49 protein-coding genes (2 of these 49 cut by a window edge) are annotated in these 57,671 nt (G+C 68.5%); 13 read left to right on the top strand and 36 right to left on the bottom strand.

Annotated features, from left to right (window positions below; genetic code table 11):
- Positions 1–555 carry the 5' portion of a TetR/AcrR family transcriptional regulator gene (locus AB0F86_RS00490; protein WP_356986339.1) on the bottom strand. 162 nt of this gene lie to the left of the window's left edge, so the window shows 555 of its 717 coding nt (coding positions 1–555); it begins with the start codon at positions 553–555; its stop codon lies beyond the left edge, outside the window.
- 95 nt (positions 556–650) lie between these two features.
- Between AB0F86_RS00490 and AB0F86_RS00485 the strand changes: the two genes are divergently transcribed.
- Positions 651–1,325, top strand: a complete 675-nt coding sequence (locus tag AB0F86_RS00485; RefSeq protein ID WP_181698414.1) for a hypothetical protein — start codon at positions 651–653, stop codon at positions 1,323–1,325.
- Here the strand turns inward: AB0F86_RS00485 and AB0F86_RS00480 are convergent.
- The 4 genes from AB0F86_RS00480 to AB0F86_RS00465 form a co-directional block, all read right to left on the bottom strand.
- Positions 1,290–2,648, bottom strand: a complete 1,359-nt coding sequence (locus AB0F86_RS00480; RefSeq protein ID WP_181698413.1) for a DUF2252 domain-containing protein — start codon at positions 2,646–2,648, stop codon at positions 1,290–1,292. The genes AB0F86_RS00485 and AB0F86_RS00480 overlap by 36 nt on opposite strands.
- A 134-nt stretch (positions 2,649–2,782) precedes the next feature.
- A complete protein-coding gene (gene ilvC / locus AB0F86_RS00475) occupies positions 2,783–3,784 on the bottom strand; it encodes a ketol-acid reductoisomerase (RefSeq protein WP_356986454.1) in 1,002 nt (333 codons plus the stop codon).
- 72 nt (positions 3,785–3,856) lie between these two features.
- Positions 3,857–4,360, bottom strand: coding sequence for an acetolactate synthase small subunit (ilvN, locus tag AB0F86_RS00470; RefSeq protein ID WP_019048314.1), 504 nt, complete (start codon positions 4,358–4,360; stop codon positions 3,857–3,859).
- A gap of 76 nt (positions 4,361–4,436) precedes the next feature.
- Positions 4,437–6,365, bottom strand: a complete 1,929-nt coding sequence (locus AB0F86_RS00465; RefSeq protein ID WP_181698412.1) for an acetolactate synthase large subunit — start codon at positions 6,363–6,365, stop codon at positions 4,437–4,439.
- 304 nt (positions 6,366–6,669) lie between these two features.
- On the opposite strand from AB0F86_RS00465, the gene AB0F86_RS00460 reads away from it, so the two are divergent.
- Positions 6,670–7,479 (top strand): PH domain-containing protein, encoded by an 810-nt coding sequence (locus AB0F86_RS00460; protein WP_356986340.1) that lies wholly within the window; start codon positions 6,670–6,672, stop codon positions 7,477–7,479.
- A gap of 305 nt (positions 7,480–7,784) precedes the next feature.
- The gene (gene ilvD / locus AB0F86_RS00455; protein WP_356986341.1) at positions 7,785–9,626 is read left to right on the top strand and encodes a dihydroxy-acid dehydratase; all 1,842 of its coding nucleotides are present in this window, start codon (positions 7,785–7,787) and stop codon (positions 9,624–9,626) included.
- A 55-nt stretch (positions 9,627–9,681) separates the two neighbouring features.
- Here the strand turns inward: ilvD and AB0F86_RS00450 are convergent, their stop codons facing one another.
- Positions 9,682–11,301 carry an MFS transporter gene (locus AB0F86_RS00450; protein ID WP_356986342.1) on the bottom strand — a complete coding sequence of 540 codons (1,620 nt, stop codon included), beginning with the start codon at positions 11,299–11,301 and terminating at the stop codon, positions 9,682–9,684.
- 70 nt (positions 11,302–11,371) lie between these two features.
- On the opposite strand from AB0F86_RS00450, the gene AB0F86_RS00445 reads away from it, so the two are divergent.
- On the top strand, positions 11,372–11,905 hold the full coding sequence (locus tag AB0F86_RS00445) for a MarR family transcriptional regulator (RefSeq protein ID WP_356986343.1): 534 nt from the start codon (positions 11,372–11,374) through the stop codon (positions 11,903–11,905).
- A 77-nt stretch (positions 11,906–11,982) separates the two neighbouring features.
- On the opposite strand, the gene AB0F86_RS00440 is transcribed toward AB0F86_RS00445, so the two are convergent.
- A complete protein-coding gene (locus AB0F86_RS00440; protein ID WP_356986344.1) occupies positions 11,983–12,828 on the bottom strand; it encodes a DoxX family protein in 846 nt (281 codons plus the stop codon).
- Positions 12,829–12,918: 90 nt separating this feature from the next.
- On the opposite strand from AB0F86_RS00440, the gene AB0F86_RS00435 reads away from it, so the two are divergent.
- Entirely contained in the window at positions 12,919–14,040 is a 1,122-nt protein-coding gene (locus AB0F86_RS00435; protein WP_356986346.1) for a PQQ-dependent sugar dehydrogenase, read from the top strand.
- 126 nt (positions 14,041–14,166) lie between these two features.
- On the opposite strand, the gene gatB is transcribed toward AB0F86_RS00435, so the two are convergent.
- From gatB to AB0F86_RS00390, 9 genes are all read right to left on the bottom strand, one after another.
- The gene (gene gatB / locus AB0F86_RS00430; protein ID WP_181698406.1) at positions 14,167–15,672 is read right to left on the bottom strand and encodes an Asp-tRNA(Asn)/Glu-tRNA(Gln) amidotransferase subunit GatB; all 1,506 of its coding nucleotides are present in this window, start codon (positions 15,670–15,672) and stop codon (positions 14,167–14,169) included.
- Between the two features lie 44 nt (positions 15,673–15,716).
- Positions 15,717–17,096, bottom strand: a complete 1,380-nt coding sequence (locus tag AB0F86_RS00425) for an alpha/beta fold hydrolase (RefSeq protein WP_181698405.1) — start codon at positions 17,094–17,096, stop codon at positions 15,717–15,719.
- 56 nt (positions 17,097–17,152) lie between these two features.
- Positions 17,153–18,187: an ATP-dependent 6-phosphofructokinase gene (locus tag AB0F86_RS00420; RefSeq protein ID WP_067493464.1), complete on the bottom strand. Its 1,035-nt coding sequence runs from the start codon at positions 18,185–18,187 to the stop codon at positions 17,153–17,155.
- Positions 18,188–18,215: 28 nt separating this feature from the next.
- Complete coding sequence (locus AB0F86_RS00415) at positions 18,216–19,103, bottom strand: hypothetical protein (RefSeq protein ID WP_356986348.1); 888 nt, start codon at positions 19,101–19,103, stop codon at positions 18,216–18,218.
- Between the two features lie 109 nt (positions 19,104–19,212).
- Positions 19,213–20,022 (bottom strand): formate dehydrogenase accessory sulfurtransferase FdhD, encoded by an 810-nt coding sequence (gene fdhD, locus AB0F86_RS00410; RefSeq protein ID WP_225279121.1) that lies wholly within the window; start codon positions 20,020–20,022, stop codon positions 19,213–19,215.
- Between the two features lie 72 nt (positions 20,023–20,094).
- On the bottom strand, positions 20,095–20,265 hold the full coding sequence (locus AB0F86_RS00405; protein ID WP_166655716.1) for a hypothetical protein: 171 nt from the start codon (positions 20,263–20,265) through the stop codon (positions 20,095–20,097).
- Positions 20,266–20,333: 68 nt separating this feature from the next.
- Complete coding sequence (locus AB0F86_RS00400) at positions 20,334–23,735, bottom strand: protein kinase (protein WP_356986351.1); 3,402 nt, start codon at positions 23,733–23,735, stop codon at positions 20,334–20,336.
- A gap of 43 nt (positions 23,736–23,778) precedes the next feature.
- The gene (locus tag AB0F86_RS00395; RefSeq protein WP_174550293.1) at positions 23,779–24,468 is read right to left on the bottom strand and encodes a response regulator transcription factor; all 690 of its coding nucleotides are present in this window, start codon (positions 24,466–24,468) and stop codon (positions 23,779–23,781) included.
- Positions 24,465–25,763 carry a histidine kinase gene (locus AB0F86_RS00390; protein ID WP_356986353.1) on the bottom strand — a complete coding sequence of 433 codons (1,299 nt, stop codon included), beginning with the start codon at positions 25,761–25,763 and terminating at the stop codon, positions 24,465–24,467. Before AB0F86_RS00390 ends, AB0F86_RS00395 begins: the two co-directional genes overlap by 4 nt.
- Positions 25,764–25,919: 156 nt before the next feature.
- On the opposite strand from AB0F86_RS00390, the gene AB0F86_RS00385 reads away from it, so the two are divergent.
- The 3 genes from AB0F86_RS00385 to AB0F86_RS00375 are packed head-to-tail and all read left to right on the top strand — an operon-like array spanning position 25,920 to position 29,485.
- Entirely contained in the window at positions 25,920–26,243 is a 324-nt protein-coding gene (locus AB0F86_RS00385; protein WP_356986355.1) for a hypothetical protein, read from the top strand.
- A gap of 33 nt (positions 26,244–26,276) precedes the next feature.
- Entirely contained in the window at positions 26,277–26,999 is a 723-nt protein-coding gene (locus AB0F86_RS00380; RefSeq protein ID WP_356986357.1) for an ABC transporter ATP-binding protein, read from the top strand.
- Complete coding sequence (locus AB0F86_RS00375; protein ID WP_356986359.1) at positions 26,996–29,485, top strand: FtsX-like permease family protein; 2,490 nt, start codon at positions 26,996–26,998, stop codon at positions 29,483–29,485. The genes AB0F86_RS00380 and AB0F86_RS00375 overlap by 4 nt, the downstream gene beginning before the upstream one ends.
- 2 nt (positions 29,486–29,487) lie before the next feature.
- Here AB0F86_RS00375 and AB0F86_RS00370 read toward each other — a convergent pair whose 3' ends face one another.
- Positions 29,488–32,403 (bottom strand): protein kinase, encoded by a 2,916-nt coding sequence (locus AB0F86_RS00370; RefSeq protein ID WP_356986361.1) that lies wholly within the window; start codon positions 32,401–32,403, stop codon positions 29,488–29,490.
- Positions 32,404–32,562: 159 nt separating this feature from the next.
- Here AB0F86_RS00370 and AB0F86_RS00365 point away from each other — a divergent pair, with 159 nt between their 5' ends.
- Positions 32,563–33,459, top strand: coding sequence for a hypothetical protein (locus tag AB0F86_RS00365; protein ID WP_225279115.1), 897 nt, complete (start codon positions 32,563–32,565; stop codon positions 33,457–33,459).
- 10 nt (positions 33,460–33,469) lie between these two features.
- Here AB0F86_RS00365 and AB0F86_RS00360 read toward each other — a convergent pair whose 3' ends face one another.
- Together AB0F86_RS00360 and AB0F86_RS00355 are read right to left on the bottom strand one after the other, a co-directional pair.
- Positions 33,470–34,135: a response regulator transcription factor gene (locus AB0F86_RS00360; RefSeq protein ID WP_067493235.1), complete on the bottom strand. Its 666-nt coding sequence runs from the start codon at positions 34,133–34,135 to the stop codon at positions 33,470–33,472.
- 9 nt (positions 34,136–34,144) lie between these two features.
- Positions 34,145–35,308, bottom strand: coding sequence for a histidine kinase (locus tag AB0F86_RS00355; protein WP_356986363.1), 1,164 nt, complete (start codon positions 35,306–35,308; stop codon positions 34,145–34,147).
- Between the two features lie 166 nt (positions 35,309–35,474).
- Between AB0F86_RS00355 and AB0F86_RS00350 the strand changes: the two genes are divergently transcribed.
- Together AB0F86_RS00350 and AB0F86_RS00345 are read left to right on the top strand one after the other, a co-directional pair.
- Entirely contained in the window at positions 35,475–36,227 is a 753-nt protein-coding gene (locus tag AB0F86_RS00350; RefSeq protein WP_356986365.1) for a hypothetical protein, read from the top strand.
- A 40-nt stretch (positions 36,228–36,267) separates the two neighbouring features.
- Positions 36,268–36,699, top strand: coding sequence for an SRPBCC domain-containing protein (locus AB0F86_RS00345; RefSeq protein ID WP_356986366.1), 432 nt, complete (start codon positions 36,268–36,270; stop codon positions 36,697–36,699).
- A gap of 127 nt (positions 36,700–36,826) precedes the next feature.
- On the opposite strand, the gene gatA is transcribed toward AB0F86_RS00345, so the two are convergent.
- Together gatA and gatC are read right to left on the bottom strand one after the other, a co-directional pair.
- Positions 36,827–38,314, bottom strand: coding sequence for an Asp-tRNA(Asn)/Glu-tRNA(Gln) amidotransferase subunit GatA (gene gatA, locus AB0F86_RS00340; protein WP_067493227.1), 1,488 nt, complete (start codon positions 38,312–38,314; stop codon positions 36,827–36,829).
- Positions 38,311–38,607: an Asp-tRNA(Asn)/Glu-tRNA(Gln) amidotransferase subunit GatC gene (gene gatC, locus AB0F86_RS00335; RefSeq protein WP_067493225.1), complete on the bottom strand. Its 297-nt coding sequence runs from the start codon at positions 38,605–38,607 to the stop codon at positions 38,311–38,313. The genes gatA and gatC overlap by 4 nt, the downstream gene beginning before the upstream one ends.
- Positions 38,608–38,821: 214 nt before the next feature.
- Between gatC and AB0F86_RS00330 the strand changes: the two genes are divergently transcribed.
- On the top strand, positions 38,822–39,472 hold the full coding sequence (locus AB0F86_RS00330) for an amino acid-binding protein (protein WP_181698526.1): 651 nt from the start codon (positions 38,822–38,824) through the stop codon (positions 39,470–39,472).
- Here the strand turns inward: AB0F86_RS00330 and AB0F86_RS00325 are convergent.
- From AB0F86_RS00325 to AB0F86_RS00310, 4 genes are all read right to left on the bottom strand, one after another.
- A complete protein-coding gene (locus AB0F86_RS00325) occupies positions 39,465–39,983 on the bottom strand; it encodes a GNAT family N-acetyltransferase (RefSeq protein ID WP_356986368.1) in 519 nt (172 codons plus the stop codon). The genes AB0F86_RS00330 and AB0F86_RS00325 overlap by 8 nt on opposite strands.
- A 65-nt stretch (positions 39,984–40,048) precedes the next feature.
- Complete coding sequence (locus AB0F86_RS00320) at positions 40,049–40,393, bottom strand: hypothetical protein (protein WP_356986370.1); 345 nt, start codon at positions 40,391–40,393, stop codon at positions 40,049–40,051.
- 18 nt (positions 40,394–40,411) lie between these two features.
- The gene (locus AB0F86_RS00315; RefSeq protein WP_356986372.1) at positions 40,412–41,596 is read right to left on the bottom strand and encodes an ATP-binding protein; all 1,185 of its coding nucleotides are present in this window, start codon (positions 41,594–41,596) and stop codon (positions 40,412–40,414) included.
- Positions 41,597–41,831: 235 nt separating this feature from the next.
- Positions 41,832–44,444 (bottom strand): excinuclease ABC subunit UvrA, encoded by a 2,613-nt coding sequence (locus AB0F86_RS00310; RefSeq protein WP_356986373.1) that lies wholly within the window; start codon positions 44,442–44,444, stop codon positions 41,832–41,834.
- A 317-nt stretch (positions 44,445–44,761) separates the two neighbouring features.
- Here AB0F86_RS00310 and AB0F86_RS00305 point away from each other — a divergent pair, with 317 nt between their 5' ends.
- A complete protein-coding gene (locus AB0F86_RS00305) occupies positions 44,762–45,100 on the top strand; it encodes a hypothetical protein (RefSeq protein WP_181698522.1) in 339 nt (112 codons plus the stop codon).
- Between the two features lie 15 nt (positions 45,101–45,115).
- Here the strand turns inward: AB0F86_RS00305 and ligA are convergent, their stop codons facing one another.
- The 11 genes from ligA to AB0F86_RS00250 all read right to left on the bottom strand — a co-directional run.
- Entirely contained in the window at positions 45,116–47,203 is a 2,088-nt protein-coding gene (gene ligA, locus AB0F86_RS00300; RefSeq protein ID WP_225279251.1) for an NAD-dependent DNA ligase LigA, read from the bottom strand.
- 158 nt (positions 47,204–47,361) lie between these two features.
- Positions 47,362–48,429 (bottom strand): methionine synthase, encoded by a 1,068-nt coding sequence (locus tag AB0F86_RS00295; protein WP_356986374.1) that lies wholly within the window; start codon positions 48,427–48,429, stop codon positions 47,362–47,364.
- 38 nt (positions 48,430–48,467) lie between these two features.
- On the bottom strand, positions 48,468–49,583 hold the full coding sequence (gene mnmA, locus AB0F86_RS00290; protein ID WP_356986376.1) for a tRNA 2-thiouridine(34) synthase MnmA: 1,116 nt from the start codon (positions 49,581–49,583) through the stop codon (positions 48,468–48,470).
- On the bottom strand, positions 49,583–50,788 hold the full coding sequence (locus tag AB0F86_RS00285; protein WP_356986377.1) for a cysteine desulfurase family protein: 1,206 nt from the start codon (positions 50,786–50,788) through the stop codon (positions 49,583–49,585). The genes mnmA and AB0F86_RS00285 overlap by 1 nt, the downstream gene beginning before the upstream one ends.
- 328 nt (positions 50,789–51,116) lie before the next feature.
- The gene (locus AB0F86_RS00280) at positions 51,117–51,638 is read right to left on the bottom strand and encodes a hypothetical protein (RefSeq protein ID WP_356986379.1); all 522 of its coding nucleotides are present in this window, start codon (positions 51,636–51,638) and stop codon (positions 51,117–51,119) included.
- 268 nt (positions 51,639–51,906) lie between these two features.
- Positions 51,907–52,140 (bottom strand): hypothetical protein, encoded by a 234-nt coding sequence (locus AB0F86_RS00275; protein WP_356986381.1) that lies wholly within the window; start codon positions 52,138–52,140, stop codon positions 51,907–51,909.
- 53 nt (positions 52,141–52,193) lie between these two features.
- The gene (locus AB0F86_RS00270; RefSeq protein WP_225279104.1) at positions 52,194–53,831 is read right to left on the bottom strand and encodes an acyl-CoA synthetase; all 1,638 of its coding nucleotides are present in this window, start codon (positions 53,829–53,831) and stop codon (positions 52,194–52,196) included.
- Positions 53,832–53,859: 28 nt separating this feature from the next.
- On the bottom strand, positions 53,860–54,975 hold the full coding sequence (locus tag AB0F86_RS00265; protein WP_181698517.1) for a cytochrome P450: 1,116 nt from the start codon (positions 54,973–54,975) through the stop codon (positions 53,860–53,862).
- A gap of 115 nt (positions 54,976–55,090) precedes the next feature.
- The gene (locus AB0F86_RS00260; protein WP_225279103.1) at positions 55,091–56,290 is read right to left on the bottom strand and encodes a cytochrome P450; all 1,200 of its coding nucleotides are present in this window, start codon (positions 56,288–56,290) and stop codon (positions 55,091–55,093) included.
- The gene (locus AB0F86_RS00255; RefSeq protein WP_356986385.1) at positions 56,284–57,435 is read right to left on the bottom strand and encodes a cytochrome P450; all 1,152 of its coding nucleotides are present in this window, start codon (positions 57,433–57,435) and stop codon (positions 56,284–56,286) included. Before AB0F86_RS00255 ends, AB0F86_RS00260 begins: the two co-directional genes overlap by 7 nt.
- 18 nt (positions 57,436–57,453) lie before the next feature.
- Positions 57,454–57,671, bottom strand: partial view of a maleylpyruvate isomerase family mycothiol-dependent enzyme gene (locus AB0F86_RS00250; RefSeq protein WP_181698514.1) — the end only. Its footprint extends 475 nt past the window's final position; only the last 218 of its 693 coding nucleotides appear in the window; the start codon falls outside the window, past its right edge — the gene reads right to left on this strand; it ends in the stop codon at positions 57,454–57,456.

The following is a 57,671-nucleotide window of genomic DNA, read 5'->3' as shown; positions in this document are numbered from 1 at the left end:
CACATCGCGCTGGTAGGCGTCGAGGTCCTGTGCCTCGCTGCGCTGGTCGGCGCCACGCCGTTCGGCGATGCTCCGGTCGGTGACGAACGCCTGGCGCACATATCCACCGACGACGGTGATCGCCCCGATCTTCGCGCGCCAGTCCAGGCCGGTGTCGCGCAGCGCGGCGAGCCCGGCGTTCATCCAGGCCAACGCGTTGCTCCCGCGCGGCGGTCCGGTGACGGGGATCCGAGTGATCCAGGGGTGGCGGGCGAAGACGGCGCGCTGGCCGTTCGCCCACTCTCGCAGGGCCGGACGCCAATCACCGGCAATAGTCGGCGGCGGGCCGAACGCGGTATCGACCATCAGGTCGGTGAGGCCGCCTTTGGAACCGATGTGGCGGTAGAGCGACATCGGGGTGACGTCCAGCGCGGCAGCGACTTTCGTCAGCGATGCAGCACCCAAACCCGCCTCGTCGGCGAGGGCGATGGCGGTCGCGACGATGCGCGGTGCGTCCAATTCGGCTGGACGGCCGACGCGTGGTCGTGGCTTGCCGGTCACCGTCTCCTCATTCATCTGGGCAACCGCCAATTTAACATGGGCCTTATAGTTTAAGGCTTATACTAACGTGGTGGCCGGGGCATACGACCTGGCAGTGAGGTCGGATAGCTATGGGTATCAGGACAATTCAGCGCATCACCGGCGCCGCCGCAGTCGCCGGCGCGGGATGTACCGTGGGCGTGCTTCCGCTGTATTTCGTCTACTCAGGGGCGCCCCCGGACGCCAATGTGCTCACCAGGTGCCTGCTCGGCCTGATCGGCGCGACCCTGTTCCTGGTGTTCATGAGCGGATTCGCGTACCTGGTCAAGCAGCGCGATCCGGAACGGGAATGGTTCGGATCACTGGCCGCCGCGGCCGGAACAGCATGGCTCGTAATCGCTCTCGTCTCGACCGGACTCGAGATAGGTGCGGTCATCGCGGCTCCCGACCCGATCGACCCCACGATCACCGTCAGTGGAACCTACGTGCTCTACGGGTCCATCTCGCGACTGCTCGAGGGGTTGTTCCTGGTGGCGTTCGCGATCGCGGCCGCGCGGTTGCTCCCCCGCTGGTGTCGCGTCGTCAGCGGGGCGCTCGCGGCGGTGAATTTCGCCTTCGTTCCGTCGTTGTACTTCGGGAACACACCGGCCGAGTTCTACGCGGCCAACGGGTGGGGTACCACCGCGACCGTCGGTGGTCTCATCACGCTGTGGTTCCTCGCGATCGGCATCGCACTGCTGCGGTCGACGGACGCCGATCGACCTGGACAGTCAGTACGGGTCGGCGGCGGCCGGTACCCGGCCTGAATCGATCGCGGCGAGTAGGGAATCGCGGTCGGCGGCGGTCTGGTCGGCGTAGGCGAGGGCGAATTCGCTCATCGCCTTGTCGAACTTGTCGCTGTCGCCGAGATAGGCGTTGATGGCGAGGGGGTCACCGGAGCGGGCGTGAGCGCGGGCGAGCACGCCACCGCACAGGGCGGCGTACCCGGCGAGCTCGTGGTGGGTGAGGGCGCCGATGTCGACCGAGCCCTTCATGTCCTTGAGCTGACGCCAGTAGAAGTAGTTGCCCGCCGGACCGGTCGCCCAACCGAGGAAGATGTCGCTGGCGGCCTGCATCAGCCGCTGCCCCACCACTACCCGATGGCCCTGGTGCTGATACTTGCTCGGCTTCGTATGCGCGGCGAGCACCGACTTCTCGGCCTGCTTGACCTGCAGAAACAGCGGGGCGCCCGATTCCTTGTCCATGAAGAGCACGATGAAACACCGGGTACCGACGCTGCCGACGCCGACCACCTTCATCGCCATGTCGACCACGGTGTGGCGATCGAGCAGGATGCGGCGTTCGTCGGGCAGGCTGCGGCGGTAGTCGTTGAGGACCTCCTTGACGTCCTTCTCGGTGAGCGTCTCGATGGGGACGAGCAGCGGCGGCTGATTCTTGATCCGAGGGCGGCCGTCGGAATCGGGTTCGGTGAGCTTCTCCAGCGCGTCGAGGCTGGTGCGGGTGCGGGCCGACTTGATCGTCTTCTCCGCGATCTTGCGGCGCTTCTCCTTCGGGATCGTCGCGGTGACCTCGTCCGCGTCGACGCGTTCGTACCAGATGGACAGCGAATCGAGCTCGGCCATCGCGGCGATCGCCTCCCGGTACCCGCGCGCGGCGGCCTCTGCGGCCCGCCCGGCCTGATGATCCGGGCACTCGTTGTCGCGGGCGGCGACGGCGACGCTGGCAGCCAAGCGTTTGACATCCCATTCGAACGGACCGGGCAGGGTTTCGTCGAAGTCGTTCACGTCGAAGACGAGATTGCGTTCCGGCGAGGCGTACAACCCGAAATTGGACAGGTGCGCGTCACCACAGAGCTGCACGGTCAGCCCGGTATCCGGACCGCTCGCCAGGTCGGCGGCCATGATCGCGGGCGCCCCACGCAGAAAAGTGAACTGCGAGATGGCCATTCGCGCATACCGGATCGGCAGCAACTCCGCCACCCGCGACTCCCCCTGCCGCTCCAGAATCGTCACCGGATCCTCCCGCCCCGGCCCCGCACCCCACTCCCCCAACCCCGACCGCGAAACCATCTTTCGCGCCGCACGCCCCAACTCCACCGCATCACGATCGAATTCCTCGACGGTTGTCATCGGGCAAGTCTGCCGCTACCTGCCCGCGACGGCAAGGACCAGCGCTCCGATACCTCGATCCTCGACCCCGCAAACCTCATGCAAACCGAAAGGGCCCGTCCGCATTTCGGCGGACGGGCCCTTCACGAAACGACTTACGCGGTTTCGGTGATGGGGCGGTCGACCCAGCTCATCAGGCCGCGGAGCTTGGCGCCGGTGACCTCGATGGGGTGCTCGGCGTTGGCCTTGCGCAGGCCCTCGAGCTCGGTGTTGCCGTTCTCGACGTTGGCGACCAGGCGCTTGACGAAGGTGCCGTCCTGGATGTCGGACAGGATCGCCTTCATGCGCTCCTTGGTGCCGGCGTCGATGACGCGCGGGCCCGACAGGTAGCCACCGAACTCGGCGGTGTCGGAGACCGAGTAGTTCATGCGGGCGATGCCGCCCTCGTACATGAGGTCGACGATCAGCTTCAGCTCGTGCAGCACCTCGAAGTAGGCCATCTCGGGGGCGTAGCCCGCCTCGACCATGACCTCGAAACCGGTCTTGACCAGTTCCTCGGTGCCACCGCAGAGCACGGCCTGCTCACCGAACAGGTCGGTCTCGGTCTCTTCCTTGAAGGTGGTCTTGATGACGCCGGCGCGGGTGCCGCCGATGCCCTTGGCGTAGGACAGCGCCAGGGCCTGGCCCTCGCCCTTCGGGTCCTGGTCGACGGCGATCAGGGCCGGAACGCCCTTGCCGTCGGCGAACTGGCGACGCACCAGGTGGCCGGGGCCCTTCGGGGCGACCATGGCGACGGTGACGTCGGCCGGGGGCTTGATCAGACCGAAGTGGATGTTGAGGCCGTGGCCGAAGAACAGCGCGTCGCCGTCCTTCAGGTTGGGCTCGATGTCGTTGGTGAAGATCGACGCCTGGGCGGTGTCGGGCGCCAGGACCATGATCACGTCGGCCCATGCGGAAACCTCGGCGGGGGTGCCGACGGTGAGCCCGGCCTCTTCGGCCTTCGGGCGCGACTTCGAACCCTCGGTCAGGCCGACGCGCACGTCGACACCCGAGTCGCGCAGGCTCAGCGAGTGCGCGTGACCCTGGCTGCCGTAGCCGATCACGGCGACCTTGCGGCCCTGGATGATCGACAGGTCAGCGTCGTCGTCGTAGAACATCTCGACTGCCACTTGATTGGTCCCTTCTGATGATGGTTAAGAAAAGTTATCGCGGAGGTCGCTGAGGTCGGCTCAGCGGGTCGCGGTGATGGACTTGGGACCGCGGCCGACGGCCACGACACCGGACTGCACGATCTCGCGGATCCCGTACGGCTCGACCATGCGCAGCAGCGCGTCGAGCTTGGAACGGGTGCCGGTCGCCTCGATGGTGAGCGCGTCGGGCGACACGTCGATCACCTTGGCGCGGAACAACTGCACGGCCTCGATCACCTGCGTGCGCACCGAGGCGTCGGCCCGCACCTTCACCAGGATCAGCTCGCGGGCCACCGACGCGTCGGCGTCCTGCTCCACGATCTTGATGACGTTGATCAGCTTGTTGAGCTGCTTGGTGACCTGCTCGAGCGGCAGATCGTCGACCGTGACGACGATCGTCATGCGCGAGATCTCGGGAATCTCGGTGCCGCCGACGGCAAGAGACTCGATGTTGAAGCCGCGGCGCGAGAACAGGCTCGCGACTCGCGCCAGCACGCCCGGCTTGTCCTCGACGAGAACGCTCAGCGTGTGGGTGGTGCTCATGCCGCCACCTCGCTGTCGCTCGGCGTCGGCACGATCACCATCGTGGCTGTGCCCATTCGGCGCTCGCTGCGCTCGCTCATGCTTCGGTGCCCTTCTCGAATGCCGCCTGCTCACGTTCCATCGCCTCGTGGATGACGGCGGGTTCGGAGACCTGCTCGTCGTCGTCGAACAGCGGGCGGATACCGCGGGCGAACATGATCTCGTCGTTGCTGGTGCCCGCGGCGACCATCGGCCACACCTGGGCGTCCTTGCCGACGATGAAGTCGATGACGACCGGCCGGTCGGTGATGGCCTGGGCCTGGCGGATGGCGTCCTCGACCTCGTCTTCCTTCTCCACGCGGATGCCGACGCAACCCAGCGCCTCGGCCAGCTTCACGAAGTCGGGGATGCGCAGGGTGTGCGTGCCCAGATCGGTGTTGGAGTAGCGCTGTTCGTAGAACAGGGTCTGCCACTGGCGGACCATGCCGAGGTTGCCGTTGTTGATGAGCGCGACCTTGATCGGCACACCCTCCACCGCGCAGGTGGCCAGCTCCTGGTTGGTCATCTGGAAGCAGCCGTCTCCGTCGACCGCCCAGACCTCCTTCTCCGGAGCACCCATCTTGGCGCCCATGGCCGCGGGCACCGCGTAACCCATGGTGCCGAGGCCACCGGAGTTGAGCCAGGTGCGCGGCTTCTCGTACTTGACGAACTGCGCGGCCCACATCTGGTGCTGACCGACGCCGGCGCAGTACACCGCGTCGGGCCCGGCCAGGCGGCCGAGGGTCTCGATGACGTATTCCGGCGACAGCGAACCGTCGCTCGGGGTCTTCCAGCCCAGCGGGTAGTTGTCGCGGATGTCGCTGAGGTAGGCCCACCACTCGGTGAGGTTCAGCAGCGGCGCCGCACCGGACTGCGGGTCGGCCTTGAGGGTCTCGATGAGCTCGATGATGACCTCGCGCGCGTCACCGACGATCGGGACGTCGGCGTGGCGGTTCTTGCCGATCTCGGCCGGGTCGATGTCGGCGTGGATGACCTTCGCGTCGGGCGCGAAGGAGTCCAGCTGACCGGTGACGCGGTCGTCGAAGCGGGCGCCGAGGGTGATCAGCAGGTCCGACTTCTGCAGGGCGGCAACAGCACCGACGGTGCCGTGCATGCCGGGCATGCCCATGTTCAGCGTGTGGCTGTCGGGGAACGCGCCACGCGCCATCAGGGTGGTGACCACCGGGATGCCGGTCAGTTCGGCGAGCTCGAGCAGTTCGGCCGAGGCGTCGGACTTGATGACACCGCCGCCCACGTAGAGCACGGGCTGCTTGGACTCGAGGATCATCCGGGCCGCCTCGCGCACCTGCTTGCCGTGCGGCTTGGTGACCGGACGGTAGCCGGGCAGACGCATCTCCGGCGGCCACGAGAACGTGGTCTGGGCCTGCAGCGCGTCCTTGGTGATGTCGACAAGCACCGCGCCCGGACGACCGGAGGCGGCCAGGTAGAACGCCTCGGCCAGGATGCGCGGGATGTCGGCGGGATCCTTCACCAGGAAGTTGTGCTTGGTGATCGGCATGGTGATGCCGGAGATGTCGGCTTCCTGGAAGGCGTCGGTGCCGACCAGGCTCGACGGCACCTGGCCGGTGATCGCCACGATCGGGACCGAGTCCATCTGGGCGTCGGCCAGCGGGGTCACCAGGTTGGTCGCGCCGGGGCCGGATGTGGCCATACACACACCGACCTTGCCGGAGGCCTGCGCGTAACCGGTCGCCGCGTGACCGGCGCCCTGCTCGTGGCGCACCAGCACGTGGCGAACCTTCTTCGAGTCGAAGAGGGGGTCGTAGACGGGAAGGACCGCACCGCCCGGAATACCGAATACGGTGTCGACGTCGAGCTCTTCGAGGGACCGGACCACCGACTGCGCGCCGGTGACGCGCTCGGGCGCGACCTGGCGACGGGCGGGGGTGGTCGCCGGGTTAGCGGCTCCCGTTGAAGGCGCTGACCTGCGGGCCGATGGCCCGGGTCGTGCGGTAGGTGCACTCACCGTCTTCGTTCCTAACTGTGTTGTTCTGACTCCGGACTGGCGCGGAATTCGCCGGAACACAAAAAAGCCCCCGATCAGCGCATGGCTGTTCGAGGGTGGCGCGTCGCAACGCGAGCTGACGTATTCGACTCAGGCAGTCAGGCTCAACGCTGGACGCGCCGGCCGAGTACGAGCTCGCTTCGATTCACGGCTACGACGTTATTCGTGTGTGAACCGATGAGTCAAACAGGCTACCTTTCGTGTCCCATTATGTGGGACACGAGTGGTTGCGTGGGTCCGTATACCGAGATGCGAGGATGGTGGGGTGTCATCACCGCATCAGTCCGTGCCACCGGCTAAATCGTCCCACACCGCCGACGAGACGACCGCGACGGGTCGGCCCGCGCGACCCGGTGGCCTGCGCGCCGCCGGTCCCGGCAGGCTCGCGGCCATCGCCGCGGTGGTACTGGCGTACCTGATCTTCGTTGTCGTCGGCACCGTGCAGGACTGGTCGCTCGGGCTGCGGATCGGGCTGATCGTGCCCACCGCGGTCGTCGTGTGGTTGCTGATTCCACGCAGAGAGAGCGGGCCGACACCGGGCGTGCACGTGATCGGCGTGCCGAGGCTCGCCTACATCGGCGTGCTCGTGCTGGCGTTCTGCGTGTTCTTCGCGTTCGTCGGCTGGCCGATCGCCCTGTGGTGGCTGCTGCTGGCGCCGGTGATCGCGGTGTGGTGGGTGATGCGCACGCACACAACGGTTTCCGATGCGGGGCTCGACCTCTCCACGATGGTCTCCTCGAAGCACCTCGACTGGGCACAGGTCAAGGGCATCAGCATTCCCAAGCGTGGTTACATCCGGGCCCGGCTCGCCGACGACTCCGAGGTGAAGCTGCCCGCCGTCGGTTACGACCGGTTGCGTGAGCTGATCGAGGCATCCGAGGGCCGACTGCCCGATGTCTTCGCGGCGGCCGAGGAGGCCGAGGCCGAGCGGATCGCGGCCGAGCGGGCACAGGCCGAGGCGGATGCGTCGACGGATGTCGCCCCCGCGACAGAGTCGGCGGCCTCGCCCGACACCGACCCCGCGCCCGAGAAGAAGGCCGGTGCCGAACTCGAGGAGCCGGACGCGCCACGGTGACGTCGGCGGTATGACCGCGGGCACTGTGGGAATCCACACGATGCCGCACGGAGTTGCACCGGTAAACTGACGGCACCGGGCACCCTCGCGCCGACGGCACCACCGCGGCGACACCCTCCGGAGCGACACTCCCGCCTCGAGCCCGGTTCCCCACCCCAGCACCGACGACCGGCGCGACGCGACCACCGCCCGCCGGAGTAACGTGCAGGGTTGCCGGACGCACCGCGCCCGCGCTCTGTGCCGCGCAGGTCAGCCCCCTGCGCGCCCGCCGCGAGCGCACCCAGCGACATTTGACGAGGACTCCCATGCCACCGCTTCGCTCACGCACCACCACCATCGGCCGCAATGCCGCGGGCGCTCGTTCGCTCTGGCGCGCGACCGGCATGACCGACTCCGATTTCGGCAAGCCGATCATCGCGATCGCGAACTCCTACACCCAGTTCGTGCCCGGCCACGTGCACCTGAAGAACATGGGCGACATCGTCGCCGAGGCCGTGCGCGCCGCCGGTGGTGTGCCGCGTGAATTCCACACCATCGCCGTCGACGACGGCATCGCCATGGGCCACGGCGGCATGCTCTACTCGCTGCCCTCGCGCGAGATCATCGCCGACTCGGTCGAGTACATGGCCAACGCGCACACCGCCGACGCGTTGGTGTGTATCTCCAACTGCGACAAGATCACTCCCGGCATGCTCAATGCCGCGATGCGCCTCAACATCCCCGCCGTGTTCGTCTCCGGTGGACCGATGGAGGCCGGTAAGGCCGTGGTCGTCGACGGTGTGGCGCACGCGCCGCTCGACCTGGTGAGCGCGATCTCGGCGAGCGCGAGCCAGGCGGTGTCCGACGAAGGCCTCGACGAGGTCGAGCGGTCCGCTTGCCCCACCTGTGGTTCGTGTTCGGGCATGTTCACCGCGAACTCGATGAACTGCCTCACCGAGGCGCTCGGCCTCGCACTGCCCGGCAACGGTTCCACTCTCGCGACGCACGCGGCGCGCCGGGCGCTGTTCGAGCGGGCGGGCACCGTGATCGTCGATATCGCCAAGCGCTGGTACCAGGACGACGACGCCTCCGTGCTGCCCCGAAACGTCGCCAACGCCAAGGCCTTCCGCAACGCGATGGCCCTGGACGTGGCGATGGGCGGTTCCACCAACACCGTGCTGCACACTCTCGCCGCCGCTCAGGAAGGCGAGATCGACTTCGATCTGCAGACCATCGATGAGATCAGCCGCCGGGTGCCGTGCCTGTCGAAGGTGTCGCCCAACTCCGACTACCACATGGAAGATGTGCACCGCGCCGGCGGCATTCCCGCCATCCTCGGTGAGCTGCGCCGCGGCGGGCTGCTCGAGCTGGACGTGACCACCGTGCACACCGCGAGCTACGAGGAATTCCTCGATACCTGGGACATCCGCTCGGGCAAGGCAGCCGAGGAGGCCCTGGAACTGTTCCACGCCGCCCCCGGCGGGGTGCGCACGGTCGAACCGTTCTCCACCAGCAACCGCTGGTCCTCGCTCGACACCGACGCCGCCGGTGGCTGCATCCGCGACATCGAGCACGCGTACACCGTGGAAGGCGGGCTGTGTGTGCTGCGTGGCAACATCGCCCCCGACGGCGCGATCCTCAAGACCGCGGGTATCGACGAGGAACTGTTCACCTTCGAGGGACCGGCCGTGGTGGTCGAGTCGCAGGAGGAAGCGGTGTCGATGATCCTCGGCAAGAAGATCCAGCCCGGCGATGTGGTCGTCGTGCGCTACGAGGGCCCGGCCGGTGGTCCCGGCATGCAGGAAATGCTGCACCCCACCTCGTTCCTCAAGGGCCTCGGCCTGGGCAAGGTGTGCGCGCTGATCACCGACGGCCGCTTCTCCGGCGGCACCTCGGGCCTGTCGATCGGTCACGTCTCCCCCGAGGCCGCCTCCGGTGGTGTCATCGGCCTGATCGAGAACGGCGACCGCATCCGCATCGACGTCCACACCCGCGCCCTGGAGGTGCTGGTGTCCGACGAGGTGCTCGCCGAACGCCGCGCGAAGATGGAGGCCTCCGAGCGGCCGTGGCAGCCGGTGAACCGTGACCGCCCGGTCACCACCGCTCTGCGCGCGTACGCCGCGTTGGCCACCTCGGCCGACAAGGGCGCAGTCCGCCAGCTGCCGTAGTCGAAACCAGTCAGGCCCCTCACGGAGTCCGTGAGGGGCCTGACTCGTTCCCACCCTAGGCGAGGGCGGGTTGTTTCGGTTGCGTCGGTGACTCGTCGTCGCGGCCGGTTCGGGCGGGGATCAGGACGGTGGCAACCAGACCGAGCAGGACGAAGCCCGCCGCGAGGTAGGCGCCGGTGTGTACGCCCGAGGTCATCGCGGTGCGACCGACTTCGGCCACCTGCTGTGTATCCGGTTGGGCGGCAAAGCCTTCGATCGCCGCGCCCGCACTGCCGGTGACGGCGTGGGCGTACTGCTGAGCTTCGGCCGCGGGCACGCCGGTTGCGGTGAGGTCGTCGTCGACCCGCGCGCTCAGGGTGGTGAAGAAGACCGTGGTCAGCAGGGCGATGCCGAGGGCGGAGCCGAGTTGACGGAAGGCGCTCTGGATGCCGGAGGCCTGACCGTTGTCGGCTTCGGGAATGTCGGCCAGGACCACATTGGTCACCTGGGCCGTCGCGAAACCGACGCCGATGCCGTACAGGAACAGCACCAGCGCGACCGACCACCACGAACTGTCGGTAGCGGCGAAGAAACCGAGCGCGGCCAGCCCGATCACCTCGAGTCCGAGGCCGAGCCGGACCAGGTTCAGCGGTGACGCCGACCCGGCCATGCCGAAGCTCACGCCGCTGGCGACGAAGCTGCCGATGGCGATCGGTACCAGGGCGAGTCCGGCTTGCAGCGCGCTGTAGCCGAGGGTGAATTGCATCCACAGCGGCAACACGGCGACGATGCCGAACTCACCGAGACCGATGATGAGCGTAGCGATATTGCCGTTGCGGAACGAGGCGAGCGAGAACAGGCTCAGGTCCATCAGCGCCTTGTCGGCATTGCCGGTGCGGCGCAGCAGCACCTGTCGCACCACGAACCCACCCAGCGCGAGCGCACTGAGCACAAGTGCGACCAGAACGGGCGAAGGACCGCTGCCCCAGCTGAATCCGCCGATCTCCATCGGCTGCACGGTGCTGATCCACCCGTAGGTGCGGCCTTCGACGAGACCGAAGGCGAGCAACCCGAGCCCGAGCACCGACAGCAGGGAGCCGAGCACATCGAGGCGGCCCGCCACCTTCGGCGACGGCGCGATACACGTCAGCACACCGACCACGATCAGCACGGCCAGCGGCACGTTGATGCCGAATGCCCAACGCCACGAGGCGTGTTCGGCCAGCCACCCGCCGAGCAGCGGGCCGAGTGCCGCCGCCGCACCGATCGTGGAACCCCAGACGGCGAACGCCTGACCACGTGCTTTGCCGGTGAAGGTGGCGTTGAGCAGGGCCAGCGAGGTGGGCAGGATCATCGCCGCGCCCGCACCCTGCAGGAACCGGGCGACGACCAGCAGGCCGCCGTCCGGTGCGAGCCCGGCCAGGATGCTCGTCGCACCGAACACCACCACACCGGTGACGAACATCCTGCGCGCACCGACGATGTCGGCGACCCGGCCCACCACCAGCAACAGGGCCGCGAAGACGATCGCGTAGGACTCCTGAATCCATTGCGCCTCGGCAGAACCCGTCCGCAGGTCTTCGATGATCGACGGGATGATCACGTTCACGATCGTGGTGTCGACCACGATCAACGCCACGCCGAGGGCGATGGCGATCAAGCCGAGCCATCGGCGAACGGACGAGTCCTGACTCATCGTCACTCCTATTTCCATGATGGAATATTTCCATCATCAAAGTAGATTCTGGGCAATAGGATGTCAAACGATGCGAAAGGAACCCATGAGCCAGTCGGAGGCGTACGGCCGGTACGAACGGATCCACGAGGGCATGCGGGCGTACGGCGCGAACTATCGCGAGTTCACCCGCCGCTTCGCCGGCTGGCTCGGGTTGCACTCCACCGACGCCGAGGCCTTGATCGAAATCCTCAGCGCCGAGGAACGTGGCAGCACGTTGTCACCGGCGCGCCTCAGTGAGCGGATCTCGTTGTCCAACAGCGCGACCACCGCGCTGCTGAACCGGCTCGAGCAGGCCGGTCACATCGTCCGCAGCCGCGAACACGACGACCGCCGCGTCATCACGCTGCGCAGCACCCCACGCATCCACGCCCTCGCCAACGACTTCTTCGGCCCGCTGGGAACGAAGGTCGAAGAATCGGTCATGGGAAAGTACTCCCCCGAGGACCTGCGCCGATTCGAGGCGTTTCTGGCCGATATCCACGCCGCCATGACCGCCCACCTGTCCGAACCCGCTCCGCCGCCTCCAGGCAAGGACATGGGTAACTCACCGGGTACCGGCTGACTCCACGCACCTCCTGCCGGCCGCGTACCGAATCAGACCTGAGTCCGGATCGAATTGGACCAGCGAGGCGTATCAGCTCAGAAGGGGCCGATGCCCTTCAAGGGGTTGCCGCCGTGGAGGAACCAGTAGGTGCCGATGGCGGCGGCGATGGCCAGCAGGACCACCACGAAGGAGCCGTACGCGGGGCGCGTGGCCCAGCCTCGGGTGCGGTCGAGGGACCAGCGGCCGGGGCCCGTGAGAATGATCGCCAGGGCGGCGCCGGCGAGAATGGTGTCGATCTCCACGCCGGACTTGGTCGCCGCGTTGTACTGGAAGCCCGGGATCATGCCCTGCTTCCACATCCAGGCGTTCGAGATGGTCGCGAGGACGGCGCCCGCGGCGAGCGGTGTGGCCAGGCCGAGGACAAGCAGCACGCCGCCGCCGAGTTCACCGGCGATCACCAGGGCGGTGGCCAGCGACGGGTGGTCCCAGCCGCCACCGGCCATCATGTCCTTGGTTCCGTCGATGCCGGGACCGTGGAACCAGCCGGTCAGCTTCTGCAGACCGTGGTAGATGAAGGTGCCGCCGACCACCAGGCGCAGCACGAACAAGCCGAAGTCGAGGGTGCCGCGCCGGGCCTCGCGGTTACGGCGCTGCAGGCGAACCGATTCCGCCGATGCGGCCGTCGCGGGTGGGATCGTCGCGTAGCCGTAGTCGTCGTCGCGGTCGGCGCCGGTCTTGGCGCTGCTCGCGGTGGGGACCTCGTCGCCGGGATCCAGGCCGAGGTCCTCGTCGGTGCGCGGCACGTCCTTGGGGTCGGGCTTGCGCATCTGCGTGGTCGGCGAATCGTAGGGGCTGGTCACCGGCCGACCCGTCGCGGATACGGCCTCTCCGGCCCGCGCCGTCGCGTCGTCGGGGGAAGTGTCGTTCGACTTGTCGGTCACGGTCTCACCTTAGGACGTGGGCTCGCGGTGCGCCGCCCTTCGCCGCATCAGGCGTGTCAGCCCCGCTCGACTGCCGGTAACGTCTGCACCATGAGTTCGGTATTCGCGGGCCGCGTGGCAGTCGGGTTGGCGCTCGGCACGATTCTGGTCGCCGGGTGTGCCCGTTTCGACGAGTCGGCGTCGAGCCCGTTCACCACCGAGCCGTCGATCGGCGGTGCCAACGCGGAACCGAAGCCGCCACAGGACTCGCCCTCGCAGGCGCCGCGCCCGACCGGACCGTGTATCGACCCCGATCCCAATGTCATCGGCACCTGCCTCGATTCGGCCGCCGGGCTGATCGCGGTGGGTGACGGCGCGCTGGTCGCCGAGCGCCGCACCGGTCGCATCCTGTCGGTGACGCCGGTCGACGCGAGCACTCCGCAGCCGCCGCCGGAGGAGGTCGCGGTGCTGCCCGTCGACGGGTCGGGCGACGGTGGCATCTCCGATATCACCTTGTCGCCCACCTTCTCCGAGGACGGGCTGATGTACGCCTACATCACCACCGGCAGCGACAACCGGGTGGTCCGCCTGTCCCGCGACGGCGCGCCGAAGGAGATTCTCACCGGAATCCCCAAGGGCGCCACCGGGAATCGCGGCGCGCTGGAATGGGCGACACCGAACCAGCTGCTGGTCCTCACCGGTGACGCGGGCAACCCCGGCGCCGCGGCCAACCCCGGCTCGCTCGGGGGGAAACTGTTGAGGTTGGACTCACCGTCCTCGGGCGCGAACACTCCGCAGGTGGTCGCCTCGGGCATCGGCAGCGCCGGTGACCTGTGCCGTGACGGCAAGGACGGCATGTGGGTCACCGACCGCACCGCCGCCGAGGACCGCCTGCAGCATCTCGGCACCGACGGCACCGTCACCGTGTCGTGGACCTGGCCCGACCGTCCCGGTGTCGGCGGGTGCGCGGCGACCACCGACGGCGTGGCCGTCGCCCTCACCGAGGGCAAAGCACTCGCCGCCGTCACCGCCGATCCGAGCACCTTCGCGGTCACCACCGCACCCACCCTGATCGCCCAGGACAAGTACGGCAAGCTACTCGGCGCCACCGCCGGTGCCGACGGCAGCGTGTGGGTGAGCACGGTCAACAAAACCGACGGCACCCCGGGCGAATTCGATGATCGCGTGGTGCGCATCCCACCGCCGCAGGGCGGTGCGGGCGGCCCGGACTAAAGCGTTCCGCAGCCGACGGGGCGTGCCGCCGAACGCCGCACGCCCTGGCGACACACGCGCCTGGTCGACGGCAGGGCGCCCAACCCTCTCACCTGGACGGTGAGAGTAGTTGGGCTACCGCGGTTTTCAGCTGCAGGCGGCGAGGACCAGTTCGCGGACCTTGGCGGCGTCGGCCTGGCCACGGGTGGCCTTCATGACGTCGCCGACGATCTTGCCCGCCGCCTGGACCTTGCCCGAGCGGATCTTGTCGGCGATATCGGGGTTGGCGGCGAGGGCCTTTTCGACCTCGGCCTGCAGGGCGGTGTCGTCGCTGACCATGCCGAGGCCCTTGGCCTCGACGATCTGGGCCGGTTCGCCCTCGCCGGCCAGCACGAAGTCGACGACCTGCTTGGCGACCTTGTTGTTCACCGTCTTGGCCTCGACCAGGGCGATCACAGCGGCCACCTGGGCCGGGGTGATCGGCAGATCGGCGAGGGCGACCTCGCGTTCCTTCGCCTTCTCGGTGAGGTAGGCGACCCACCACGAGCGCGCCTCGTTGGCCGGGGCACCAGCCTCGACGGTGGCGATGATCAGGTCGAGCGCACCGGCATTCACCAGGTCGCGCATCACCTCGTCGGACAGGCCCCAATCGGCCTGGATGCGCGCGCGGACCAGCCACGGGTACTCGGGGATGGTGGCGCGCAGTTCCTCGATCCACTCGGCGGCCGGGGCGACGGGCTCGAGGTCGGGTTCGGGGAAGTAGCGGTAGTCCTCGGCGGTTTCCTTGCGGCGACCCGCCGACGTGGACCCGTCGGCCTCGTTGAAGTGGCGGGTCTCCTGCACGATCTCTCCGCCCGCGGTGAGCACGGCGGCCTGACGGCGCATCTCGTAGCGCACCGCGACCTCGACGCTCTTGAGCGAGTTCACGTTCTTGGTCTCGGTGCGGGTGCCGAATTCCTTGGCACCGATCGCCATCAGCGACACGTTGGCGTCGCAGCGCAGCGAGCCCTGTTCCATCTTCACGTCGGAGACGTTGAGCGAGCGCAGCACCTCGCGCAGCGCGGTGACATAGGCGCGGGCCACCTCGGGGGCGCGTTCGCCCGCACCGGTGATCGGCTTGGTGACGATCTCGATCAGCGGCACACCCGCCCGGTTGAAGTCGAGCAGCGAGTGGCTCGCGCCGTGGATGCGGCCGGTGGCACCGCCCACGTGCAGCGACTTGCCGGTGTCCTCCTCCATGTGCGCGCGCTCGATGTCGACGCGGAAGGTGCTGCCGTCGTCGAGCACCACGTCGAGGAAACCTTCGGTGGCGATGGGCTCGTCGTACTGGCTGATCTGGTAGTTCTTCGGCTGATCCGGGTAGAAGTAGTTCTTGCGCGCGAACCGGCCCCACGGGGTGATCGAACAGTTCAGCGCCAGGCCGATGCGGATGGCCGACTCGACGGCCTTCTCGTTCACGACCGGCAGCGAGCCGGGGAGCCCGAGGCACACCGGGCACACCTGGGTATTGGGTTCGGCGCCGAACTCGGTGGGGCAACCGCAGAACATCTTGGTCGCCGTGGACAACTCGACGTGGACCTCCATGCCGAGCACCGGCTCGTACCGGGAGATGACATCGGCGTAATCCATCAACTCGACCGTGGGTGCGCTCATGCCTAGCAGTCTATGTAAGCCGCTCACGGCGGCGGCCGGTGGTCCTAGCGCGGCGGGACACGGCGGGTGAGCCAGTCGGTGACGTAGGTGAGAACGGCCGGATCGACGGTGGTTTCGATGCTCGAGTATTCGCTCGGGTTGCCGGTCTCGGTGGGCTGCATCAGGTGGTTGAGGCCGGGGAAGGTGTGCACCGTCGGGTCGGGCGCGCCCGCCAGCGCCTCGCGCATGGGCCCCTCGCTCTGGGCGGCGGGAACCTGCAGGTCCTTGCCGCCGAAGAAGGCGAGCACCGGCACGCGCAACGCACGCAGTGACGGCTGCGGGTCGAAGGTCATGAACGAGGTCATGTAGGGGGTGTTGAACGAGTCGACGGCTTCCTTCGGTGCGCGCTCGTTCTCGGGTAAGGACTCGTTGTGCTGCTGGGAGTACACCTGAGCACCCTCGAGGTCACCGGCGCGCAGCATCGCGGTCCACTTCGTGAGGTAGTCGACCTGCTGATCGATCTTGTCCTGGGGCGCGCCCGAGGCGGCCATGATGACCTTGTTCTGTTCGATCAGCACGTCGGCGCCGGGCACCGACGGACCTGCCATCAGGATCGCGAACGCGATATCGCTGCCGGGCCTGGCCGCGACCAGCGGTGCGAGGTAACCGCCCTCGCTGTGGCCGAACAGGCCGACCTTCGCGTCGTCGATCTCGGGCCGCTCGCGCAGGAACGCCGCACCGGCCGCGGCATCACCGGCGAGGGTGTCGTAGGTGGCGTCGTCGAGTTTGCCGCCGGTACCGCCGACGCCGCGGTCGTCGGTGCGCAGCACGGCGTATCCCGCGCGGGTGAGGGTGTCGGCGAGCACCAGGAACGGGCGGTGCCCGAGCAGTTCCTCGTTGCGATCCTGTGGGCCGCTGCCGGTGATCATCAGCACCGCCGGGAAGGGGCCGGGCCCTTCGGGTTCGGTCAGCGTGCCCGCGATGGTGATGTCGCCGCTGCGATAGGTGACGTCCTCGCTGCGGTAGGGAAACGGTGGCTTCGGGTCCTGCGGACGGGCGACGTTCTCGATCTTGCCGCGCCGCAGCGTGAGTGGCGCCGACTGGCCCGATTGCGACCAGTCACCGGTGATCTGCTCCCCCTCGAGCTTGCCGCGGAACCGAGGGTCGCCCGGCGCGTCGGGGAGGGCGAACTCGACTCGATCCGGCTCGGCGACAACATCTTTCAGCGGCGCGTCACGCAGACCCTGGATGGGGATGTCGAGGGTGGCCGAACCGTCTTCGGCGAAACTCACCCCGATCGGGATCGTCTGCCCCGGCACCTCGATCCCGCCGTTCCAGTTGCCGTGCACGGTGGTTTCCCCGGAATCCGATGTGGACCCGGAGCATCCGCCGACGAGGGCGGTGAGGACTGCAAGAACCGAAACGAACACTCGACCGGTGCGCATGAAACCACGGTACCGACGCCCACCGACAACTCCACGCAACGCCTCGCCAGGCAGCCTCAGCCGAAGAAGGCCTGCGCCTCGCTGAGCCGTTCGGCCGGAACCCGTTTGAGCTGCTTGGTCGCCTCCGACAGCGGGACCAGACCGATGGTCGTGCCGTGCAGCGCGACCATCATCCCGAAATGTCCGGCATGCACGGCCTCTGCCGCGTGCACGCCGAAGCGGGTGGCCAGGATCCGGTCGTAGGGTGTTGGGCTGCCGCCGCGCTGGACGTGGCCGAGCACGGTGGTGCGGACTTCTTTGCCGATCCGGCGCTCGATCTCGGATCCCAACTGCTGGGCGACACCGGTGAACCGTTCGTGCCCGAATTCGTCGATCCCGCCTTCCCGCAGCGTGAACCCGGAATCCGGTGCGGGGTGGGCGCCTTCGGCGACGACACAGATGAAGCTCTTCTCGCCACGCTGGAAGCGGGACTTGATCATCGCGCACACCTGCGCGACATCGAAGGGCTCCTCGGGTACCAGGGTCAGATGCGCACCCGCGGCGATGCCGGAGTTCAGGGCGATCCAGCCCGCGTGCCGTCCCATCACCTCGACGAGCATCACCCGCTGATGCGATTCGGCGGTGGTGTGCAGGCGGTCGATGGCCTCGGTGGCGATCGACAGCGCCGTGTCGTGGCCGAAGGTGACATCGGTGCAGTCGATGTCGTTGTCGATGGTCTTGGGCACGCCGACCACCGGCACGCCCTCCTCGGCCAGCCAGCTGGCCGCGGTGAGGGTGCCTTCGCCGCCGATCGGGATCAGGGCCTCGATGCCGTTGTCGTCGAGGGTCTGCTGGATGCGTGGCAACCCGGCGCGCAGGACGTCGGGGTTGGTGCGGGCGGTACCGAGCATGGTGCCGCCCTTGGTGAGCAGCCGGTCGGTGCGGTCGTCGTTGTGGATGCGGATCTTGCGGTCCTCGAGTAGGCCTCGCCAACCGTCCTGGAACCCGACGATCGCGTCGCCGTAGCGGCCGTTCGCGGTTCGGACCACCGCCCGGATCACCGCGTTCAGCCCTGGACAGTCTCCGCCTCCGGTCAAGACTCCGATGCGCATGGCGTTCATCTTGCCGCACCGGGACGGATCAGGGGCAGTGGCCTCCGGCGAGCTCGTCGAGGTGACCCGAGAGCAGGGTCGCCAGCTTGTCGAGCATGGTCATACCGTCGGCGAAAGCGCCCGAATCTGGTTTGGCGGCAAAGGCAACCGCGATGCGGCCCGAGGGCGAATCGATCAGCCCGAACTGGCGGACCAGGTATTTTCCGGACGTATCCGGTCCCCACCCGCCTTTGAACTCGGCGCTGGTGAATGCCCCGAGGCCCCAGCGGTGGCTGACCACGATCTGCTGCATCAAACCCACCACCCGCTCGCTCTGCGGCAGGCACGGCAGCTGGGCGGCGAACCGGACCTGATCGGCCAGCGCCCACTCGGCCTGGCCGTAGATGGAGGCGTCCGAGCGGGTACGCACGGTCGGCACGGTCGTCGTGGCGTCGCCGCCCTCGCGCAGGACCCCTTCCACCGCGGCGGCCGCGTCGGCGTTGTCGCCGAAAGTCGACCACAGAGCATCGGCGGCGGCGTTGTCGGAGGCGGTGATGGCGGCATTCACCGACGAGTTGTAGGCGCTGCTGCGACGCGAGACCGCGATGGCGAGCGGCACCTTGATCGTCGACCAGGCGGGGCCGGTCGTCCAGTCGCCGAAGGTGACCATCTTGGTCCCGGCGACCGGCATGATCGCCATTCCCACGCTGCCGCGGAGCCCGCGTTGCAGATCGGCGAAGTCGGCGGCCAGGCTGCCTGGCACCGCGACGGAGACCTCGGCTGTCACCGGACCGCCCGGCAAGGTGGTCGGGCTCTTCGTGGTGACCTGCGGTGCGGCGGGGCTGCTGTCGGAACCACAGCCCGCGGTGACCAATACGGCAACGCCCAGCAGTGCTGACAGCGCCACCCGTATCGGGTGGCGTCGGTTGTTCGTCATGATGTGAAGCATTTTCGTTTGTGAACTCCCCCGGGCTTTCGGTGCTGGGTAGCCGTGTCCGACACCGTACTGGGCTGTATGGCCCAACGCCCACTTCGTCCGTAAACCGTCAGGTCACACGGTTTTCACCCGAGTAGATGTTCATCGATTCGCCACGTACGAATCCGAGCAACGTCGATCCGGACTCGACGGCGAGGTCGACGGCGAGGGCACTCGGCGCCGATACCGCGGCCAGAATCGGGATGCCCGCCATCACGGCCTTCTGGACCAGTTCGAACGAGGCCCGGCTGCTCACCACGAGCACCAGATCGTGCGCGGGGATCCGGTTCTCCCGCACCGCCCAGCCGATCACCTTGTCGACGGCGTTGTGCCTACCGATGTCCTCGCGCAGGGCGAGCAGGGTGCCGTCGGTGGTGAACAGGCCCGCCGCGTGCAGGCCGCCGGTGGCGTCGAAGAGTTTCTGGCCTTCGCGCAGCAGGCCGGGCAGCCGCGTCAGCACCTCGGTGCCGATGGCCGGAACCGCGGGCGGCAGCGGGAAGCGGGTGTGGGTGCGCACCTCGTCGAGGGCGCTCTTGCCGCACAGGCCGCAGCCGCCGGTGGTGACGAGGTTGCGCGGGTGCAGCGGCACGGGATCGCGCAGTCGCACGTCGAGCACGTTGTAGGTGTTGCGGCCCTCGCTGTCGGTGCCCGCGCAGTAGCGGGCGGTGACGATGTCGTCGGCGGCGCCGATGATGTTCTCACCGAGCAGGAAGCCGTGCACCAGGTCGATGTCGTTGCCCGGTGTCCGCATGGTCACCGAGAGCGACTGCCCGTCGACCCGGATCTCGAGGGGCTCCTCGACCGCGAGGGTGTCGGGGCGCTCGACCCGCCCGGCCGGTGACAGCCGGACGGTCTTGCGTCGTGCGGTGACTCTGCTCATCAGGTGTGCCGATCAGTCGTTGACGAGTGGTGCTCGTCGTCGCCGGAACGACGGTAGGCGAACCGGCCGGGTCTAGTCGTCTTCGTCGTCGGCGGCCTTGTTGCGTGCCCGCGCGATCTCGAGCGCCCGCTCGGCCGTCGCCTGGTCCGGGTACGGCCCCATCCGATCGCCGTACCAGCAGGACTTGCCCTGCTCGGCCTTGTGATGCTTGAGGCAGTAGTACCACTGGTCGTCATCAGCCATACCGACAGTATGCAACGATTCGCATATCTGCGTCCGCAGGTCGGCGCGGCGTGGTGCGAAGCCGGTCGTCAGTACACGTAGACGACCGCGTTCTCGCCACCGGTGCAGGTGACGAGCTTGCCCGCGGGCGTGCACGTCATCGTGTAGGTGCGTCCGGTCACCGGGCTGGTCGCCACCACCTCGCGGGCGCCGCTCGCGCTGCCGCCGCCCGCGTACGCCTCGCGGACCGCCTGTGCGAACGGGCAGCTGGTGACGGTGTTGCCGACCGCGGCCTTGCTGAAACTGCCACTGGCTGAGCCGGATTCGCACGGTTGCGCACCCGCGGGCAAGGTGACCGGGCCGGCCGAGGTGGTCGGTGCGGCGGTGGTCGCCCGTGGCGCGGTGGTGCCGGTGGGTCCGGCGGGCACCAGTGCTGTGGACGGCGCGCCCGCGGTGTCACTGGAGTCGGTGGCCGACATCAGCCGCCAGCCGATCGCCCCGCCGATGGCGACGACGATGACGGCGAGCACGCCGACGAGGACCGGCAGCAGCATGGATCGACGGTTCGAGTCCTGTTGAGACCAGGTGGGTTCCGGGACATAAGCCGGTTCGGGGCCGTAGGGGCCGTCGTTGTCGCGGTAGGCGTGGTCGCCGTAGGCCTGCTGGTCGTCGTACTGGGAGTAGGCGGCCTGCTCGTTGTACGGATTCGCCGGGTCGACGGCATTGTGCGCACCGAAGGGCGCTGCGCCACCACGGTATTGGTGGGTGGGCTGGGAACGCTGGGGATCCGGGTCGTCGAAGCCGTAATGCTCGGTCGGCTGAGAGCGCTGTGGGTCCGGGCTGTCGAACCCGTAGTGCTCGGTCGGAGCAGAGCGGCGCGCCTCCGGGCCACCGGGGTAGTGCTCGGTGGGCGCGGAGCGTTGGGCGTCCGGGTAGTGCCGGGTCTGCGCGGACCGCTGGTCACCGATGTCCGCCGGGTCGAATTGTTCGGTAGGCGGGCTGAATTGATCGTTCTGGCCGTAGTGCTCAGTGGGCGCCGACCGCCGATGCTCCGGACCGAATACTTCGGTGGGCGGGGCGAAGTGGTTGCCGCTGCCCGACTGGGCCGGGTCACGACGGTCCCCGGGCCGGTCTTTTCGCTGGTCGTCGGCGGACCGTGGGTCGTACTGCTCGGTCGGCGGACCGAAGGCGTCCGGCCGCCGCGGCACCCCCGAAGCCGGGTCGTCGTCGGGCGAGAACCGGTCACCACTGTCCGGACCGAACCGATCACCACCGTGCGCCGAACTCGCCTCCGCCGCATACGGACCGAACGGATTGGCCGCGCCACCGGAACGAGAATCCGGTGCGTGATCGGGCCCCGGGAATCGCTCGTCGTCGAATTGCCCGGCGGCAGGGCCGAATCGATCCGCGTCGAATTGCCCGGCGGCAGGGCCGAATCGATCCGCGTCGAACTTCTGGGTCGCGGGCGCGTTCGAACTGTCGCCCGGTCGCGGCCCGTACGGCTGACCCGGACGGGGTTCCGGGCCGTCCTCGGTACCGAAAGGGGCTGCGGGAGAGCCGAAGCCAGGGTTGCGATCGGGGAGTTCGGTGCCGGGGAGCGGGTTCGGCCCGGTGCCACCCGGGACCGGCGGGGAGACCAGCCGGGCAGGTGGAGCCGGACGGTCACCCGGGCTCTGGCGGGAACCGAAAGCAGCGGGCGGCTGCCCACCCGGCACCGGGTACTCCCCGGAGTAGCGCTGGGTCGGTGCACTGCGCGGCGGCACCAGCGGGCCGCGCTGGGCGTCGCCGGGACCACCGAATTGCGGGACCGGCGAGGAGGTTTCACCGGGACGACCGCCGCCGTACGCAGACCCGGAATGAGAAGCGCCGGGTTGCGGGACCGGCGACGAAGTCTCGCCCGGCCGACCGCCACCGTACGCTGGACCGCCGGGATGGGAGCCCCTCGCGGCGCCGGGGAGCGGGACAGGCGAGGAGGTTTCGCCCGGTTGACCGCCGTACGCGGGACCGCCGGGGTGCGGGCCCCTCGCGGCCTGCGGGACGGGCGAGGAGGCTTCGCCTGCTTGGTTGTCGCCGTAGAGGTGGGCGTCGGGGAACGGGCGCATCCGTGGGAGGCCCTGGTCGGGGGTGTAGGCCGGGGGCGGTGTGGGGACGACGGGTTCGGGGGTGGCGTCGTCGGCCGGGAGCGGCGCGAAATAGGTGTCGGCGGGATGGATTTCGGTGGGGCCGGTGGGCTGGATGACGGCGGGAATGGACACCTCGCCGCTGCCTTCGACGGGCACCCGGTGGAAGCCCGCGGTTTCGGCGCGTGCCTCGGGCGGGCGGATGATGAGAGTCGGCTGGGCCCCGGTCGCGGAGGTCTGGCTGCGGGAGGTCTCGATGCCGCCGGTCGCGGTCACCGCGCCGACCACCCGGAACTCCCCCGTCGGCGTCGGCTTGGGCTGCTCCTGCGCCTCGTCGTCCCGCTCGCGCGGCGCATTCGAGCCACGGCCCGCGCCTGATCGTGCGGCGGCATCGGTGCCTCGCGACCCGGCACCGTGCCCGGCCGCAGCGGCGCCACCGATGATTCCGCCTGCGGCATTACCGAATCCGGCCGCCGCGGGCACGCCGTGACCGGGCGCATTGACCGGTCCGCGGCCGACGATCGGCGCTGATCCGGGTGCGCTGGCCAAGGCCTGCCTGGCGGCCAGTGCCAGCGCACCGGCGCTCGGGTACCGCTCGGCGGGATCCTTCGCCATGCCGACGGCGATGACGTCGTCGAATGCCACGGGCAATCCGGCGATCACGGTGCTCGGCCGCGGCGGTTCCTCGGTCAGGTGGGAGCGGATGAGCACGCTCATGCTCGCGCTGGGGAAAGGGGATGCGCCGGTGAGGCATTCGTGCAGCACGCAGGCCAGCGAGTAGATGTCGGCGCGGTGCGAGATTGGGGCGGCGTCGAACCGTTCGGGCGCCATGTAGATGTAGGAGCCCATGGCCATCCCGGCCTGGGTGAGCGCGCTGTCGCCCTCGGTGTGGGCGATGCCGAAGTCGGCGAGGTAGGCGAAGTCGGCGGGGGTGACGAGGATGTTGGCCGGTTTCACGTCGCGGTGCACGAGCCCGCCCGCGTGTGCGGCGTCGAGGGCGGCGGCGATCTGCTCGACGACGGCGACCGCGCGTTCCGGGTGCAGCGGCCCCCCGGCGCGCAGCACGCTCCGCAGGTCGGTGCCGGGCACCAGCCGCATGTCGATGAACAGCACCCCGTCGATGACACCCCAGTCGTGGATCGGGATGACGTGCGGTTCGGCGAGTTTCGCCGCGGCCTGGGATTCGCGGCGGAACCGGACCTGGTAGGCGGGGTCCTGGGCGAGTTCGGCGGCCAGCAACTTCAGGGCGACTACTCGGTCCTTGCCGGTGTCGTAGGCCTCGTAGACCTCCCCCATGCCGCCTTTGCCCAGCATCGACCGCAACTCGTACGGGCCGAATCTGCTCCCCGTTCGTGACCCAGGTGCCTGCACCGGCGTCCGCCTCCCACGTCTTGCGGGCCGTGGGACCCGCGTCTCAGAACGACGATTCTCCCGGTGTCACTATGCCGTGGTCAAACGCGAACACGATGGCGGCGGCGCGATCGCGCAGGTCGAGCTTGCCGAATATGTGTCCGACATGGCTTTTCACAGTTACTTCCGAGATGCCGAGTTCGGTGGCGATCTCGCCGTTGACCCGGCCGCGTCCGATCAGTTCGAGCACCTCGTACTCGCGGGCGGTGAGGTCGCCGAGGCGGCGGTCGGTGCGGGTACCGGTGTGTTTCACGGTTCGGTAGGCGGTGAGCACCCGACCGGTTACCGACGGATCGAGCCAGGCGCCGCCCGCCGCGACGGTGCGGACGGCGCGGATGAGGTCTTCGGCGGGTGAGTCCTTGAGCAGGAACCCCGCCGCGCCCGCGCGCAGGGCGCCCGACAGCAGTTGGTCGTCGTCGAAGGTGGTGAGGACGAGGACCGGTGGCGCGTCGGATCGCGCGCGCAGCAAACGAGTCGCATCGATGCCGCCGACCCGTTTCATGCGCAGGTCCATCAGCACCACGTCGGGCCGTTCGGCGGCGACGGCGGCCGCCACCTCGTCACCGTCGGCGCATTCGCTGACCACGAACCCGTCGCGACGGCGCAGGATGCGGCGCAGTCCGCCGCGCACCAGTTCCTGGTCGTCGACGACGAGCACGGAGACAGGGTTGTCGATCGGCGCGGCGGCCGTCACTGGTCCTCCTGGGTTTTCGGCCGGAGCAAACCGGGCAGCATGGTGGACAGTGTTCCGCAGGAGCCCGCTTTCAGCGGGAACTGGGCGTGCACGGTCCAGCCGTCGTCGTCGATTCCGGCCCTGATGGTGCCGCCGAGCAGTTCGGTGCGTTTGCGCATGCCGCGCAAGCCCATTCCGGTGCCGAGACGTGGTGGCGGGCCGAGAGGCAGGGCGTTTCGTACCTCGAGGGCGGCGAGTTCCGGTGTCACGTCGAGCCGCACCGTCGCCGCGGCACCCGGTGCGTGTTTGGCGACATTGGCCAGCGATTCCTGGCCGATGCGGTACAGCGCGTGGCCGACCGCGCCGGTGACCACCGCCAGGTCGCCCGTGCGCTGGTAGTCGACGGTGAGGCCCGCGCGCCGGAAGTCGCCGACCAGTTCGTCGATATCGGCGGCGCCGGGTTCCGGCTTCGGCTGGGCGGGGCTGGTGTCGAGCATGCCGACGGTGCGACGGATATCGGCCATGGCCTGGCGGCCGAGACGTTCCGCGTCGACGAGCGCCTCTACCGCCTCGGTGACGTCCTCGTCGGTTTGCAGTGCGCGGCGGGCGGCGGTGAGGTGCAGCAGGGTGATCGAGAGCGAATGCGCGATCACATCGTGGACTTCGCGCGCGATTCTGCGTCGTTCCTCGTCGGCGGCCTGACCGGCGCGGATGGCCTGGTTCTCGCGTTCCTGGTACAGGAACCGGCGCTGGTACTGCAGCATCATCCCGACGAAGGTGCCGAGCACGATGCCGAGCACGTACATCGGCAGGCCTTCCAGCCGTTCGCCACCCCACTCCAGGTGTCCGGCCAGGTCGAAGGCGATCAGTTCGGCGATCGCGAGCAGGGTGAAACCGAGCGTCATACCCCGGGTCGTCACCGCGGCCACCTCGCCCGCGACGACGACGAGGACGAAGGGGGCGAAATCGGCGGGGACGGGTTGCAGCAGGAACAGCGCACAGGCCAGCAGTCCACTGGACTTCAGCAGGACCGGATAGGGCTTGATATCGAACAGTGCGTACAGCGGGACCGGCAGGAATGCCGCGAACATGGCGAGCAGCGGCAGCACGGTCGGGAAGTACTCGTGGCGCTGGATGATCGCGGCGCCGGTGACCGCGAGCAATGCCACGTCGGCCGACACGATCAGGGCGGGCGGATAGTCGTAGGGCAGCGAGGCGAGCCGCGTCCGCACGGACTCAGTGAACCGGTGCGCCACCGCGCGCAGCCGGGCCGTCGGCCTCGGCCGCCGTGCCGCGACGGTGTCGATCACCTCCATCCTGTCAGGCTAGCCGCCTGCGCAGCCCGCGACATCGTCCCGGGAACGGTCCGTCTCTCCTACCTAGGTAGGAGAAGAAGTCGCGTCTCCGGCACGACGAATCGCCGCGTCGCGCTCCGTAGCGTTGGCTGCACCCGCTCACGGAAGGTGAAGTTCATGACCTGGACCGAGCTGCATCAACGCACCGACATCGTGCACACCGTCCTCGCCAGGGCGCAGACCGACCCGAACGATCCACACCTGTTCGCCGGTCTGCCGGATCTGGACCACCTCTTCGGTGGCGTCGACGGCCTGCTCCGGGCGCTGGCGAACCGCTGGGACAACCACCTGCGCGTCAAAGCCGAGCAGGCCGAGTTCGACGGCAAAACCCTGGTCGAGGCCTATCTCGAGCTCGCGGCCGAACAGCCTGCGCTGCGTGCTCTTCTCGACGCGCACACCGCGATCGGGCAGACTACCCGCGACCGCGCCCTGGCGCGCTGAGACCGCCACCCGAATACCCTTGGGGGACAACACATGACCGATAACGGCACACCGCGACCTCCGATGCTGGAATTGACCGGCGTCGTCAAGCGGTATCGCGTAGGTGACCAGCAGGTCCGCGCGCTCGACGACGTGAGCTTGCGCATCGAGACCGGACAGTTCACCTCGATCATCGGTCCGTCCGGTTCGGGCAAGTCCACCCTCCTGCATCTGCTCGGCGCACTCGACCGGCCCGACGAGGGTTCGATTCGCTTCCGCGGCACCGAGATCGGCGATCTCGACGAAGACCGGCAGGCCGCCTTCCGGCTCGAGCAGGTCGGCTTCGTCTTCCAGTTCTTCAACCTGCTGCCCACGCTGTCCGCCTGGGAGAACGTGGCCGTGCCGAAACTGCTGGACGGCACCGGATTACGCAAGGCCAAGCCGCGCGCGCTGGAACTGCTCGACCTCGTCGGGCTCGGTGATCGCGCGCAGCACCGGCCCGCCGAGCTCTCGGGCGGGCAGATGCAGCGGGTGGCGGTGGCGCGCGCGCTCATCATGGACCCGCCGCTGATCCTGGCCGACGAACCGACGGGCAACCTGGACTCCAAGACCGGTGAGTCGATCCTCGGCCTGCTCGGCGACATCACCGCGCAGGGCAATTCGGTGGTGATGGTCACCCACGACATGGGTGCGGTGGCCTACTGCGATCGCGTGATCACGTTGCGCGACGGCCAGATCGGCGCCGACGACCAGGTGCCGGCGCGGGTGCGCGCATGATCGCGGCGCTGGATCGGTTGCGGCTGTTCAACATCGGTGACCTCATCCGGCACCCCGGTCGCACCGTCATGTCGACCGCGGTGATGGCGGTGTCGGCGGCACTGCTCGTCGCGGTGCTGAGCATCTCCGGATCGGTGACCGGGTCGGTCGACCGGCTCACCAAGGGGCTGGCGGGCAACGCGGTCCTCGAGATCACCGGGATCACCGACGCGGGCTTCGAACAGTCCCTGCTGCCTGCTATTTCGGCCACACCCGGCGTGGCGACGGCGGCTCCTATGCTGCGCAGCACGCTCGGCGCGGGTCCCGACCGGGCCCTGCTGATCGGTGCCGACCAGAACATCAGCGCGCTCGGCAGCGATCTGACCGGGCCGATGTCGCAGTACACCGCCAAGCTGGTCAGCACGCCGCGCGGCGTATTGGTCGGTGCCGCGACGGGTTACCGCGAGGGCGACTCGATCCCGATCGGCGGCGGCACCGCGACGGTCGCCGCCGTGCTCGACGAGGCGGCCACCGATCGTCTCAACGGCGGTCACGTCGTCGCCGCGCCGCTGCCGCTGGCCCAGTTCCTCACCGACCGGGTCGGCAGGCTCGACTCCGTGCAGATCATGGCGAAGCCCGGCACCGATATCGCCGAGCTGCGCGCGGCGCTCACCGCGGCGGTCGACGGGCGGGCCGTGGTCGCCGAACCCAGTCTGCGGACGGCGCAGGCGGGTGGCGCCATCCAGATCATGCGGTACTCGACGCTGATGTCCTCGGCGGCGGCGCTGATCGTCGCGGCGTTCCTGATCTACAACGCGATGAGTATGGCTGTGGCACAACGCAGGCCGATGCTGTCGTTGCTCCGTGCGATCGGTGGCCAACGTGGGCCGATGGTGCGTGATCTGCTCGTGGAGGCGGCCGTGCTCGGGCTCGTCGGTGGTGCGATCGGTTCGGCGATCGGTGCCGTGATGGGCCGGTTCTCCATCGACCGGTTGCCTGCCGCGATGGTGCAGTCGGTGGAGGCGCGCACCGAGTTCCTCGTCCCGAACTACGCGGTACCCGTCGCGATCGCCGCGTGTGTGGTCGCGACCGTGCTGGCCGCGGCGATCGCGGCCAGGCAGGTGTACCAGGTCGCGCCGGTCGAGGCGCTCGCCCCTGTCGAGGCGGGCGATGTCGCCGCCGCGGGGCGCGGGCTGCGGTGGGCCGCGCTGGTCGGCGGTATCGGTCTCATCGGTGCGGCCGTCGCGCTGGCCTACATCGACCTCGGCCGGCTCTCGTTGGCGGCGATCACCGTGTCGTTCACCGCGACGGTGGTGTTGTGCTTCGCCGCGACCGGGCCGATCGTGCGGGCGGCCGGGTCGATCGCCCGCTGGTTCGGTGCGCCCGGGGCGCTCGGTGCGACCACGCTGGAACGTGCGCCGCGCCGCGTGTGGGCGACGGCGATGACGGTGACGATCGGAGTGGCGGCGGTCGTCGCGCTCGGTGGCGCGTCGCAGAACATGGTCGATTCGGCGACCGACTCGTTCCAGAGTCTCGGTGAAGCAGATCTGTACGTGAGTCCGAGTCCGGTCGAACAGTTCCCCACGGGGCCCGTGCTCCCCACCGACGTGTCGGACAAGGTCGCGGCCGTGCCGGGAGTCGAGTACGTGAGCCCGGGGCAGATGGCGTTCGCGACCATCGGCAGTGGGCGGGTGATGCTGCAGGGTTACCCGCCGCGGGTCGAGGACAGCAGGCTCGGCGCCGTCGACCCGGCCGTCATCGACCGGATGGCGCGCGGCGAAGGCGTGGTCGTCACCCGCGACGTGGCCCGGTCGCTCGACCTCGAGGTCGGCGACCAGATCACCATGCCCACTCCGTCCGGTCAGCGCACATCCACTGTGCTGCAGGTGATCCCGTACTTCACGGCCATCTCCGGGGTGGTGATGATGAGCCTGGACCAGATGCGGGAGTGGTATCAGCGACCCGGCGAGACGGTGCTCGCGGTGCGCTTCGAACCGGGTGCCGATCCGGCGGCGGTGCAGGCGGCGGTGCGGGCCGTGGTGCCCGAGCCGATCCACGTCGACACCGGTGCCGCGATGGTCGCGGCCATCTCCTCGAGCGTGGAGCAGGGTGCGGCGATGAGCACCATGATCCTGTGGATCGTGGTGCTGGTGGCCACCGTGGCCTTGCTGAACACGCTGATGCTTTCGGTGCTCGAACGGCGCCGTGAGCTGGGTGTGCTGCGCGCCATGGGCACCAATCGCAAGTTCCTGTTGCGCTCGGTCCTCGCCGAGGCGGCGGGGATCGGGATCGTCGGTGCGGCGATCGGCATGGTCACCGGTGCGGCGGTCCAGTACCTGGGCACCGTGGCGATAGGGCACGCCATGACCATCGACATCGCCTACGCGCCGAGCCCGCTGCTCGTCGTCTACGGCATCGTCGCGCTGGGGCTGGCGCTACTCGGCTCCATCCCGCCCGCGGTGCGCGCGTCGCGCATGCCGATCGTCGCGGCGCTGGCCGTCGACTGAGGTCACAGCGGCACCTCCGCCCACCAGGCGATCACCTCGTCCTGGGCGGAGGGCCGCGGTGCGCCGCCGGTTCCGCTGCTGCCCCGGCGGCTCACCACGACGAGATAGTTGTCGCGGTCCGGGTCGCCGGGGAAGCCGATCACCTGGTGCGCGGTCTGGACGCGGCTGGTGGCCGGATCGGGAACCACCCAGCGCCGCACCGTCACCGGCACACCGTCCTTCTCCGCCCCGAAGCGGACGGCAGCGGGGAATGCGTCCATGGCGGAGCGGGCCTGCGCGGAGTTCGCGTATTCGAGGACGAGATAGCTCACCGCACCGAGCCCGTTGTCCACCCGCTCGCACTGCCACCCCGCACTGATCGGGTTCCACTGCAGCGCAGGCTCTTTCCACTCCAATTCGCTCACCTGCCGAACCCCGACACAAATCGCCCCGCGATACCCCTGCCCCTCGATCCCCGCGCCCTGCGGAACCAGCGTCGGGAACACCCGCCTGCTCGCCAGGAACGAATCGGTCGCCTCCGCCACGGCACTCGACGGCCCCGTCACCACCCCACCGATGGCCCCCTCGTCCTCATCCCCATTCGGCAGAACCACCACGACCAGCGCCAGAACCACCGTCACCAACACGACAACCAGCGCCGCGAGCACCACCCACCCGAGCCGCTGCAACCCCGACACCGGCCGCGACACCGCCGACTGCCGACGATAGGGAACCGGCCAAGGATGCCGTCCTTGCGGAGGCCGCCCAGGACCACCCATTCCCGGCCCTCCCCCTGGCGGTTGCGTCGGCGTCCCTGCAGACGCGACCGGTGTGGCCGCGGCCTGCGAAGGCACCGCCCCGACATCGTGCCCGCGCTCACCGCCACCCGAACCATCCCGGTGCGCACCGAAATCCGGGACGTCGGAGCCTTCTGCGCCCTGCGCCGCCTCCCCAGCAGCCAGGGGCGACGCCACGTTCTCACCACCGTCCGACCCCGGCACGCCGCCAAGGGCAAACGGCCGGTCCACCGCAGCGGCACCTGCTACGGGGTCGTCGGCAGGGGAAGCACCATGATCCGACTCATCTTTCAGATCCGGCGCAACGGAATCGCCCCGATCGGGCAGTTCTTCAGCGCCGCCATCGGTGTCCGACTCGGCATCGGCGTTGTGTTCCCCCGCACCCGAAACCGCTGAACCGTGAGGCATATCGACGTGCGTGCGTGCGTTCCCGACTTCCGCGCTGCCGACCGCTGGGGTGCCACTTCCGGTCGACGTCGGCCGCGCGCTCGCCGCCGATCCATCTCCCCAGGCGGTCTCTGCGCGCGGGGCCGCCGGCCCGGCAGCTTCCACAGCCGAACTGGCGGCACTTTCTCCGTCAGCGTCGGTGACCGGCGAGTCCGCTTCCGCACCGCTGGTCGTCGTGTGCGGCGCACCACCGGCTGCTCCCGGTGCGCTGTCCTGTCTACGCGCTGCCATGCCAGGCACAGCGGTGACTTCCGTTCGTGCCGAGGAATTCTGGACGTCCGAACGGTCTCTGTTCGGCATACCGAGGACATCGGTCGCAGCTGTGCTCGACACGTCCCCCGCGACGGTGCCGACGGGCACGACTGTCTTGCCGACCGACGACGAAACATCCGCCGCAACGGCTTTTGCTCCGCCCACCGAACCACCCGGTGCCGCCGCCTGCTGGTGCGCGGACCGGTCTGGTAGCTGTTCGGCCGGCGGCTGCTGCGCGGCTGACTGAGCCGGTGGCCGCGGAGCTGGCGGTGGGGCCGCAGGCCGGTACGACGGAGGCTGCGCGAGCGGTTGAGCCGGCGGCTGGGGCGCGAGCGGCTGTGCGGGTGGTTGAGCAGCCCCAGGTTGTTGCGGGAGCGGCTGCGGGGCCGGACCCTGCGGCACCGGCGGTTGAACCACCGGCTGCTGAACCGGCGGGCCGACATAGGGCTGGCCGACCGGCGGGCCGGCCGGGGCCACCGGAGGTGATGCCGGGTGCCAATTCGGTTGGGGCCCAGCGGGTAACGGCGGCGCGAACCCCGGGGCGGACACAGCTGTGGGCTGCCCCTGGACGGATTGCGGCGGGTACGAGGCAGGAAGAACGGGCGGCTTGGACGAAGTGAGCGCCCGGCGAGCCGCCTTGGCGAACGCGGTACACGACTCGTACCGGGCCGCGGGATGTTTGGCCATGGCGGCGGCGAGAACCGCGTCCATGGCGGGCGGTAGACCCGTGCGGCGCAGGGCGAGCGGGGGTGGGGGTGCGTAGAGAGTGCCCCGGATGATCTCGTTGGGGTCGGGCGAGTCGAAGGGCGCCAACCCGGTGAACAGCCAGTACAGGGTGCATGCCAGGGAGTACTGGTCGGAGCGGTGGTCGAGTTCGGCGCCGGTCATCTGTTCCGGCGAGGCGTAGGCCAGGGTGGCGGTGAACATGCCCTGCTGGGTGAGGTGGGTGGAGTCGGCGCGCAGGCGGGCGATGCCGAAGTCGGTGAGGAACACCCGCTCCCCCTGCCCACCGCCGGATCGTGCAAGCAGGATGTTGGCCGGTTTCACGTCCCGGTGCAGCACACCGTGTCCGTGTGCGTAATCCAGTGCGTCGGCGACACCTTCGATGATCTGTACCGCGCGCTGCGGTGGCAGGGTGCGTGGATCGACGGTGGCCGCGTCGATCCCGTCGACATACTGCATGCTGATCCACAGCTGTTCGTCTTCGGCGCCCCGATCGAACACGGTGACGATGCCGGGATGATCCAGCGCCGCGGCCAGATCCGCTTCGCGCTCGAACCTGGCCCGAATCCGCGCGTCCGCGAACAGATCCCGGTTGAGCAGCTTCAACGCGGTCAACCGGTCCAGGCGCGGGTGCCGCGCCAGATACACCGTCCCCATACCGCCCTGGCCGAGCATCCGTTCGATGGTGAACCCGGCGAACACATCACCGATCTCGTGCACCACGACCCCCTTTCAGCGCCCGTCGCCGGACAGCGCGACCGCTCCGGCATATGCGAAACTTACTGGCATACGCCCGAGATCGTCCGGGCGCGCTAGACGAGTAGTTTGCACCGCCGGAGCACAGCGCCCCGCGCAACCGGTGGTGGGGAGGGTTTTCAGGTGGCTAGCTCTACTGTGAAGGCTGCCTGTCGCGGTCTCGTGTCCGGTGTGCTGTTGGTGTCGGCGGCGCTGTCCGCCTCGTGCGCGGTGCCCGGCACCCCGACCGCCGCAACGGCACCGACGGTCCAGCGCGACGAGGGCGAGGCCTGGCGTCCCGGCCAGTCGGTGATCCTGCCCGACTCGCTCGCCGCCGAATTCACCCAGCTGCAGGCGACCCTGCCCGGCCAGGTGGGAATGGCGTTGATGCCGGTCGGCGGCGGACGGATGACGATCTACGGCGACTGGACCACCGGCATCGCCTGGTCCACCATCAAGGTCCCGCTCGCCGTCGCCGCCCTGCGCCACGACCACGACCAGTCCATCTTCGAGATGGTGCAGGCCGCGATCACGGTGTCGGACAACGACGCCGCCTACGGCCTGTGGCAGTCCCTCGGCGACGGCACGGCGGCCGCCGAGGCGGTGCAGCAGGTGCTCGACGAGGCCGGTGAGGTGAACGCCGACAAGCCGGAGATGCGCACCGAACTCGACTACACGGCCTTCGGTGTCACCGAATGGTCGCTGGCCAACCAGGTGCGATTCGCCTCCAAGCTGCCGTGCCTGCCCGACACCGAGGTCGTGATGCGGTTGATGGGCGAGATCACCCCCGAGCAGGGCTGGGGTCTCGGCCTGCTCGACCACGCGGAGTTCAAGGGCGGCTGGGGCCCCGACGACGACACCGGCATGTACACGGTCCGCCAGTTCGGGCTGATCCCCGTCGGCAGCGGCCAGCTGGCGATCGCCCTTGCCGCACAGGCGGATTCGGGTACCTTCGAGGACACCACCGCCCTGCTCGACCGGATGGCGCTGCTGCTGGCACGCCATCTGCCCGACCTGCGGGGCGGAGTGTGCCCGCGCTGAGCGGGCCCGCTCAGCCGGGAACGACCAGACCGGATTCATAGGCGAGGACGACCGCTTGAGCCCGGTCGCGCAGGCCGAGCTTGGAAAAGACTTTGGACACATGCGTTTTCACGGTCTGCTCGGCCACGAACAGTTCGCTCGCGATCTCGGTGTTGGACAGGCCCTTGGCCACCAGTTCGAGCACTTCGCGTTCGCGCGGCGTCAGCGTCGACAGGGCGGGCGAGGGTGCGGTGCGCACGGTGTTGCGCCGCCGGGTCACGTCCGCGATCAAGCGGCGGGTGATCGTCGGTGCGAGCAGGGCTTGTCCGTCGGCGACCACCCGCACCGCGCGCACCAGTTCCTCAGCGGGCGCATCCTTGAGCAGGAATCCGCTGGCGCCCAGGCTCAGTGCCTCGTACACGTAGTCGTCGATGTCGAAGGTCGTGAGCATGAGGACCCGCACGGGCGGGTCGAAACCGGCCGCGAGGATGGCGCGGGCGGCGTCGAGCCCGTTCATCTCGGGCATGCGCACATCCATCAGCACCACGTCGGGGCGAAGTCGTTTGGCTTCGGCGACCGCCACTTTGCCGTCGGGGGCGTCACCGACGACGCTGATGTCGGGTTGGGCGCCGAGCAGGGCGCCGAAGCCCTGCCGGACCATCGCCTGGTCGTCGGCGATCAAGACGGTAATAGCCACGCGACCACCTTACGGGGTCGGCAGTGTCACCGAGACCTCGAATCCGCCGGTCGCCGTGGGTCCGGCGAGCAGCTGCCCGCCGACCGCCGCCACCCTGGTACGCATGCCGTCGATGCCGTGCCCACCGCCGGTGCTCTTGCTCGCCACACCGGTGGCGGGGTCGTTGTGGACGGTCACCGTCACCAGCCCGGGCCGCACGCCGATCGCGACGCGCACGGGCGCACCGGGTGCGTGCCGCGCGCAGTTGGCCATCGACTCCTGGACAACGCGGTACACGACCAGCCCGGTGGTCTCGGGCACCGCCGACAGGTCACCGTCGACGGTCCACTCCACGGGCAGACCGGCACGCGCGGCCGACTCGCACAGCGCGGGTACGTCGGCGGCGCGCGGCTGCGGTGCGTGTTCGGGCAGCTGCCCGTCGCTGCGCAGCACCCCGAGCATGCCACGGATCTCGTTGAGCGCGGTGCGCGCGGTGGCGCCGATGGATTCGAATTCCGCCGCGGCGGCCGGGTGCAGATCGGTGATCCGGTAGGGCGCGGTCTGAGCCTGCACCACCACCATCGACATGTGGTGGGCCACCACATCGTGCAGGTCGCGGGCGATGCGTGCCTTCTCCTCGAGGATGGCCCGGCGCGCGCGTTCCATCTCGGTCACCTCGGCCTGTTCCTCGAGTTTGGCCCGCGAGGCGCCGAGGGTCTGCAGCAGGTAGCCGAGCAGCGCGAGCGCACCGAACCCGACCGGCCACCCCCACAGCGGACCGTCGGCCGAACCGGGCATGGTCGTGGCGAACAGCATCGATTGCCCGGCCCACGCGACGACGACCACGGGCAGCGGCGCGCGCAACGCCACCGCGAACAGCAGGACGAACAGCACGATGACATGCACCACCTGGAACGGCAGGTCGCTGTCGGCGGTCGGCGAGATCACCAGCGAGATGAGCAGCGCCGACCCCGCGGAGACGGCCCAGCCGAGGGCGGGATTGAGCCGGACGAGCAGGAGCGGGAACACCGCGAGCCCCGAGATCAGCGGTGCGACAGCGGCGGGCACCTGATGGGTGACGAACAGCGTGGGCCACGCGATGCTGTACAGAATGAGCGCTACCAGCACGGTTGCCAGGTCGAACCAGGTGGTCGCGTCGATCCGGCGCACGGTGGTACGCAGTTGTCCGGTCATGGTCCTGAGCCTAGGAAACAGGCTGCCGACCCACCTCATACCCACGAACCAACTGCGACCCCCTACCCTGGTGTGACCCCGGCGCCGGGACACCACCCGCGCGCCTCGTGAAACCGGTCCACAGCGGGATGCCCGCCGTACGACCCGCTCCTTACTGTCGGAGGCCATGAAAACCCCGCTTCGCCCGGCACCCGCCGCTCGCCGTGCCCGTGCCACAGGTTCCGCGTCGCCCGCCGACACCACCACTCCCCATCGCCGCCGCAGCGGCATCGCGCTGTGCACCGCCGGGCTCGCGATGGCCTCCGCGGTCGTCATGTCGGCGCCGGGTGCGATGGGCACCACCCCGGGCAGCGGGGTCGAGAACGCGGCCGCAACCGCCGTGGTGCGCTCCCTCACCGACGACGACCCGGACGTGCCAGCGCTGATCCCCCGCGATTTCGGTTTCAAGTTCGGGTACGACCCGGCCGAGCAGGACGGCATGTTGGTGAACCCGAACGGCGGGTGCTCCTCTCCGGTGACGTTGCCGGGCGAGTTCGAGGCCGCCTGCAAGGCCCACGACCTGGGCTACGACATGCTGCGCTACGCCGAACGGGTCGACGAGCCGCTCGGCCCGTGGGCACGGCGCTCGGTGGACGCGGCGCTGAACCGGCGCATCCACGCCGCCTGTGAGCTGCGCGACGACGAGTTCTCTCGCGCGCGCTGCGGGGTGATGGCCGATATCGCCTTCACCGCCGTCGACGTGAACTCGCGCAGGCAGGACTACGCCGCACCGGTGGTGGAGAACGTCTTCGCCGAGACCGACCCCGCCGACCGGCCCAACCTGTGGCCGCTGGCGCGCACGGTGCTGGGGTTGTTCGCGGTGACAGCGGCCTGCGCGGTGATCATCGACGCGCTGCGCAAACGTCGCCGCGCGATCTGAGCGCATTGCCGATTTCTAGAACTTGTTCTAGCTTTCACGCATGACTCTGGTGATCGACGAGACGGTCGAGATCGATGCCCCCGCCGCGAAAGTCTGGCAGGTGCTCACCGATTTCGCACACTACGGCGAGTGGAATACCTTCTGCTACGAGGCCGCGAGCACCCTGGTGCCCGGCGAGCCGATCGACATGATGGTGAATCTCGGCGGCAACAAGCGCGCCCAGCGCGAGTGGATCCGCACCCACACGCCGGGCGTCGAGTTCAGCTACACGATGAAGCCGGTGCCGCTGGGCGCGCTGCACAGCCTGCGCTCGCACACCGTGGTCCCGCTCGGCGAGGACCGCTGCCGCTACGAATCGCGCTTCACGCTTGCCGGCTGGCTCAGCCCCGTGGTCACCCTGGCGCTCGGCAAGCACCTGCGGGCCGGGTTCAACGCCATGACGGCCGGGGTCGCCGCTCGCGCCGTCTCGTAACGTCGCCCGCGCGCGGGATTCGGCGCGATGACCGCCCTGCCGCGAATCGACCTCGCTGTCCTCGTCTACGAAAAGCGGGGCCCGTCAAGGATTCTCATCCTCGACGAGCCCCGCTCGGTACGAACTCTCAGACCGCGCCCGGGGTGGGCAGCGGGCCACGGGCCGCCTCGTAGGCCGCACCGACCCGGTACAGCCGGTCGTCGGCCAGGGCGGGCGCCATGATCTGCAGACCCACCGGCAGGTTGTCGTCGGCCGAGAGCCCCGACGGCACCGACATACCGGGGTGCCCGGCGAGGTTGGTCGGCAGGGTGCACAGGTCCGACAGGTACATGGCGAGCGGGTCGCCGACCTTCTCGCCCAGCTTCCACGGGGTGAACGGGCTCGTCGGCGAGACGAGCACGTCGACCTGCTCGTAGGCGGCGTCGAAGTCGCGCGCGATCATGGTGCGCACCTTCAGAGCCTGGCCGTAGTAGGCGTCGTAGTAGCCGGCCGACAGCGCGTAGGTGCCGATGATGATGCGGCGCTTGACCTCCGGGCCGAAACCGGCCTCACGGGTCAGCGACATCACCTGGTCGGCGCTGTGGCTGCCGTCGTCACCGACGCGCAGGCCGTAGCGCATGGCATCGAAGCGCGCCAGGTTCGACGACACCTCCGACGGCATCACCAGGTAGTACGAGGACAGCGCGTACTCGAAGCTCGGGCACGACACCTCGATCACCTCGGCGCCGAGCTCCTTCAGCACCGCGACGGCGGCGTCGAAGGAGGCGATCACACCGGGTTGGTAACTGTCGGAGTGCAATTCGCGCACCACACCGACCCGCACACCGGTCAGGTCACCGTTGGCGCCTTGGCGCGCGGCCTCGACCACGGGGGCGACCGGGACCTTGCGCGAGGTGGAGTCGCGCGGGTCGTGCCCGGCGATCACCTCGTGCAGCAGCGCGGTGTCGAGCACGGTGCGACCGCACGGGCCACCCTGGTCGAGCGACGACGCGCACGCGACGAGGCCGTACCGCGACACGGTGCCGTACGTGGGCTTGACGCCGACGGTCGCGGTGACCGCGGCGGGCTGACGGATCGACCCACCGGTATCGGTGCCGATGGCCAACGGCGCCTGGAACGAGGCCAGCGCGGCCGCCGAACCACCGCCGGAACCGCCCGGGATGCGGGTGGTGTCCCACGGGTTGCGGGTGGGGCCGTACGCGGAGTTCTCGGTGGACGAGCCCATGGCGAACTCGTCCATGTTGGTCTTGCCGAGAATCGGGATGCCTGCGGCGCGCAACCGGGTGGTGACGGTGGCGTCATAGGGCGACATCCACCCCTCGAGCACCTTCGACGCACACGTGGTCGGCATATCGGTGGTGGTGAAAACGTCCTTGAGCGCCAACGGAACTCCCGCCAGCGGCGAGGCGGGCTGCTCCCCCGCGGCGATCGCGGCGTCGACCACGGCGGCCGCGGCCAGCGCCTGCTCGCTCGCGACGTGCAGGAAGGCGTTGAGCTCGCCGTCGACCTTGCCGATGCGGTCCAGGTGCGCCTGAGTCACCTCGGTGGAGGACACCTCGCCGCCGTGGATCTTGCTCGCCAGCTCGGCCGCCGACAGCGTGGTCAACTCGCTCATTCGCCCTCTCCCAGAATCTGCGGGACCAGGAAACGCTGTTCTTCCACGGCGGGCGCCTGGTCCAGCGCCTGCTCGGGGGTGAGACCGGGCACGACCACATCGGGCCTGGTCACATTGGTCGTCGGGTTCGGCGATGCGGTGGCGGGGACGTCGGCGGCGACCTCGGAGATGGTCCTGACATGGCTGAGGATCGAATCGAGCTGACCGGCGAACTGGTCGAGTTCGGCGTCGGTCAACGCCAGCCGGGACAGCCGGGCGAGGTGAGCGACCTCGTCGCGGGAGATTGCGGGCACCGCGGGACCCCTTTCGGCTTCGGGTGGGAAGAACTTCCGGTACAGCCTAACGAGGTGGGCGAACAGCCCCGGACGCACCCGCCTCGCACGAAAGTTCGCCCTCCTCGCCGCGATGGGGTCATACTCGAGTCGAGATCCCCCGGTTGGGGGTGTAAGTATTGCTTCACCGGGTATTCGTCTCGAACAGCCTCGGCCGTCAAGGAAAGGAACGCACGTGTCATACCTGCTCCGCGTGCAACTTCCGGATCGACCGGGAAGCCTCGGTTCCCTCGCATTGGCACTCGGCGGAGTGGGCGCGGACATCCTCTCGCTCGACGTCGTCGAGCGCGGCGCGGGATTCGCCATCGACGATCTGGTCGTCGAAGTGCCCACCGGCGCACTGCCCGACACCCTCATCACCGCCGCGGAATCCGTGCGCGATGTGAGTGTCGACTCCATCCGCCCGTACTCCGGCGTCCTCGACACCCACCGCGAACTCGAGCTGATCGATCAGGTCGCCGGCGCGCGCGACGACCGCATGCAGGTCCTCGTCGACGGGGTGCCACGGGTATTACGTGCGGGCTGGTCGACCATCATCGCGCTCGGCCCCTCGGGCGCCTACCGGGTGGTCGGCAGCCCGAGCGCCCCTGAGACACAAGCGGGTTCGGCTCCGTGGATGCCCATCGAGAAGCCGATGGGGCTCGACGGCGAAGCCGAATGGGTGCCACAGATCTGGCGCGACATGGACACCAAGCTCGCGGCCGCACCGCTCGGCGGGTCCGGTAAGGCACTGCTGCTCGGCCGCCCGGGCGGCCCCGATTTCCGCCCGTCCGAGGTCGCGCGGCTCGGCTACCTCGCGGGCATCGTGGCGACCGTGCTCAACTGAGCGCCAACCGCATCACGAACAGGGGCAATCCGTCCTCGGTGCTCCAATTACGTTCGGGCACAGCGACGAAGCCCAGACGCTCGTAGATGCGATGCGCGTCGACCATGGTGGACATGGTCGTCAGCGCCACCGCCTCGTAGCCGCCCGCCTTCGCCTCTTCGATCACGGTGCGCACCAACGCCGTTCCCACCCCGAGGCCACGTGCCCGCTTCGACACCGCAAGCATCCGGAACTCGAGTTCGCCGGGTCGGGCGATCTCGGCGTAGGGACTGCCGGGTTCGGCGATGGTGAGCGAACCGACGACCTGCCCTTCGTGCAGGGCTACGAGCACCTGTGCGTGCGCGGCCCGGTGCGCCGCGTCACCCAGTTCCCGCGTGTAGTCGTTGTCGGCGGGCACATACCCGTCGCCGACGTACACGTCGACGGTCAGGGCGGAGATGGCGTCGTATTCGTCGGGCTGCGCGGTCCGGATCTGCGGACCGCTCACTGTTGCGTGGTTGTTGCCGTGCATTCCCGCATGATCGCACCCGGGCGGCTGTGAGCTTCGACGCACCCGTCCCGGCTACCGGGACCGTCTCAGCTACCGAGATACGGGCGCAGTCCCGGATGCTGCGCGGACCAGCGGTCGGGATTGCGCGGTGAGTAGACCACGTCGAGCTGGTCGCCGATCGACGGCCACTGCGCCGCGTCCCACGCGAACCGCCCGTACACGACCTTCGCGAGCACCGACGGGCCCGTGATGGTTCCGGTGATGGTCACATAGTGCTCGCCGGTCATGGCGGGCAACGGGCTCACCCCGGTCACCGACAGCGATCCGTGCTCGAGCTGAACTCCCCCACCGCCGCCACGCCTGCTCAGAAGGGCGCCGATCATGACCACGAGCATCGTCACCATGGCCGCCGCCATCACCACTTCGAGCATGACCCCATGGTAGGCCGACTACAGACCGACGAGTTCGCTGACGCCTTGCGTCCGCCGCACCTGCCACACCGCCGTCCTGGTGCGCTGGGAACGGCCGTTGTTGCGGTCGATGAGCGCGCGATTCGCGGTGGTGTAGATCAGCTGGGCGCCGCGGGCGTTGGTCTCCGGGTTCTGGAACAGCTGCACCAGGCGGTCGGTCTCCTCCACCGGCAGGCCCGCACCGAGATCGTCGACGGCGAGGACACCGCCGGTGTCGAGCGCCTCGAGCATGGCGGGCAGCACCCGCAGCAGCGCGCGGGTCGCGGTCGATTCGTCGGCCAGGTCGAACGCGATGTCGATGCCTTCGTGCACCAGGCTCAGGCCGGGGCCGCGCCGGTCGACCATGCGGCGGTACAGGGTGTCGCGGGCGGCACGCAGCGTGCTCAGCTCCCGTTCCACCAGCACCGCATCGGCGCCGCCCTGGTCCAGTTGCGCTGTGAGCGAGGCGATTCCGGCGTCCATGTCGCGCAGGTAGTCGGCGTACATCGGGTCGTGCTCGGCGATCAGCAGATCCTCGATGCCCAGATCGGCTGTGCGCAACAGCATCAGCAGGCGCGCGGCGTTGTCGGGCGAACGGGAGATGTGGCTGCCGAGGTCGTACGCCAGCGCCTCCACACCGATATCACCCTGCTGCACTTGCAGATTCGCCGCGAACCAACGGTAGGCGGGTACCAGGGCCTCCGCGTACAGCTGACCGGCCAGGCTCAGCAGCAACGCGTTCGGCCGCAGCAACGGCACCAGTGCCGTCACCCCGTACCGGGCCGCCTCGAACATCGGACCGATCTTGACCTGATCCCCGTTGCGCTCGAACACGATTCGCTTCCGCGAACGAGGATGGGTGTAGAGCCACTCGGCGATCACATCGGCGCTGTCGAGGCGGAAGCCGTAGGTATACGGCACACCCTCCGCCACGAAACCGGTCACGAATTCGGTCGGCCGGTCGGCGAATCCGAGATGCGGTCGACGTACCGGACCCGCGTACGGATCCCAGCCGTTCACCGAATTCAACACGGCATCACGCATCTGCGCGAGCGCGTCGACCACACTGGTCTTGCCCGACGCCGCGACGCCGTACACCGCCGTCACCGGCACCGCGAGCGGTCCACCGGCCCCCTTGGTCAGCCGCAATTGCTGCGCCTCGGCCAAAGACCCATGATTGGCCACCTGAAAACTCCGCAACAAGTGCTCTTCCGCCTCTCCGTGACTTTTGGCCAGACTAAGGGGCGGGGGTCGTTGGGGACGCGGCAGGCGGGGAGTCGGTGGGCGAGTTAGCCCGTCCCCGGGGAGTTACCCATGTGCTCACCTGCTTCTCGGGGGACTGAGGCCGGGCTCAGGTGCGGTGGGAATTGTGTTGGCGGCCAGACGGTGTAGCAGGTCGACGTCGCACGTTCCCGGTGAGTTAGCCATGTTCCGGCCTGCGGCTCGGCGAAGGTGGGTCGGGCTCACCTGTTGTGCTCGATTCGGGCCGGAAATGGTTGGGTATGACTGTGCGCAGGTAGTGGCCGGTGAGGCTGTCGGGGTTGGTGGCGATTTGGGCGGGGGTGCCGGTGGCGGTGATGCGGCCGCCGTGGATGCCGCCGCCGGGGCCGAGGTCGATGACGTAGTCGGCGTTGGCGATCATGTCGAGGTCGTGCTCGATGAACAGGACGGTGGCGCCGTTGTCGATCAGGCGTTGCAGCACGCCGAGCAGGACGCGGACATCGAGAGGGTGTAGGCCGATGCTCGGTTCGTCCAGGACGAAGACGGTGTCGTGCTGGTCGCGGCCGAGTTCGGTGGCGAGTTTGAGCCGCTGCGCCTCGCCGCCGGACAGGGACGGTGTGGCCTCGCCGAGGGTGAGGTAGCCCAGGCCGAGGTCGAGCAGGGTCTGTAGGCGGGCGCTCACCTTCTTCAGATCACCGGTGTGTTCGATGGCCTCGGTGACGGTGCAGGCCAGCAGCTGCGGCAGGCTCAGGCCTTCGTGGGTGTCGTCGCCGTGCGGTGACCGCCGGATGGTGTCGGCTGCCGGGGCGTAGCGGGAGCCGTCGCAATCGGGGCAGATGATGTCGACGTCGGGAAGGAACTGGACGTCGAGTTCGATCTGGCCGGTGCCTTCACAGGTCGGGCAGCGCAGGCTGCCGGTGTTGTAGGAGAAGTCGCCCGCGCGCAGACCGCGCTCCTTCGCGTCGGCCGTGGCCGCGTAGGCGCGGCGCAGGTCGTCGAGGACGCCGCTGTAGGTGGCGACCGTGGAGCGGATATTGATGCCGATGGGTGCGGCATCGACAACGTCGACGCGGGTGATATCTTCCGCAGCGATCTCCCGAATGTGCTGCGGGAGAGGCATATTCGCAGCACTCGCGCGCAGTGCCGGGACGAGGCTTTCCAGCACGAGGGTGGTCTTGCCGGAGCCGGAGGCACCCGTGACAGCGGTGAGCCTTCCGCGTGGGATGTCCAGGTCGAGGGCGTGGACGGTGTGCAGTGGCGCGGTGCGCAGATGGATGCGGCCCGCCTCGAACAAGTCGGCCGTGTCGGTTCGGGGGCGGACGCGAATGTCCTCGCGGCCATCGATGAAACCGGCGATGAGGGATGCCTTGTTGTCGACGATACGGTCGAGGGGACCTTCGGCGATGACCGTGCCGCCGTCACGTCCCGAGCCGGGTCCGATCTCGATGAGCCAGTCGGCGGCCCGCAGGATCTGCACATCGTGGTCGACCACGATCACCGAGTTGCCGTCGGTCAGCAGGCTGCGCACGACCGCGAGCAGGCCGTCGACATTGGCTGGGTGCAGTCCGATCGAGGGTTCGTCGAGGACGTAGAGCACGCCGGTGGTGCGGTTGCGTACCGCCCGCGAGAGCGCCACACGCTGACGCTCCCCGGTGGACAGCGTGGACGAGGCACGGTCGAGGGAGAGGTAGCCCAACCCTAGGTCGACGAGCCGCGAAGCCGTCGCGACCATCTGGGCGACGATGTCCTCGGCCATCGGTGCCATCGGCTTCGGCACGTTCGCCGGAATCGTGCGCACCCAGGCGGTGATGTCGTCGAGGGTCTTGCTCGTGGCCTCGGCGATGTCGATGCCCTCGACCAGGGTGGATCGGGCCTGCGGGTTCAGCCGGGTGCCCGCGCAGTCCGGGCAGGTCTGCACGGTCAGGAACCTGTCGACACGGTCGAGTCCCTTCTTGGTGGTTGCCTTCTTCAACGCCTCCTCGACGGCCTGGCGGGCATTGCGATAGGAGGCGTCGAGATCGAACAGCTTGCCGTTCTTGGCCGGATACAGGATGCGTCGTTTCACCGGCGGACCCTCGAAGACGATCCGGCGTTCCTTCTTCGTCAGTGCCGAGAACGGCACGTCGGTGCGCACACCGAGTTCGGCGGCGACCTTCGGCACGGCCGCCAGCCCGAACATCGACCACGGCAGCACCGCACCCTCATCGATGCTGCGGGACGGGTCGGGGACGAGGGCGTCGTCGTCGACCTCCCGCACGGTGCCGGTGCCCGCACACCGCGGGCACGCGCCTTCGCTGTTGAACGCGAAGGACTCCGCGCTCGGCGGCCCGAACACCGCACCGCAGACGGGGCAGGTCAACGGCCGGTCGAGCGCCACATCCATCGTCGGCTCGAGGCGGTGCCCGTTCGGGCAGCGGTGGTGGCCGAGCCGGGAGAAGATCAGGCGAAGACTGTTCAGCAATTCGGTCGACGTTCCGAAAGTGCTACGTACACCCGGGATTCCGGGTCGCTGACGCAATGCGAGCGCGGCGGGTACGTGCTCGACACTGTCCACGGCCGCGTGCGCCGCCTGGGTGAGACGGCGCCGAGTGTAGGTCGACAGAGCCTCCAGGTACCGCCGGGAACCCTCGGCGTACAACACCCCGAGTGCGAGCGAGGACTTGCCCGACCCCGAGACCCCGGCCACCGCCACCAGCCTCCCGAGCGGCACCGACACGTCGATGTTCTTGAGGTTGTGCACGTGCGCGCCGCGCACCTCGATCGCATCGGGTGCTGGGGTAGAGCCTGCGGTCCCGCTCGCTTGCTTGCCCACTGCTTCGTCCCTTCGACGCGACAGTCGATGCCCGGATCCGGCCGGCGGCTTCCGTGTTCGTTGCGGTCGACCAGCCATGCTGCAACCGGGGCAGGCAGGCCTCCGTCAGACACCAGCGGACCTGCGTGCACCGACGGTAACAGTCGCCATCGGCACCCTTCGGCAGCTCGCCATCGCTGTGTCTCGACCACCACGTGGGGCTGGATGGGAGTTCCCCGTGGTGACCAAGTGTCCAGGTTTGCGATCGTGTGCATGTCGCGCGCGGGGATGCGGGTCTGGCGTAGTCTGGCCGAAAATCGGTGAGAGGCGGAGCTGCAGTGATGATTCGTGGGCTGGTTGTTGCGGCGTTGGGAGCCGGGGCCGTGGTTCCGGTGCTGATGGTCGGTGCGCCGACCGCGGCGGCCGATCCCTGTCCGGACGGAACCGCACGGGTGTTCCTGGGGAACTCGACGAACAGCTGCCAGGGGGCCGGGACCGTCAGCTACACCGAGGCGCCGGTGTCGAAGGTGTGCTCGATGACCGGTAGCGACGTCGTCGTCGACATCGAGGGCAACTCGAAGAAGACGCACCGGCACGTGGAACTCACCAACGGCCAGTGCGCCCAGTTCGACATCCACACCCAGATGGCGAACACGGTCACCGTCACCCCGAGCTGAGCGGAGCGACCGCCGCTACTCGGCGTCCTCCTCGACCGGCGGCGTGACGGCTTCCGGACCTTGCTCCAGCAGCAACCGGAAACCGTCCTCGTCGAGAATCGTGACACCGAGTTCTTCGGCCTTGGCTGCCTTGGAACCAGGGGAATCGCCGATCACCACGAACGCGGTCTTCTTCGACACCGAGCTCGCCGCCTTGCCGCCGCGGACCAGGATCGCCTCCTTGGCACCGTCGCGGGTGAAGGTCTGCAGCGAGCCGGTCACCACGATCGACAAGCCCTCGAGGGTACGTTCGATGGAGGCGTCGCGCTCGTCCTCCATGCGCACACCGGCGGCCCGCCACTTGTCGACGATGGCGCGATGCCAGTCGACGGTGAACCACTCCCCCACGGCCGCGGCGATCGTCGGGCCCACACCGTCGGTCGACGAAAGTTCTTCCACCGTCGCGGATTCGATGCGTTCGAGGCTGCCGAACTCGGCGGCCAGCGCGCGGGCGGCGGTCGGGCCGACGTGCCGGATGGACAACGCGACCAGCACCCGCCACAGCGGACGGTCCTTCACCGCCTGCAGATTCTCCAGCAGCCGCCTGCCGTTGGCGGACAAGCCGCCTTCCTTGTTGGTGAACAGCGGAACCGACAGCAGTTTCTGCTCGTCGAGATCGAACAGGTCACCTTCGTCGGTGATGGCGCCGGAGCGCAGCAACGCGTCGGCCGCCTTGTCGCCCAGCGCCTCGATGTCGAAGGCGCCGCGCCCGGCGAGATGGAACACCCGCTCGCGCAGCTGGGCGGGGCAGAACTGCTGATTGGGACAGCGGATGTCGGCGTCGCCCTCTTTGGCGGGCGCCAGTTCGGTGCCGCAATTGGGACAGTGCGTGGGCATCACGAACTCGCGTTCGTCGCCGGTGCGGGCGTCGACCACCGGACCGAGCACCTCGGGGATCACGTCACCGGCTTTGCGGATGGTGACGGTGTCACCGATCAGCACACCCTTGCGTTTCACCTCCGAGGCGTTGTGCAGGGTGGCCATCGCGACCGTCGATCCCGCGATGGTGACGGGTTCCATCACGGCGAACGGGGTGACGCGCCCGGTACGGCCGACGTTCACCTCGATGTTCAGCAGCGTGGTGGTCGCCTCTTCCGGCGGGTACTTGTAGGCGATGGCCCAGCGGGGAGCCCGGGAGGTGGAGCCGAGCCGCCGCTGCAACGCCATCTCGTCGACCTTGATGACCTGCCCGTCGAGCTCGTGCTCGATGTCGTGGCGGTGCTCACCCCAGTAGGCGACCCGTTCGATCACCGCGTCCACGCCCTGCACCAGCCGGGTGTGCTCCGACACCGGCAGTCCCCACGCGGCGAGCGCCTGATAGGCCTCATGCATGGAGGTGGGGCGATAGCCCTCGATACGACCGAAGCCGTGGCAGATCATCCGCAGCCTGCGCTGGGCGGTGATCGCGGGGTTCTTCTGGCGCAGCGAGCCGGCGGCGGTATTGCGCGGGTTGGCGTAGGGCGGTTTGCCTTCGGCCACGATCTGGGCGTTGAGCGTCTGGAAGTCCTCGAGCCGGAAGTACACCTCGCCACGCACCTCGAGCAGTTCCGGGATCGGGAACTGCTCGGTGGCGGTGAGTTCGGTGGGGATGTCGTCGATGGTGCGGGCGTTGAGGGTGACGTCCTCACCGGTTCGCCCGTCGCCACGGGTGGCGGCGCGCACCAGTTTCCCGTTCTCGTACACCAGGTTCAGGGCCACACCGTCGATCTTCACCTCGCACAGGAAGTGCAGGTCGGGACCGGTTTCAGCTTCCACGCGGGCGGCCCAGGCGCGCAGCTCGTCGAAGTCGAACACATTGTCCAGCGACAGCATGCGCTCGAGATGGTCGACCGCGGTGAACTCGGTGGCGAAACCGCCGCCGACCAGCTGGGTCGGCGAATCGGGTGTGCGCAGATCGGGATGCGCCTCTTCCATCGCCTGCAGTTCACGCAGGAGCGCGTCGAACTCGCCGTCGGTGATGATCGGCGAGTCCCGCACGTAGTAGCGGAACTGGTGCTCACGCACCTCGTCGGCCAACTGCTGCCACCGCACCCGCTGCTCGGGGGTGGCACCTTCGGCACTCACGGAAACCGCGCTGTCGCTCTCACTCACACCCAGCACATTAGTGGAGGCCACCGACACTTTCGGCGACCGTCCGGGCCCGTCGCCGACCCGGCTTCTAAGGACGTTCAACCCCGGGACACCGAAGCGCCTGCCTGGTTACGGCACCGGACAGGCGGCCGCTACTCGACGTTCAACGACTCCGGTTCCTCGGCGAAGGCACGCGCCACCTCGGTACTGAGCGCGAGTGCGCGCCGGGACCATTCGAGGGAGGCGCCGGCCAGCCCACAGGCGGGGGTCACCAGGATCTGGGTGGCCAGGATCGTGCGAGGGAAGCCGAGCCGGTCGACCAGGCGGACGGCGGGTTCGGCGATCTCCCGCCAGGTGATCGGCGCCGCCGGCGCCTCGGCCGGGGCGAGGCCGAGGGCGATCTTCTTGCCCCGATCGACGATGTCGCCGAGGGGGTCGAGGTCGGGGGTGGTGATGGTCGCGGCGTCGAAGGAGATGCCGGCGGCGGCGGTGCGGCCGATGGTTGCCAGGGCGGGACGAGATGCGCAGGTGTGCAACAGGACCGGCGCGTTCTGGACCTCGATCACGGTGTCGAGAATGCGCACGGCGTCGGGTTCGGGAAGCGCGCGAATGGTGTTGAGGATGCTCGGCCCCTGCAACGAACCTTCGAGCACCGTGGTGAGCTGCGGTTCGTCGAGCTGGATGACGACCTGGGCCCCCAGCCTTTTGCGCAGCTCGTCCGCGTGCCGCGCCAAACCTTCGGCGAGGGATTCCGAAAGATCGCGCATCGCACCGGGATCGGTGAGAATCCGATGCCCGCCGGGCAGTTCCACTTCGGCGGCCAGGGTGAGCGGTCCCGCCGACTGCAGCTTCACGACACGGCCGGTTCCGACCAAACCCGCTGTCTCCCAGGCTTCTTCGATCGCATCGAGATCGAACTGGAGCAGGTCACGTGCCCGGCGTGACACCGAGCCCGGGCGGGCGGCCAGCCGGTAACCGCGCGTGGTGGAGTCGAAGCGCAGATCCACCAGCAGCGCCGACACCCGGCCGATCATGTCGGCGCCGATTCCGCGCTGCGGCAGTTCGACCAGGTGCGCGAGGTCGGGCAGTTCACCGATGATCGTCGCGGCAGCTTCCCTCGGGTCGGTGCCCGGCCACGATCCGATGCCCGTGGCGATGCCGCCGACGAGCAGGTCCGCGGGCGCACTCTCCTCGGAGTCCTTGCTTCGCGACAATGTCACGTGCACAACACCTTTCGTGTCGTCGAACGGCGCGCTCCTCAGGCGGAAGCGTCGGTGATCCCCGCCTCGACCCCGGCGCGATCGGTGCCGTTGATGGTGCCGCTGCCGACCACGGTGTCGCCACCCTCGGCATCGGGCAGGTAGAGCACGATGGCCTGCCCCTTCGCTACGCCGCTGAGCGGTTCACGCAGCCGCGCGACCAGCCCCTCACCCACCGGTTCGACCACGGCAGGCGCGGTGCCGCCGTGGGCACGCACCTGCACCACACACTCGACCGGTTCGGTCGGGCGCACGCCGGAGGTCCAGATGGCGCGGTCGGCGGTGATGACGTCGACCTGCAGGTCTTCCACCGAACCGACCTTCACCGTGCCGGAATCGGGGTCGATCCCGGTGACATAGCGAGGCTTGCCGTCGGCGGCGGTGTGGCTCAGGCCGAGGCCCTTGCGCTGACCGACGGTGAACCCGTGCACACCCTCGTGGGTGCCGAGCACGGTGCCGTCGGAATCGACGAGCGCACCGGGGCGGATGCCGATCTTGGCGCCGAGGAACGCCCGCGTGTCGCCGGAGGGGATGAAGCAGATGTCGTGGCTGTCGGGCTTGTTCGCCACCGCGAGACCCCGCTCGGCCGCTTCCTCGCGGATGCGTGGCTTGGGGGTGTCGCCGACCGGGAACATGGCGCGCGAGAGCTGCTCGGCGGTGAGCACCGCGAGCACATAGGACTGGTCCTTGTCGGCGTCGACCGCGCGGCGCAGCACACCGTCTTCGAGGCGGGCGTAGTGCCCGGTGACCACGGCGTCGAAGCCGAGGGCCTGCGCGCGGTCGGCCAGCGCGGAGAACTTGATCTTCTCGTTGCAGCGCAGGCACGGGTTCGGGGTCTCGCCCGCGGCGTAGGCGGCGACGAAGTCGTCGATCACGTCTTCTTTGAAGCGGTCGGCGAAATCCCACACGTAGAACGGAATGCCGAGCACATCGGCGGCGCGGCGGGCGTCACCGGCGTCTTCCTTGGAGCAGCAGCCACGCGAACCGGTGCGCAAGGTGCCCGGCGATGCCGACAGCGCCAGGTGCACCCCGACCACCTCGTGACCGGCGTCCACGGCCCGCGCCGCGGCCACCGCCGAATCGACTCCACCACTCATGGCGGCAAGTACTCGCATCAGGCACCTCCTCTAGCGCCGGCCAGACCCGCGGCCCTGGCCCTTTCGATGACCTGCGGCAGCACGGTCAGCAATGTGTCGATATCGGATTCGGTCGAAGTGTGGCCCAGCGAGAACCGCAGCGAACTGCGCGCCTGCCACGGCTCGACACCCATGGCGATCAGGACGTGGCTCGGCGAGGCCACCCCCGCGTTGCACGCCGAGCCGGTCGAGCATTCGATACCGGCGGCGTCGAGCAGCATCAGCAGGGAGTCGCCCTCGCAACCAGGGAAGGTGAAGTGGGCGTTGCCGGGGAGCCTGCGCTCGTCGGCGGGGCCGTTGAGCACGGCGTCGGGTTCCAGCGCGAGCAGACCGGCGATCAGCTTGTCGCGCAACGCTTTCAAGCTTTGTGTCGACTCAGCGGAGGCGGCGCGCAGGGCGGCGGCGAAGCCGACGGCGGCCGCCACGTCGGAGGTTCCCGAGCGCAGGTCGCGCTCGTGCCCGCCACCGTGGATCAGCGGCACACAGGGCACCTGCCGACCGAGCAGCAACACACCGATACCGTGCGGACCGCCGACCTTGTGCCCCGCGACGCTCAACGCGGCCAGCCCGCTCGCCCCGAAATCGACCGGAACCTGGGTCACCGCCTGGATCGCGTCGCTGTGCATCGGAATGTCGAATTCCTGTGCCACGGCAGCCAATTCGGCGACCGGCTGGACGGTGCCGACCTCGTTGTTGGCCCACATCACGCTCACCAGCGCCACTTCGTCACCGTGCGCCTCGAGCACTTCGCGCAGCACGTGCGGCGACACCACACCCTCACCGTCGACAGGCAACCAGCTCACCTGCGCGCCCTCGTGCTGCTCGAGCCACTCCACCGCGTCCAGCACCGCGTGATGCTCGACGGAGCTCACCACCAGCCGGGTCCGGCGCGGATCAGCCGCTCGCCGCCCCCAGAAAATCCCCTTGATCGCGAGATTGTCGCTCTCGGTCCCCCCGGAGGTGAAGATCACCTCCGACGGCCGCGCCCCCAGCTCCGCCGCGATCGACTCCCGCGCCTCCTCGAGCGTCCGCCGCGCCGCCCGCCCCGACCCGTGCAGCGAAGAGGCGTTCCCCACCGCCCCCAGGGCAGCAGTCATCGCCTCGACAGCGGCAGGCAACATCGGAGTGGTCGCCGCATGATCGAGGTAGACCGTCTTGGGCGCACCCGAATAAGCCGACTTCATGACCGACAAAGCCTACACCCCCGCTGACCTGGTCATCTTCGGGGTCCACCCCTGCTTTCTACGATTTTTCTACGATTTACCCAGGATTTCCAACACGTGTATCACCTACTTTCATTCCCGAATCGGCGAAGATCGGGCCGGTGAGACGGCCGAGAAAGCTAGAGCGAAGGCGCCGAGCTGACGGCCGCAGAGCGCCGCCGACCCGGCAGAGATGAACGCGAGATTCCGCGCGCGTGCAGATGCCGTTGGACCGCAGACAGCCGCCTGCGTACATCCGCCCGCAGGGCCGTCACCGCGCGGCGGCCGACAACGTCCGCTAGCTGCGCCGCTACCGTGACAAACCCCATATTCCGCAGCCCGGGTGCCGGGGGCGCCGTTGCCCGTGCCCGGGGCGGCGCGAGAACGCCGGCAGACCGTCGCCGCTGACCTCTCGGTACTCGATGTCGGCGACGAGTACCGGTTGAACCCACCACGCAATACGCACGCCCGGTGCCGGTGGTGGGTCGTCGAGTGGGCTGGTGTCGCGGCGGATCTCGTCGATCCTCGCGCGCATGCCGCGGCGGGTGGCCGCGGTGAATCCGGTGCCGACTCCGCCGATGCAACGTAGGCGTCCGTCGATGCCGAGCAGGTCGAACACGATGTAGTTGAAGCGGACCTGCTCGATCAACGCCGGGGCGGGGCGCTGGACGTGCATACGCTGCTGCAGCCGGGAGAACGACGGGGCACCGCGGTCGTCGAGGGCGACGAGTTCGCCGTCGAGCAGGATGGTGCGCCCCTCGGTGATCTCGGCCAGGGCAGTGACGATCTCGGGGTAGGAGCCGGTGAGGTCACGTAAGTTGCGGCTCCACAAGCTGATCCCGGCCGGGGTGCTGGGACCGTGAACCCCACAAGATCAGAGCCTATGCCCGCCCGGCAAGGGTTCCGCTCACGTGGCCGACGTTCGACGCGTCACCGGTGCATCGACCCTGCGCGAGACCGGCGAAGCCACCGCCGTGCCCGCTGGTGGTGCGCCGGCGGCCGCGTGAGGACGGCGACGATCAGCCGATGACGTCGAAGATGTTGAGCTGCAGGCAGTTCGAGAAGGCCTGCGACTCGACGAGACGCAGTTTCGTGGCGTCCTACCGCAGGATCGTGGTTTCACCCCAGTTGGTAACCAGATCGTCGTCGGTGAGTGTGGTCGACACGACGTACTCGGGCATCTCCTTGTATTCCGCGAAGTCCGCCATGTCGGGCCACACCGGGCTGAATGCCTCGTAGCTGACCCGACCCGTCAGGATCGCGCTGGCCTCCTGCTGTTCACGGCCTTTGATCTCGAAGGCCTCCGGACGAAGTCGATGTTTTGGAAGGTCCACCCGGAGTTGCGGTAGCCCGGCTCACCGCGTTGGGGCGCACAATCGTGGGAGATTCACAGCCATCGCGCATCGGCTGACGATGCCAGCTCCCGCGCTCGCGGGTACTGCGCCTTTCCGGCGTCGTTGCGTGGGACCTTCGGCACCGTCGTCATCACGCGCGGGAGCTTGTACCCGGCCAGCGAGGTGCGTAGGGAGGCACGGAGTTCGTCGAGAGTCAACTGGTGTCCCGGTCGCAATTCGACGACCGCGGCGACAGCGTTGCCGAAGCGTTCGTCCGGCACGCCGACGACGATGCAGTCGTACACCGCCGCAACGGCTTTGATCGCCGCCTCGACTTCCTCGACGTAGACCTTTTCGCCGCCGGTGTTGACGCAGTTCGAGCCGCGGCCGAGGAGGGTGACGCGGGCACCGGGCTCGATGCGGACGCGATCGCCGGGGACGACGTAGCGGATGCCGTTGACGGTCTTGAAGGTTTCGGCCGTCTTGACGGGGTCGTTGTAGTAGCCGAGGGGGATGCGGCCGGCGCGGGCCAGTTGGCCGATGGCGCCGACGTCGGCGGTGAGATCGAGGAGATGGCCGTTGTCGTCGAGGACGACGGAATCCGGGCCGAGGGCGACGCGGGGGCCGTCCTGTCGAACATTCTCGCGGGACTGCGCCGCTGTGCCCTGGAATCCGGTTTCGGTCGCCCCGATCGAGTCGGTGAATACGGTGTTCGGGAAATTTTCGAGCCACCTGTTCTTGACCTCGGGGCTGAATACCGCGGCGCTGCTCGCCACCACGACGAGGCTGGAACCACTGCCGAGACCGTTCGCCGTGCGTCGCTGATATTCCTCGATCAGCGGTCGGGCCATGGCGTCGCCGGTGAGGAACAGGAATTGGACGCGCTCACGATCGATGACGTCCCAGGTGGTCGCGGGGTCGAATTTGGGTTCGAGAATTGTCAGATCGCCGACGAACAGGTGCCGGAGAAGCCCGGTCTGGGCGCCGCCGTGCATGAGGGGGCTCAGCGGGAATTTCACCATTCGGCGAGCTTTCGCGGCCGCCTCGGACTGGTCGAATTCGCCCAGGAGCGTACCGGTTTCGAAATCGGTCCCACCGCCGAAAACCCGCCAATAGTCCTCGTGGCGCCACATCACGCCTTTCGGGAACCCGGTTGTTCCGCCCGTGTAGATGATATGGATGTCGTCGCCGCTACGTGGCCCGAAGTCACGCGTCCCCGGCTGTCCCTCGATCCCCTCCGCATAGGTGAGGCCGCCGAAACCCGACAGGTCCGATTCGTCGTCGGGAGCCATGGGATCGACCAGCGCCACACACGTATGAATCCTCGGATGCCGGGGTACACAGCGCGCGAGCACCGATGCGTAGGTGCGGTCGTGCAGCACCGCGACCGCGTCGGAATTCTCGAACAGGTAATCGAGTTCCCCCTCGACGTAGCGATAATTCACATTGATCGAAACAGCGCGCACCTTCAATGTCGCCAGCAAGGCGACCACATGCTCGATGCTGTTCTTCGCATACAGCGCCACATGATCCCCGGGCCCGATCCCCCGCCCGGCGAGAAAATGCGCGAGCCGATTCGCGGCGACGTCGAGCTCGCGGAACGTGAGCGCTCGCTCCCCCACCTTCACCGCCGGAAGATCGGGCACCGCGTCCACTGCGTGCTCGAACAGATCTGCGATGTTCAGTGCCACGGTTCTCTCCTCATCCGATGCGGTTGTCTCAGCCTTCGACGCAGACCAGCAGCTCGTGCACGCCGTAAACCAACATGTCAGTCCGCAGCGGTACCTGCTCGGGTGGGACCGCGAGCGTCAGGGTCGGGAACCGCGCGAACAGTCGCGTCAGCCCGATCTCGAGTTCGGTTCTCGCCAAGTATTGGCCGATGCATTTATGTGCGCCGACCCCGAAGGAAATGTGGTTCACCGGTGGACGATCGAGGAGCAATCTGTCGGCGTCGTCGAGCAATGCGGGGTCGCGGTTCACCACCGGGACCGAGATCATCACCGATTGGCCCGCCGCAACGGTCACCTCCCCCAGGCGAACAGATTCACTTGCCGCGCGGACCGGGCCCATATGGGCCACCGACAGATAGCGCAGGAGTTCGTCCACAGCCGCTGCGGCGGACACCTCCCCGGCACGGAATCGTCGCAGCTGATCCGGAGCCGACAACAACGCGAACGTGCTGAGTGCCAGCATGTTCGCGGTCGTTTCGAATCCGGCGAGCAGGAGTACCTGACTGATCTGGAACAGTTCTTCGTCGTCGATCTCGGGATCACGAGCAAGGTCGGCGATCAGCCCACTCGACGGCGAGGTGCGGGTATGCCTGATGGCGTCGAGCAGAATCTCGCGCAGCTCGAGAATGGTCGCGATCATCGAGTCGCCCGACGCCGACAGATCGAACAATACGGAGGCCAGCCGTGCGATATCCCCGCTGAGTCGATCGGGAACCCCGAGCAGTTCGCAGATCAGGCGCAACGAAACCGGCATCGCGAACACGGCAAGCAGATCGGCTTCACCGGCGGAATCGAGCACCTCGGCCATTGTCGTGATCTGTTCGTCGACGATGTCGACGGCCCGCGGCGCGAACTCCGCGATCCGCCCCGCCGAGAAGTACCCCGCGAGGAGCCGTCGGTACCGCGCATGGGAATCGCCGTCAAGACAGTTGAACATGCCCGGGGGTGTGCCGTATTCGCGCAGGATCGGCGGAAGTTCCCGAATCGGCGCTTCGGTCAACTTCCGGTCGGTGCTGAATCGGGAGTCTCTGAGGACGCTGCGCGCGATCCGGTAGTCGGTGACCAACCAGCCTTCGGCACCGCTGGCGAATCTGAGCGGGCTCACCGCAGGCAGTCCACGCAAGCCGTCGGGTGGATCGAATGGACAGGTCCGCTCGGTCGGAATCGGAGACGCCGCGGGGTACGACGCCGCCGCGCCCACTTCTGGTGTCATGTCACCGTCACCCGCGCCAGGAGATCGGGAGCGCACGGAGATGCCAGATGGCTGATTCCTCGTCCCAGTCCAGGTCGTCGATATCGACCGCGAGGCGCAGGCCGCTGAATCGCTCGAGCAGAACACGGAACGCCGTGTCGAGCTCGACCCTGGCGACTTTGTTCCCCAGGCAGTAATGCGCCGCGTAACCGAGTGTTTGATGTTGGCGCTCGTCGCGGCCGAGCCGCAGTTCCTCCGGATTGTCGAAGACAGCCGGGTCCCGATTCGCGGCACCGGGCGCCGGAACGACGTAATCACCCGGTTGCAGGTGCCTTCCGGCGATCTCGACAGGCTCGCGCACGAGCCACGGAATTCCTTCGCCGCCTGCCACCGAGGTGAGCCGCAAGAGCTCATCGATGATGTCGGGGATCCGCGCCGGTTCGTGACGCACCCGCTCGACGAGTTCTTCTTCGACAAGCAGTCTGGCCAGCGACTTGGCCAGCATGTTGGCTGTCGTCTCGAACCCACCCATGACCATCGCGTAGGTCAGAACCACCACTTCGTAGGTGGAAAGGGCAGTGTGCGAGACGACCCGGGAGATGAAGTCCGAGCCGGTATTCCGCTGGCGTTCGTTGACGAGCTCGATGATGTAGACACCCAACCGGGTGCTCGCCTCGGTCGCGGTCCCGGCGTCTCCGCTGTGCCCACCAGCGAGGATCGCGCCGACCATCTCGATGACGAATTCCTCGTCGGTGCCTGGTATCCCGAGGATTTGGCACAGCACACGGATGGAGTACGGCCTGGCGAAATCCCGGACGAAATCGCACCCGTCGCCACGCTCACGCATGGAGTCGACGAGTTCGTTCGCGGTTCGCAGGGCGATGTCCTCGACCTGAGAGATCATCGTGCGATCGAGGACCCTGGTGGCGGCCTGCCGCAGCGCGGCGTGTGTTTTGTCCTTCTGGCACCCGATGGCGCCCGCGAGCATCAATCCGGCGGTCAGGCGGGGCGCTTCCTCGGTATCGATACCCTGGCGGGTGAACTCGGGGCGGCTGTAGATCGCCCGGTTGTCGTCGTAGCCGGTGATGATCCAGGATTCCGGGCCGTGGGGAAGCTGGACCTTCCGTGCACGCTCCCCCTGTGCCAGCATCTCCCGCAGCACTGGATCCAAGCCGAGTGATCGGCATGCCGCAGAGGGGAATTGGGTGATCTCTTCGTCTTTCAGCACGACTGGGACACCTTCCAGGTGATCGGGACGCGGGTCGCTCCGCCGGACAGCTCGTGGCTCAGCGGTTCGAGCTCTTCGAACGGCACAGCGAACCGCAGTTCCGGTAAGCGCCCGAGCAGCATCGCGAACGCCGTCTCCATTTCGCAGCGGGCCAGCGCGGCACCGACGCAGTAGTGCGTTCCCGCTCCGAACGACAGATGCGACGTGGCGGGGCGGGCGGGGCAGAAGTCACCCGGATCAGCGAAGACCGATGGATCGAGGTTTCCCGCCTCGATGTCCATGACCACCAGGTCGCCGCGCCGGATCGTGCACCCGCCCAGCTCGAAATCGGCTGTCGCATAGCGCGGTACACCTGCGACGCGACCCTGCACCGGATGCGGCAACCGCAGGATCTCTTCGACCACCCGTGCCCGCGCGGCACGGTCGCCGACGACTATCTCGGCCTGGAATTCCGGGTGGCGAAGCAGATGGACGATGCCACGGTCGATCAGTGTCACTGTGTTGATCTGTCCGGCGAAGCGCAAGCCGGTCGCCAATCCGATGACGAGGTCGACATTTTCCAGGGCAGGGTGGTCGACCCGCAGACGAATGATGTCGCTGATGACATCGTCGCCGAGGTCGGCTTCCTTCTTCGCGACCAGCTGACGCATGTAATCCTTCAGCTGCTGGTCGGCCGGAGCGGAGATCTCGGGTTCGGCGAGATTGGCCGCCGATTGGGACAACTCCTGAATCAGCTGGTGGTCTTCGTCCGGGACGCCGATCAGGCTGGAGATCACCTGCGAGGAGAGCGGTCCAGCGAAGTCCCGTCGTAGTTCGGCGGGCGGTCCGGCGGCGATCATCGCGTCGATCAACGACGTCGTGATCGCCTCGACCTTGGCTTCGATCGCGTGCATGCGGCGCTTGGAGAACGCATGCGCGACGGTACGCCGGATAAGGTCGTCCGGCGGCGGCGGAGCGTTCGGATCGAGGTGCTTGAACCGGATGATCTCGGCGTGGGTGAACCGGGCCGGACATTCGACATCCACCGGCGGGAACCTGTTGAGTCGGCCGTCGGACAGCAGACGACGGATCGTCTGATAGTCCTTCACCACCCAGCTGGGATCTCCCGCCGGTGATGTACCGAGCTCTACGACACTAGGACTCATCAGCTGCCACTCCCTTCCCTAGACCCCTTCATGTCTGCGGTCCCGGCCGTAGATGTTCAGATCGGCCGGTCCGCCGACCACCTCGGCGTCGATTCGTCCCGTGGCGGCGCGCACGAAATCCAGTGGCGTACCGGTGAGCACCATCTCCTTGCCGCCGCTGCCGGCCGTCAGTTCCCGGCCGGTGGACAGGACGACCCTGGTTCTCGGGTAGTCGAGGCGATCGAATTCGGTCGACA

Origin of the sequence: Nocardia sp. NPDC023733 (assembly GCF_040639775.1) — a bacterium.
Lineage (GTDB): Bacteria > Actinomycetota > Actinomycetes > Mycobacteriales > Mycobacteriaceae > Nocardia > Nocardia rosealba.
This window is presented reverse-complemented; position numbering and strand designations above follow the sequence as displayed.

Coding starts and splice junctions, on each gene's coding strand:
- AB0F86_RS00485 (WP_181698414.1), top strand. CDS start 651: ATGGGTATCAGGACAATTCAGCGCATCACCGGCGCCGCCGCAGTCGCC.
- AB0F86_RS00480 (WP_181698413.1), bottom strand. CDS start 2,648: ATGACAACCGTCGAGGAATTCGATCGTGATGCGGTGGAGTTGGGGCGT.
- ilvC (WP_356986454.1), bottom strand. CDS start 3,784: ATGTTCTACGACGACGACGCTGACCTGTCGATCATCCAGGGCCGCAAG.
- ilvN (WP_019048314.1), bottom strand. CDS start 4,360: ATGAGCACCACCCACACGCTGAGCGTTCTCGTCGAGGACAAGCCGGGC.
- ilvD (WP_356986341.1), top strand. CDS start 7,785: ATGCCACCGCTTCGCTCACGCACCACCACCATCGGCCGCAATGCCGCG.
- AB0F86_RS00450 (WP_356986342.1), bottom strand. CDS start 11,301: ATGAGTCAGGACTCGTCCGTTCGCCGATGGCTCGGCTTGATCGCCATC.
- AB0F86_RS00445 (WP_356986343.1), top strand. CDS start 11,372: ATGCGAAAGGAACCCATGAGCCAGTCGGAGGCGTACGGCCGGTACGAA.
- AB0F86_RS00435 (WP_356986346.1), top strand. CDS start 12,919: ATGAGTTCGGTATTCGCGGGCCGCGTGGCAGTCGGGTTGGCGCTCGGC.
- gatB (WP_181698406.1), bottom strand. CDS start 15,672: ATGAGCGCACCCACGGTCGAGTTGATGGATTACGCCGATGTCATCTCC.
- AB0F86_RS00425 (WP_181698405.1), bottom strand. CDS start 17,096: ATGCGCACCGGTCGAGTGTTCGTTTCGGTTCTTGCAGTCCTCACCGCC.
- AB0F86_RS00420 (WP_067493464.1), bottom strand. CDS start 18,187: ATGCGCATCGGAGTCTTGACCGGAGGCGGAGACTGTCCAGGGCTGAAC.
- AB0F86_RS00415 (WP_356986348.1), bottom strand. CDS start 19,103: ATGACGAACAACCGACGCCACCCGATACGGGTGGCGCTGTCAGCACTG.
- fdhD (WP_225279121.1), bottom strand. CDS start 20,022: ATGAGCAGAGTCACCGCACGACGCAAGACCGTCCGGCTGTCACCGGCC.
- AB0F86_RS00405 (WP_166655716.1), bottom strand. CDS start 20,265: ATGGCTGATGACGACCAGTGGTACTACTGCCTCAAGCATCACAAGGCC.
- AB0F86_RS00390 (WP_356986353.1), bottom strand. CDS start 25,763: ATGGAGGTGATCGACACCGTCGCGGCACGGCGGCCGAGGCCGACGGCC.
- AB0F86_RS00385 (WP_356986355.1), top strand. CDS start 25,920: ATGACCTGGACCGAGCTGCATCAACGCACCGACATCGTGCACACCGTC.
- AB0F86_RS00380 (WP_356986357.1), top strand. CDS start 26,277: ATGACCGATAACGGCACACCGCGACCTCCGATGCTGGAATTGACCGGC.
- AB0F86_RS00375 (WP_356986359.1), top strand. CDS start 26,996: ATGATCGCGGCGCTGGATCGGTTGCGGCTGTTCAACATCGGTGACCTC.
- AB0F86_RS00355 (WP_356986363.1), bottom strand. CDS start 35,308: ATGACCGGACAACTGCGTACCACCGTGCGCCGGATCGACGCGACCACC.
- AB0F86_RS00350 (WP_356986365.1), top strand. CDS start 35,475: ATGAAAACCCCGCTTCGCCCGGCACCCGCCGCTCGCCGTGCCCGTGCC.
- AB0F86_RS00345 (WP_356986366.1), top strand. CDS start 36,268: ATGACTCTGGTGATCGACGAGACGGTCGAGATCGATGCCCCCGCCGCG.
- gatA (WP_067493227.1), bottom strand. CDS start 38,314: ATGAGCGAGTTGACCACGCTGTCGGCGGCCGAGCTGGCGAGCAAGATC.
- AB0F86_RS00325 (WP_356986368.1), bottom strand. CDS start 39,983: ATGCACGGCAACAACCACGCAACAGTGAGCGGTCCGCAGATCCGGACC.
- AB0F86_RS00320 (WP_356986370.1), bottom strand. CDS start 40,393: ATGCTCGAAGTGGTGATGGCGGCGGCCATGGTGACGATGCTCGTGGTC.
- mnmA (WP_356986376.1), bottom strand. CDS start 49,583: ATGCGAGTACTTGCCGCCATGAGTGGTGGAGTCGATTCGGCGGTGGCC.
- AB0F86_RS00285 (WP_356986377.1), bottom strand. CDS start 50,788: ATGAAGTCGGCTTATTCGGGTGCGCCCAAGACGGTCTACCTCGATCAT.
- AB0F86_RS00255 (WP_356986385.1), bottom strand. CDS start 57,435: ATGAGTCCTAGTGTCGTAGAGCTCGGTACATCACCGGCGGGAGATCCC.